Source organism: Microvirga terrestris, from assembly GCF_015694425.1.
Taxonomy (GTDB): Bacteria; Pseudomonadota; Alphaproteobacteria; order Rhizobiales; family Beijerinckiaceae; genus Microvirga; species Microvirga terrestris.
This window is the reverse complement of record NZ_JADQDN010000006.1, coordinates 278,048-324,890: the sequence shown is the minus strand read 5'-3', so window position 1 is coordinate 324,890 and position 46,843 is coordinate 278,048. Positions and strand designations below refer to the sequence as shown.

The following is a 46,843-nucleotide window of genomic DNA, read 5'->3' as shown; positions in this document are numbered from 1 at the left end:
GACTTCGGTGTGGTTCGCGCCGGCCTGAACTTCCGCTTCGGCACCTACTAAGATCCTTCGCCTCGGCGATCGACGAAAAGGCCCGGGTCAACACCCGGGCCTTCTTCGTTTCACGGGGTAACTCGGGTCTTAGCGTAGGCCGGGACACGTGCCTCGAAATCGGCAAGCCAAGCCACGAGTTTCGGATAGCTTTCACGCCAGCGGCCGCCGAAGCGCAGGTCGAGGTAACCCAGGGCGCAGGCGAGAGCGATCTGGCCGATATGCAGGTTCTGGCTGGGCGCGGACAGATGCGCCTCCGCATGGTCGAGGCCACGGCGCACCTTGTCGGCCTGATGGTCGACCCATTTCGGCTCGCGCTTTTCCTCCTGGCGGAAGCGGCCCTCATAGACCTGAAGCAGCGCCGCATCCATGATGCCGTCGGCCAGCGCCTGATCGCGCAGGGCTGTGTACCGCTCCGGTGCGTTCGGAATGACACGCCCGCCGCCGGCCAGATGATCGAGATAATCCACGATCACGCGGGAATCGTAGAGCACATCCCCGTTCTCGAGGATCAGCGCCGGAATCTTGCCCAGCGGGTTTTGCTGGCGGATCGAATCCTCGGGATTGAGGGTATCCGCATCGACAATCTCGATCCGGTCCAGGAGACCGAGGATCGCGGCGGTGAGCTTCACCTTCCGGCCGAAGGGCGAAGCGGGCGAGGAGCGGAGAACGAGCATGAGCAAACCCCTGAATTGACGAGAATGGGGCAAGTCATGACCGGTCGGAGCGCCTGCGGCAATCCGTTTTAAGCAGGGGGTCCGAAGGGTTCACAGCGATAAGCTCCGTAGCCGCTGCGCGACAGGCGCTCCGCGAGTGCCGGTAGAAGAAGCTCCGCCTCATCCTTCAATGCCCATGGCGGATTGAGAACGAAGAGCCCGCTGCCGTTGAGCCGTGTCGCATCGCGCGGATCGTCTACATAAAGCTCGAGCCGTAGGCCCGGACGCGGACTCTCCCGATGAAGCCGTTCCGCCACCGCATCGACGGGGCCGACACCCTTGATCGGGTACCAGCCGGCATAGATTCCGGTCGGCCATTTCTTCAGAGCAGCAAGAAGCTCCGTGCCGAGGCGCTCCAGCTCGTTCGGCTGTTCATAGGGCGGGTCGATCAGGACAAGACCACGCTTTTCCTTGGGCGGAATAAGCGCATGCAGCGCCGTCCATCCATCGAGGTGCATGACCTTGAGGTTCGACACCTCATTGAAAGCCTCGCTCAGCACTGCATGGTCGGCCGGGTGCAGTTCCACGAACACGCCCCGATCCTGCCGCCGCAGGATCTCCCGCACGATGCCGGGTGAGCCGGGATAGATGGTCTCTCCATGCCGCGCGCGCACATCCGCAATCACCTTGCGATAGGGAGCAAGAATCTCCTCTACATCGGGAGCAAGAGCCTCCTCCAAGCGGCCGATCCCGTCGATCCATTCGCCCGTTCGCTCGGCCTCGTCACCCGTCAGATCGTAGAGGCCGATCCCCGCATGGGTGTCGATGACGCGAAGCGGCGTCTCCTTGCGCTGCAAATAGGCGAGGATGCGCACCAGGAGGGCGTGTTTCATGACGTCGGCGAAGTTGCCGGCGTGGAAGGCGTGGCGGTAGTTCATGTCTGTCCTAAGGCATCGGGCCTGGAAATAGCCTGCACATTCGGGGAATGCGCTATTTTACCGCCGGGACCGTGATCTCGCCCGCGCGGCAGCCGTCGCGATCGACTTCGGGACACTGACGGAAACCACGCAGATCCTTGCTGAGGCAGATGCGCACCTCCTGGAGGAGACGCCGTCCGCAGGAAACCGAAATCATGTCGGGACGCAAGCCAGGATTGGCATTCAGGAATGCCTGCTCGATCTCGCTCGGCAGCACCCGCGAGCGGCTGCCCAAGGCTTTGAAACTCTCAGGAATACGCACGAATTCGCGGGCGCGCCGAACGGCCTGGAAGTAGCCGCTTGGGGATTCCCCTGTGCAGGTGCCATGCTTGCGCCATTGGTAGCGCGCCAGATTCTTGTCTGGAAAGAGACCGTCGGCATCGGCTATGGCTGCCTGAGGGACGAAACGTCCGCTGGGCTCGCAGAAGCTGGGGTAACCCTTCTCGTTCTGCGGCCACAGGCCATGGATAACGAAGCCGAGCCCACTGCCGCTGTCGCATTGCCGGCTCCGGCTGCCGCTGTTCTCGCAGAAGCCCGGCGACCAGGAGAGCGCGAGCACATAGAAGTCGAACTGCCCCATGGGGGCGCCCCTCGCCTCCCGCGGCCCCTGAGCCGCCGAGGGAGAGAGCAGGAGAAAGCAGGCGCCAGCGAAAGTGAGGCACCGGCGCAGGATCAAGGAGCGGCCTGCTTGCAATGGGGTGCGAAGGCATAGTGGCGGTCAAAGCCGTCCACGCAGGCCTCCGTATCCCAGCCGATCCCGATGAAGCCGAGATCCTCACGGATTGAGAAATTGATCTTGTGCTTGTAGCCGTCGGACACGACCACGGTGCCTGTGCAGTAGCGGCGGGGAATGTAGTCGAGGCCCCAGGGGCGCCAGACGACCTGCTGCACCCGCTCGAAGGCCACGATCTGGAGATCGGAGTTCCAGAACTTGTATTCCTTGTGCTGGAAGTTGGCGCTGATGTCCTGGAGGACGGACGGATCGGCGCAGGCCGGCAGCGAAGCGTCGAAAGGCACTTCCCGGCGCTCTGCAGGCGTGATCTCGCGGGCGAGCATAGGTGCGCTCAACATCATGCAGGAGATGAAAGCCGCCAGCCACTTCATTCGGATGCTCCAACAGGTCTTCGGATTGTGTTCCACCGACCATGTGGGCGAAGCCCGAGAAGGTCAAGGCTCCGCTTGTGGTTTAATAGATGGCGTGGCTGTTCAGCACCATCGGGGCATTTGCTGGGCGCCCCTGCGGCCGAGGTGGGAGATAGGTCTGTTCCGGAGGCCGCCTGGGCGGTGCCGGATAAGACGGCGGCGCGGTCCTTGAGGCGCTTGGACCGGGCAGATCGGCCGCATAGCCGTTCGAGGACGAATAGCGCGGCGGGGGAGCCACGGGCGCAGCCAGCGCAGGGGCCGGAGCTGGCGCAGGCGGGATGTAAGCCTCACCTTCCGGCACGTCCTGTTCAAGATCAACTGGCGCCAGATCGCCCGCGGCAGCCGCGCTCTGGAGAATCTCCTGGCTCTTCTCGGGATCGATCCGGGGTTCAAACTTCAGGATCGGCTTACAGATGCGCCGCTGCCCTCTCGGGTCGTGGCGCGCCAGATCGAGATGGAGGTGATCGTAATGGAAGGTATCGGAGCCCGGTCCCAGAACTGTCGTGAAGTAGCGGCAGGCGCCGACGAAGACCTCGCGCAGGAACTCCTGCTCGACAGGGTCCGTGCCCCGCCAGCCCTTCACCACCGAGACCTCCCGTCCGTCCACTAGGGCAAAGCCCATGACGTCCAGCGCGTTGCCGAAGGAATGCTCGGAGAGCTTGGCGCCCCGCTGGTTGTTGCGGGGGCGGCAGGAATAGGAGCCCGCCTTGATGTCGGCGAGCGGCACGCCGAAATACATCTTTGCGGCCGGCCTCACGATCTCGTCGATCCAGGTATCGATCTGCGGGATGATCGGGCAGGCGAGCGTCACTTTCGACTTCAGGCCGACGGCGCCATTGTTGAAGGCCGAGACCTTGAACGGGTAATCCATGCCGCAGACGCCGGGACCTTCGATCTTGGAACTCAGAGCCATGTAGGCCGAAGGCTGCACGAGCCGTTGCGACAGGCAGGCCTCCTCGGCCTGCGCGCGCCAAGGCTCGCGCTGCTCGAACCGAAACAGTCCGCAACCGGTGACTCCGAGCCCAATGAGCGATAGGGCAAAAAACGCAACTAACCCACGACGCATGGGCGGGAGACTAGGACCAGGCCGTAAACATCCCGTCAACGGCGTAGGATCTCAGCCGATTCGGCGCTCAATCAGCCTTACCCTGACTGAAATCCTCATGGAAAATTGGGTGCGACAGAATAGAGCAGGAACTTTTTTCGTCTAAAGTTGAAATCGATTACGAGCCAATAAAAACAACGCATTAACTGTTCGTTAACTGTTCCGCGAACTCAGCCGGGCATTGCCTAGCTCCTCGGAGGTGCTTCTCAGGGTCGCCCGGTTTTGGTAGTCTACCTATCCATTCAGAGGGGGAATAATCCCTCAGGCGGAAGGGGCCTACGATGCATCTGACATCCAATCTCGACTGGACAGCCAAGCTCAACATCGCCGCCGTCTGCGTGTCCTCTTCCTTCATCGTTGCCGTTGTGGTCGGTCTTTTCTGACCCGAATGCTATGCAGCTCCTGGTGAGCTGCTCGACAATCTTCATGGTCTCTCCGCGCTGCCCCTCACCGGCAGCGTTTTTTATGTCTCCGGGCACGGCGCCTCCGTCAGGCTCCAGGACATGACGTTGATCTCCATCTGGCATTGGGCAAGCCGTGGCCCATTGGCCGTTTTCAGGCACACCTTCTCTCCTCGCGCGAACATCCTTCCTTGTGCCCGGCAGTAGCAATCGAGCGGATTGTGATCGGGAGTTTGTGCCTGTTGGGCCAGCGCTGGCCGCTCGTGAGCATATGCCGGGGACAAAACCACTAGGCTAAAGACAAGGACGACACTGCGCATGAGGCATCTCCGCGTGTCATAACACCGAGGATGCTCCTCCTGTCGTCGAATGGCGTCAAGCGGGAGATTAGCCCCAGCGCTCCACGGCTCGATCATCGGCTTCCTTAGCCTCGACCCAGGCTCCAACCGTACCGTCCTTGAGGTGCTCGCGTTTCCAGAACGGGGCCTGCGTCTTGAGATAATCCATCAGGAATGACGCTGCCTCGAAAGCGGCGGTGCGATGGGCGCTGGCGGCCAGAACGAGAACGATCTCCTCACCAAGGGAAAGCCGGCCGAAACGATGAATGACGGTGAGCCCCAGGAGCGGCCAGCGGCTCTCTGCCCGCTCGGCAATCCGGGCGATCTCGGCCTCGGCCATGCCAGGGTAATGTTCAAGTTCGAGCGCCGTCAACCGGCCGCCCTCGTCCCGGCAAAAACCCATGAAGGAAACCACCGCACCGATATCGGCCCTCCCCCTAGTCAGGGCTGCCGTCTCGCCCGCAACATCGAAGGGCTCGGCCTGGATGCGGATCGTGCGTGCCATGGCGCTGCCGCCCTTCAAGGAGCTAGCCTCCCGTCATGGGCGGGAAGAAAGCGATCTCGCGGGCGCCGGCAATCGGGGCCTCGGGCTTGACGTGGACATGGTCAATGGCGGCCCGGACGATGCCATCGTTCTCGAAGGCATATTCATATTCCTCGCCCCGGCCTTTCAGCCAGCGCACCAGATCGGCCACGGTCGCGATGCCCTCCGGCACCTCGAGATCCTCGTCTGTTTTTCCGACGCGTTCGCGGACCCATGCGAAATAGACGAGCTTCATGGCCTCAGCCCTCGTCCATCAGGTGGTGGATGCCGTTCTTGAAGTAGTCCCAGCCGGTATACAGCGTCAGAACCGCCGCCACCCACAGCAGCACGATGCCGATCAGGGTGTTGTTCGGCAGCACCGTCTCGCCCGCCGGCCCCGCGATCAGGAAGCCCAGCGACACGAGCTGCAGGGTGGTCTTCCACTTGGCCACCCGGCTCACCGGCACGCTGACCTTCAGCTCGGCCAGGAACTCGCGCAGGCCCGAGACCAGGATCTCGCGGCACAGGATCACGATGGCCGCCCACAGGGCCCAGCCATGGATCGTGCCGTCGGCCACCAGCATCAGCAGGCAGGCGGCAACGAGCAGCTTGTCGGCGATGGGGTCGAGCATGCGCCCGAGGGCCGATTGCTGGGCGAAGGTGCGAGCCACGTAGCCGTCGAGGTAATCGGTGATGGCCGCCAGGGCAAAGACGATCAGGGCGAACCAGCGCGACCAGTGGTCCTCGGGCCAGAACAGGAGACCGACCACGGCCGGCACCGCCACAAGCCGGCCATAGGTCAGCATGTTGGCCAGGTTGAAGGCCTTGGAGCGGCCGATGGAGGATGCAGACTTCATCACACCCGCAGGAAGCATGAGGAGGGACGGTCCGTCAATCGCGGAGGGCCGCAATTGGCAAACGTTACCGTGACGCGATCTGCATTCACCAGCACCCGAATCCTAGCCTCGCTCGTGGAAGAAGTCATAGACCGCACGGGCCGTGGCGGCGTTCACACCGGGCGCCTTCATGAGATCCTCCAAGGCAGCACGCTGGATCGCCTTGACCGTCCCGAAATGGTGCAGGAGCGCCCGCTTGCGGGTCGGCCCGATGCCGGCGATCTCATCGAGAGGGTTCTTCACCAGTTCGCGCTTGCGCTTGGCCCGGTGCGCCCCGATGGCGAAGCGGTGCGCCTCGTCGCGCAGACGCTGCACGAAGTAGAGCGCCGGATCCCGCGGCGGCATCTTGAAGGGTGGCTGCCCTGGCTTGAAGAACGTCTCACGCCCGGCATCGCGGTCGCGCCCCTTGGCGATGCCGATCAGCGCTACGTCGTCCTCGCTGACGCCGACGTCGGCAAGCGCCTGGCGCGCGGCCTCAAGCTGCCCCTTGCCGCCGTCGATCAGCACGAGATCGGGCCAGGCGGGAAATCCATCATCTCCAGGCACGGCACCATCGCCAACCTGATCTCGCGGCTCCTCTTTCACCAGTCGGGCGAAGCGGCGCTGCAACATCTCGCGCATCATGCCGTAATCGTCCCCCGGCTTCAGGTCTTCCGACTTCATGTTGAAGGTGCGGTAGTGCTGCTTCATGAAACCGTTGGCGCCTGCCACCACCATGGCGCCGACCGCATTGGTGCCCATGATGTGCGAGTTGTCATAGACCTCGACGCGCCGGGGCGGTTTCGACAGGCCGAAAGCCTGACCGAGGGACACGAGGAGCTTCTGCTGCGAGGCCGTATCGGCAAGCCGCCGGCCGAGCGCCTCGCGGGCATTGCGAAGCACATATTCGATGAGCTGACGCCGCTCGCCGCGCTGCGGTGCATGGATCTCCACCTTCGTGTCGGTTTTGGTCGACAGCGCTGCCGCCATCAGCTCCGCATCCTCGATCTCGTGCGAGAGCAGAACGAGACGCGGAGCCGGCTTGTCGTCGTAGAACTGGGCAATGAAAGAGCCGAGAACCTCCTCCCGGCTCATGGATTTGTCGGCCTTCGGGAAATAGGCGCGATTGCCCCAGTTCTGCCAGTTGCGGAAGAAGAACACCTCGACGCAGAACTGCCCCGCCTGCTCGTCGAGGGCGAACACATCCGCCTCCTCCACCGACTGGGTATTGATGCCCTGCACACCCTGGATGGCCGAGAGCGCCGCCAGACGGTCGCGGCAGCGGGCAGCGCGCTCGAACTCAAGATCCTCGGCCGCCTGCTGCATCTCCTCGGTGATGCGCTGCTTCACTGCATTCGACTTGCCTGACAGGAACGCCCGCGCCTCGGCCACGAGCCCTGCGTACTCATCGTGTGGGATCTCGTTGGTGCAGGGGCCGGAGCAGCGCTTGATTTGGAACAGCAGGCACGGCCGCGTACGGTTCTCGTAATAACTGTCGTTGCAGGAGCGCAGCAGGAAGGCGCGCTGGAGCGCGTTGATGGTGCGGTTCACCGCCCAGACGCTGGCGAAGGGGCCGTAATAATCGCCCTTGCGCTTTCGAGCGCCGCGATGCTTGACGAGCTGCGGCGCCTCGTGATCGGCGGTGAGCAGGATATAGGGCAGCGACTTGTCGTCCCGCAGCAGCACGTTGTAGCGGGGCTTCAGCTGCTTGATGAGGTTGGCCTCGAGCAGCAGCGCCTCGGTCTCGGTCGCCGTAGTGACGAACTCCATCGACGAGGTTTCGCCGATCATCCGGGCGATGCGGTTCGAATGGGCCTGCCCGCGGGCATAGGAGCCCACGCGGTTCTTCAGGCTCTTGGCCTTGCCCACATAGAGAACGTCACCCTTCGCATCGAGCATGCGATAGACGCCGGGCGCATTGGGAAGCGTATTCCAGAAATGCCGGATGACCTCGGTGCCGCGCTGGACCGAACCCGGATTGGCCTCAAGGTCGAACTCGACATCCGAACCGCTCTCAAGGGCGACAGTCTGATCGTCTTCCTCGTTGTCCAGAATATCCGGCGGGACGTCATTGGTGGTGTTGCGACTCATAGGGGAGATTTAAGGGCTCGGGCTGCGTGAGGAAAGTGCCGCCGACGAACTGGCGCAGCCCAGCCATTCGGTCTAAACGGCAAAGCTCCTGAATGCAGCTTGGAGCTGGATCATGCGCCTGTCGATCGTCACGTCAGCCGTCGTGGCTGCCCTGGTCGGGTTCGGCAGCACGATTGCCATCATCATCGCGGCGGCGCAGGCGGTGGGTGCGGATGCGGCGCAGACCTCCTCCTGGGTGGCGGCCCTGTGCCTCGCAATGGCGGTGAGCAGCGGTTTCCTGAGCGTTCGCTATCGTATGCCGGTCATTACCGCCTGGTCGACCCCCGGCGCGGCGCTCATCGCCGCGTCGACCGGCATTTCCGTCCATGCTGCCGTAGGAGCCTTCCTGTTGGCCGGTGCCCTCATCGTGCTCGCCGCCCTCATCAAGCCTTTTGGGCGTGCCATCGAGCGAATCCCCACCTCCATCGCGGCGGCCATGCTGGCAGGCGTGCTGCTTCAGTTCGTCGTCGGAGTGTTTCAGAGTGCGCAAGGCGCGCCCGGCCTCGTTCTGCCCCTGGTTGCACTCTTCCTGGTGGCGCGCCTGTTCAATCCGGCCCTGGCCGTTCTCGCCGTATTGTTCGTGGGTCTCGGCATCGCCTTCGGCGGCGGAATGGCCCGGCCACTAACGTCTGACTTGAGCCTCTCATCCCTTACTTTCATTGAGCCTGTCTTCGAGCCTACGGTGTTGATCGGGCTCGGGCTGCCCCTGTTCCTGGTAACCATGGCCTCCCAGAACCTGCCGGGCTTCGCCGTGCTCAGGGCCTCCGGCTACCAGCCCCCTTCCCGCCCGATCCTGGCCGTGACAGGGCTGGCCTCCCTGGTCACCGCCCTCTTTGGCGCCCACACGAGCAATCTTGCGGCCATCTCGGCGGCGATCTGCACAGGGCCAGATACCCATCCCGATCCCTCCAAGCGCTGGATGGTCGGCCCCTTCTACGCCTTGAGCTACCTGATCTTTGCCGCTTTCAGTGCGGCCCTGATCGGCCTGATCGCAGCGCTGCCCCCCGAACTCATCAAGACCGTGGCGGGCTTGGCCCTTCTCGGCGCCTTCGCGGGAGCCTTAGGCTCCGCCCTCTCCGAAGGCTCAAAGGTGTTTCCAGCTGTGATCACCCTGGCGGTGACGGCCTCCGGCCTCAGCCTCTTCGGCATCGGCTCCGCTTTCTGGGGATTGGTGGCGGGCCTCGTTACCCTGGGGCTCGACGCGCTGGCGATCCGGCTGCGTCGGCACGGCTGAACTGGACGGGAGGCCCCGTTAAGCTTAAGACTTCGTTACGAAGAACAAGAACGGGGGCTTTCATGGGTAGGGTGACGCTTGCGCCGCGGCTTGCCGCGATCATGCTGACAGCGGCTCTGGGGGCCTGCCAGGGCACATTCAGCGCATCGCCCGAGGGCATCCCCGTTGCTCTCGAGAGCATCGACGGGGCACCGGCTCCGATCCGGACCGCCCTGGCCGAGGAACTCGCCACCGCGGCCACCGACCGCAAAGTCGACCTCGTCGGCGCCAGCGCGGAGGCGCGCTATCGGGTCCGCGGCTATCTCTCGACCGCAACCGAGGGCGGTGTAACTAAGGTCGCCTATGTCTGGGACGTGTTCGATTCCCAGAAGCGCCGCGCTAAGCGCCTGGAGGGGTCGAGCCCCGCGTCGGTTGGTTCCATCTCGTCCCTCGACAAGCAGGCTCTCGCCAAGCTGGCTCAGGCCAGCATGGGGGAGATCGCCGAGTTCCTGAGCGCGGCCAAATCCGAGGCGCCGGCGACAGCCGAGGCGCCGATCCAGACGGCAGAGGTCCAACCCACGGTGACTTCGGATGAGGAGAACCAGGTTGCAATGCAATGATCGCATGGCAACAACCCGGCTGTCCGGTCCATCAAAGCCGCTCACGTGTATTGTGACGGTTTGATATCGCTGCTAAGACCCTTGCGCCCGAAGGCGCAGAGATCACGGCCTTGCGCGACGGGCATTGTCGATCACACAGAGCCAAAGTTCCTTTCATGAAGCTCGTTGCGGGAAATTCCAATCGTCCGCTGGCGGAGGCCATCTCCGCCTATCTCAATGTTCCCCTGGCCAGAGCCCAGGTGAAGCGTTTCGCGGACATGGAGGTGTTCGTCGAGATCCAGGAGAATGTGCGCGGCGAGGACGTGTTCATCATCCAGTCAACCTCGTATCCCACAAACGACCATCTCATGGAGCTTCTGATCATCACGGATGCGCTGCGCAGGGCCTCGGCCCGCCGCATCACGGCGGTGATCCCCTATTTCGGCTATGCTAGGCAGGACCGGAAGTCCGCCTCCCGCGCACCGATCTCGGCCAAGCTGGTGGCCAACATGATCGCTCATGCGGGCGTCGACCGCGTACTGACGCTGGATCTCCACGCCGGCCAGATCCAAGGCTTCTTCGACATCCCCACCGACAACCTGTTCTCGGCCCCCATCCTGGCGCGCGACATCAAGGAACACCTGGACGGCGGCAACCGCATGGTGGTCTCGCCGGACGTGGGCGGCGTGGTGCGCGCCCGTGCGCTCGCCAAGCGCATCGATGCCCAGCTTGCCATCGTCGACAAGCGCCGCGATCGCCCCGGCGAGTCCGAGGTGATGAACATCATCGGCGACGTGTCCGGCCGCTCATGCATCCTCGTCGACGATATCGTCGATTCCGGCGGCACCCTGGTGAATGCCGCCGACGCGCTCCTCGCCAACGGGGCGAAGGAAGTCTACGCCTACATCACCCACGGGGTGCTCTCCGGCGGCGCCGTGTCCCGCATCGCCAGCTCCCGCCTGAAGGCCCTCGTGATCACCGATTCCATAATGCCCACAGAAGCGGTAAAGGCGGCCCACAACATCCGCGTCATCTCCATTGCGTCCCTCATAGGCGAAGCCATCGGCCGCACGGCCACGGAAAGCTCGGTGTCGAGCCTGTTCGACTAAATCGGACTTTCTTGCATTCCCGGCGGTTCTTCTCTATAAGCCGCCTCGCGCCCGCTCGACACCCTTGGAGGCACGGGCGCTGACCTCATGGCCGCCGGTAGGTTTCAAGACCTTGGCGGCCATCGGTTTTTCAACTCAATCTATAGGACCACGACCATGAGCGAAGTAAAGCAAATCAAGGCCGTGGCGCGCGACCGGGCCGGCAAGGGGGCCGCCCGGGCCGTTCGTCGCCAAGGCCAAGTACCCGCCGTCATTTACGGAGCCGGCCAGCCGGCCCAGGCGATCGCCCTCGACTTCAACCAGACCAAGCAGCTGATCTTCGCCGGTCACTTCCTGACTACGATCTTCGAGATCGACGTGGACGGCCAGACGATCCGGGCCATTCCGCGCGACTACCAGCTCGACCCGGTCCGTGATTTCCCGATCCACATCGACTTCCTGCGTCTCGCACAGGGCCAGGCGATCAAGGTCGTGGTTCCGGTGCACGTGGTCGGCCAGGAGAAGAGCCCCGGCCTGAAGCGCGGTGGTGCGCTCCAGATCGTCGAGCACTCGGTTGAGCTCCTTGTCGCGTCCGACTCGATTCCGGACTACATCGAGGCTTCGATCGACGGTCTCAACATCGGCGATTCTGTCCACCTCAACGACATCACCCTGCCGAACGGCGCCAAGGCAACCTCGACCGAGAACGTCACACTCGTGACCGTCGTGGCCCCGACCGGCCTCACGGAAGAGGATGCGGCTCCGGCGGCGGCTGCCGAAGGCACCGCTGCGGCCTAAAGGCTTTGATCGGGCGTTTACTGAGCCCATCGATCGGCTTTAACGCTCCGACCGCAAGGCCGGAGCGTTTCTTATGAGCAGGACCAAGCGATGCGCCTCTTCGTCGGCCTCGGCAATCCCGGATCCCGCTACGCCAGGAACCGCCACAATATCGGATTCATGGCTGTGGACGAGATCGCGCGCGCCCATAACGCCGGTCCTTGGCGCAAGCGCTTCCACGCGGAAGCGGCCGACGCGGTGATCGGCGGCGAGAAGGTGCTGCTGATCAAGCCGCAGACCTACATGAACCTGTCGGGACAGGCTGTGGGAGAAGCGCAGAACTTCTTCAAGATCCCGCTGCATGACGTAACGGTCTTCTATGACGAGCTCGACCTGCCGCCGGCAAAGCTGCGCGTGAAGATCGGCGGCGGCAATGCGGGCCATAACGGTCTGCGCTCGATCTCGGCCCATTGCGGCAACGATTATCGCCGCGTGCGGCTCGGCATCGGCCATCCGGGCCACAAGGCGCTGGTGCAGAGCCACGTGCTGGGCGATTTCGGAAAGAGCGAAGAGGCCTGGGTCGATGACCTATGCCGGATCATCGCGGACAGTGCCGCCCTTCTCGCCAAGGGTGAGGATGGCAGCTTTCAGAACAAGGTGCACCTCGCCATGGAGGCGAGAGGCTGGACGGACGTGAAGCGGCCTGGAGAAAAGGCTGCTGAAGGCAAGAACAACGCCGGCTAGAAGCTGGCTATCACAAGGAGTGAGGCCATGGGCTTCAAAATGGGCATCGTCGGCCTGCCGAATGTAGGCAAGTCCACCCTCTTCAACGCCTTGACGCAGACGGCTGCAGCGCAGGCCGCCAATTACCCGTTCTGCACCATCGAGCCGAATGTCGGCGACGTGGCGGTGCCGGACGACCGGCTGGACCAGCTGGCTGCCATCGCCAGCTCGGCGCAGATCATTCCGACCCGCCTCACCTTCGTGGACATCGCCGGCCTCGTGCGCGGCGCCTCCCGCGGCGAAGGCCTGGGCAACCAGTTCCTCGCCAACATCCGCGAGGTCGATGCCATCGCCCATGTGGTGCGCTGCTTCGAGGACACGGACATTACGCACGTGGAAGGCAAGATCGACCCGATCGCCGATATCGAGACGATCGAGACTGAGCTTATGCTGGCCGACCTCGACAGCCTCGAGAAGCGCGTCACGGCTCTCGAGAAGAAGGCCAAGGGCAACGACAAGGAGGCGAAGGAAACCCTCGACCTCGTTAACCGCACCCTGCCCCTGCTGCGCGAGGGCAAGCCGGCCCGCGTTGTGGAACGAAAGACCGAGGAAGAGCGCCTGTTCCAGATGCTGGGCCTCCTCTCCTCCAAACCCGTTCTCTACGTGTGCAACGTGGAGGAGGGCTCCGCCGACCAGGGCAATGCCTTCTCGGCCAAGGTCTTTGAGCGGGCAAAGGAAGAAGGCGCAAAAGCGGTTGTCGTCTCGGCCAAGATCGAAAGCGAGATCGCCGTTCTGCCGCCCGATGAGCAGAAGGACTATCTCGATGCCGTCGGGCTGGTGGAACCGGGCCTCAACAGGGTGATCCGCGCCGGTTATGAACTGCTTGGCCTCATCACCTATTTCACCGTCGGCCCGAAGGAAGCCCGCGCCTGGACGATCACCAAGGGCACCAAGGCTCCCGGCGCCGCCGGCGTGATCCACACGGATTTCGAGAAGGGCTTCATCCGCGCCGAGACCATCGCTTATGCGGATTATACCTCGCTGAAGGGCGAGGCCGGTGCGCGCGATGCGGGCAAGCTGCGGTTGGAGGGCAAGGAATACACCGTACAGGACGGCGACGTGATGCACTTCCGGTTCAATACCTAAAACTGTCGGAATCCTGAACGCAGGCTTTTTCGCCCGTTCAGGACCATGATGCGACAAAGCCTGCATGGAGGGTGCTTCATGCAGGCTTTTTTCGAGACTTTCTTTTCTCCCGGCCTTGGCAGCGCCGAGTTCTTCGTTGGCGTTCTCATGGCCTGCGGCTTTCTCATGATCGGCATTTCGTCCCTGCTACCCAAGAGGGGTAATGACGAGCTTGAGTGGTGGGAACGCTAACGTAAGCCTTACGGCAGCGGCAGGGCCTTCGGTCCGATGCCGAGTCCGATCTGCAGGCTCTCCGCGATGCGCCCTGCCCGGTCTACGAAGAATGCCGCTACATCCGGCTCGCAGATCTCTTTCGCCGTCTGCTCGAACAATGCCAGCCAACGCGCAAAAAGCTCGGGCTTAAGGCCCATGCCCATATGGGCCGCCTGAGGTTTGCCCTGGTAGCGGCCTGTCCTCAGGGCAATCGAGGACCAGAAATCCACCATCAGGGCCAGATGCTGGCTCCAGCGGCCGGAAAGCGCGCTGTGAAAGATCGGCCCGAGTTCCGGGTCTCGGATCACCCGGTCATAGAAGGTTTCCACGAGCTCGCGGATTATCGCTTCCGTCACACCTTCAGTCGGGCTGATGCGCCCTGTGGCCGAATGCGCCAAAGTGGATCTCCTCAAACGAAAGGGATGGAGCATCATTCTCCATCCCGTTCGGTTATTCCTTGTGAAAGATCAAGCCGGGCCATGCTCTGCCGAGCCCCGTGAACGCTCCAGCCCGTGACTGTACGCCCGACCATGGGCGTGACGAGGGGAAATACCAGTAACGCCGATACCGATCCGGAGTTACATATTGGTCAGGGTGGCCGGGATCGACTGTGGGGCGGCACTGACGATCTGCGGCCGCAGAGGGATCGATCCCGAACCTTGAGCGTTGACCCTAGGTGTTTTCCAATGTCGACTTATGAAGCTTCACCATCGCCACGACTGGAATCTCTCCCCCTCCGAGGCCATCGCCCTGCAGCAGGAGCTGCGCCGGGAGGTGATCTCCGACCATCGCATCGATCTCGACAGGGTTGAACTGGTAGCAGGCGTCGATGTGAGCGTGAAGAACGAGCAGTCGCAGGCTGCCATCGTGGTGGTGACCTATCCCGGCTTCCTGCCGGTGGAAACGGTGCTGGCACAACGGCCGACGCCCTTCCCCTATGTGCCGGGCCTTCTTAGCTTTCGCGAAGGGCCGGTGCTTGAAGAGGCCTTCGAGAAGCTGAAATCCGAGCCGGACGTCTTCCTTTTCGACGGCATGGGGATCGCCCACCCGCGTCGCATCGGCATCGCCAGCCATATGGGCCTGTGGCTGCAGCGCCCGACCATCGGCTGCGGCAAGACGCTTCTGTGCGGGCGCTATAAGGACCTCGGCGAAGAAAAAGGCTCCGCCGTCCCGCTCATCGACCGCAAAGAGACCATCGGCGTGGCGCTTCGCACCCGCACGGCCAAGAACCCCATGTTCATCTCCCCCGGCCACCTCGCCGACATCCCGACTGCCGCCGAGCTCGTCCTGCGCTGCTCCCCCAAATACCGCCTGCCCGAGCCGATCCGCTTGGCGCACAACGCGGCGGGGCAGTTTTTGCCGTAAGCGCCCTCGCCGCTGCTGACCGCCTCGTTCCCCGCGGGCATCGCGCCCGCATTCCATCTCGTGGAACGCCGCGAACCTGCACGAAAGCGACGCTACGTCAATAAACCTACCTGTTCAGAGAGTTGCCGCGCGCAAGCCCGTTGGCGAGAGATAGAGGCAAGAAACCTTATTTCAGAAGGAGCAATGGGATGGCGCGGTCCTTTCTCTATACAGATACAGTCTCCTGGGAAGAACTCTTCTCGGGCGCATTCACGATTGCCTCATCATCAGACACTTCTTTCATCGTGAATAAGACGATCAACGGCATTAATTGCAGCATAGCTTACACCGGCAGTGCATTGCTTGGCGACAATCCAGTCATAAACGAGGTCTTGGTAACAAATCGGCAGACCGGTACGCACTTGGCGAGCATCGTAAGATACTGGGAAGGCGAAAACGACCTCGATATCACCCGATCAATCCAAGACTTGCAGAGCGGTGGATTTGCCTCGTTTGCGCACCTCATGGCCAGTGAAGACTGGAGCGTCCAAATTGGCTCAGATCAAGGAGACATCATTATAGGTGTTTCATCCGAGTTTGAGAGCCTCAATGGCAGGGCCGGCAATGACACCCTGACTGGCGGCGTGGGCGACGACATGATGTCGGGCGACGAAGGCTTTGATTACGCATCTTATGAGACTGCCAGCGCAGGTGTCTTTGCGTCAATGGACGACTGGCCGGATCGCAACACCGGAGAGGCATACAATGACCGCTTCTATAGTGTCGAAGGGCTGATCGGTTCTGCTCACAATGATCATTTCATTGGCGACCGTTTTGGGAACCATCTGCTGGGCGGGGATGGCAACGATACGTTAGGCGGAAGCCGTTTTCCCTCCATAGATCCCGATGACGACACTCTCGATGGCGGTTCGGATATCGATACCGCGCAGTTCCTCTTCAACCGAGCAGACTACGACATCGTCCATGTCGGCGGCGGCTATTGGCGTGTGACCAATCGCACAGCAGAGCGGGACTGGACCTCTTTGATCACCAATATCGAATTCCTGCAATTCGCCGATGGAGTCATCCCGGCACCAACCGGTCCGGGGCCTATCTACGGCACTCCTAACGCGGATACGATTACCGGCACATCTGGCGCGGACACGATCTATGGATACGGTCGGGACTCTACCACGGACGTCGGCGACACCCTCAACGGCGCCGGTGGCAACGACACCATTTACGGTGGCGCCGGCAACGATACTGTAGATGGTGGCACTCACAACGATCATCTGTATGGCGATGCCGATAACGATGATATATCCGGCAATGCAGGAAATGACACCATCTATGGCGGCACTGGGGACGATACCCTCTTCGGGGGCCAGGATGACGATCGTCTGTATGGAGATGCAGGCAACGATACTCTGGCTGGAGACTCAGGCGCAGATACGCTTGAAGGCGGTTCGGGCAATGACATCTATTACGTCGATAGTAATGACTCGATTATCGAAACGTCCACTACCGACAACGATGAAGTGCGCGCTGAGGTTTCTTTCACCTTACAGGCGGGACAAGCCATCGAAAAGCTTAGCCTCTCGGGTAGCGCTGACATCGATCTGACTGGCAACGAAGTCTCTCAGACACTCGTCGGGAATCTTGGCGATAACCGTCTCGACGGCGGCTCGGGTCAGGACTCGCTGCGTGGCGGAGGCGGCAACGACACCTATGTCGTGGATGGGGACGACACAATCATTGAGACGCTGAATGGAGGTCGGGATACGGTCCAGTCTAAGCTAGACTTCAGCCTTGAGAACCATCAGTTCCTTGAGGACCTGGTCCTGCTCCAGGGCGCTACGAAGGGTACCGGAAACGGTCTTGACAATGACATTACCGGCAATGACGCCGCCAACACGCTCGACGGCGGCTCGGGTCAGGACTCGCTGCGGGGCGGAGGCGGCAACGATACGTATTGGATCGACAGTGCTGGAGACGAAATCTTCGAAGACGATGGCAAGGGAACGGATACACTGATTGCAAGCGTGTCCTACGATCTCACCGATGCGGCCCATGTGGAGATCCTCCAGGCCGCGGATGGCACTACTACGATCGATCTGACTGGCAACCAAAACGCCAACATCCTACGCGGTAACAAGGGCAAAAACATCCTTAACGGCGAAGGCGGAAACGATACAGTCGTTCTCACGGGGAAACTCTCCGACTACACCGTCGAGCGGGGCCTGGGCGGCGCGATCATCATAACCGAAAAGGACAACAAGAATGACCAGGATGCGATCTACAACGTAGAGTTCTTCCAGTTCTCCGATCGTACGGTCAGCTCCGACGGATTGCTCAATACACCTCCCAGCGGTCTCAAGCTGGAAGGGGATGCGGTGTATGAGAACAGCGAGAAGGGGCAATTCATTGGCAACTTCTCTGTCACGGACAACTCCGGCGACACGCACACGTTTGCTCTCACCAACAGCGCGGGCGGTCGGTTCTCGATTGATCCGGATGGCACGCTTCGCGTCGCCGATGGCGTCAGGCTCGACTATGAGCAGTCGACGCTGCACACCATTGAGGTGACGGCTACAGATTCATTCGGCGAGAGCATTACCAGGAGCTTCGTGATCCGGATCCAGGACTCCCTTGATGAGCGGGCAACCGGCAGTGCCGGCGCTGACGTGATGAAGGGAGGAAATGGCAGCGATTCCTTCAATGGGCTTGCCGGAAACGACCGCATCGAAGCGGGCCTCGGCAACGATACGCTGATGGGCGGTTCCGAAAACGACACGCTCGATGCAGGCGGCAGCAACGATCGTTTGAGCGGTGAAACAGGTAATGATTGGCTGCTCGGCGGGCTCGGCAACGATACGGCCGAAGGCGGCTCCGGAAATGACATGCTCAATGGCGGCGCCGGCAATGATCAACTTATTGGCGGGCTCGGCAAGGATACCCTCACCGGCAGCACGGGTCGCGATGTGTTCGCCTTCGACGACCGGGAGACGGGCTCTTCCAAAAGCAAGGCCGACTACATCACCGACTTCTCGGGGCGCGCCGGCGATCGCATCGACCTGAAGCTGGTCGATGCCGACACCAAGAAGGGAGGAGACCAGAGGTTCTCGTTCATCGGCAAGGAAGCGTTCACCAAGGCCGGACAGGTGCGTTATGAGAAGACGAAGAAGGAAACTTACGTCTATCTCAACACGGACAGCGACAAGGCTGCCGAAGCCGTGATCAAGCTGAAAGGCTCGATCGACCTCAGCAAGGGCTGGTTCGTGCTCTGACCTTCCAGACACGGTCGCATTCAAGGGGACGGGTATCACCCGTCCCCTTTCTCGTTTCTCAGGCCATGCGGGCGACGGACCAGGGTTGCAGGGGCGGGTCTCCCAACGGAGCGCCCATTGTGCTAGGGCAGGCCTCGACAAGGGATTGCTCATGCGCACGTTCGAAGATCTGCCGGTCGGCTTTGCTCAAACCCTCGGGCCCCTCCATGTGTCGAAGGACGATATCCTGGCCTTCGCGCGCGAATACGATGCCCAACCGTTCCATGTGGACGAGGTTGCGGCCAAGGACAGCTTCGTCGGCACCCTGATCGCCTCGGGATGGCATACGTGCAGCCTCAACATGCGGCTTGTGGCCGATGGGCTGCTTCTGGACTCCTCCGCCATGGGGGCCCCGGGCATCGAGGAGGTAAAATGGGTGAGGCCTGTGAGGCCCGGCGATACCCTTCGCTCGCATGTGAAGGTTCTGGAAAGCCGGATTTCCAAGAGCAGGCCCAAACTCGGCCTCGTGCAGTTGCACTTCGACATGGTCAATCATGACGACGAGACGGTGCTGACGCAGACCAACTGGGTGATGTTCGCAACCCGTGATGCCGAGCCGTTCACGGGTGGAGCCCTCTCAACCAACACCCAGTCCGGGTCCAGCAACAATCTCCACCGGGGGATCCCGCCAATCTCCTCCAATGCCTATTTCGAAGATCTTGTGATCGGCGAGACGGAAGAACTGGGCTCCTACACCTTCCTGCCGGACGACATCATAGGATTCGCGAAGCAGTACGACCCTCAGCCGTTCCATGTGGATGCGGAAGCCGCCAAGAACAGCCTGTTCGGCGCGCTCTGCGCCTCCGGCTGGCATACGGCGAGCGTGTGGATGAAGCATATGGTCGGCCATCGCGACCGGATTCGTGCTTATGCGCTTGCCCACGGCCAGCGCCCGGCCCGGCTCGGCCCCTCCCCGGGCTTCTCGAACCTGAAATGGATCAAGCCCGTTTATGCGGGCGATACGATCATCTACCGCACGACTGTGACGGCCAAGCGCCCGTCCGCGTCCCGCCCAGAATGGGGCTTGGTGTTCCACCACAACACAGGGACGAACCAGAACGGCGAGGAGGTCTTCGCCTTCGACGGCATGGTGTTCTGGGAAAGGCGAGGCTGACTGTTCTTTCCAGCATCATCGCCGCATATGCGGCGATGATGCTGTCGTATCAATGCCCCTTAAAGCTCACAAGGCTGCGCACCTCGACGCCGAGATCGCGCAGCCTCGAGGCGCCGCCGAGATCAGGCAGGTCGATGATGAAGCAAGCGGCCACGATATTGGCTCCCATCTGGCGCAGGAGCTTGGTGGCGGCCACCGCCGTGCCGCCGGTGGCGATGAGGTCGTCGACGAGAATCACCCGCTCGTCCTGACCGATGGCGTCCGTGTGGATCTCCATCTCATCGACGCCGTATTCCAGCGAATAGGCGATCCGCACGGTCTCGTGGGGCAGCTTGCCCTTCTTGCGGATCGGCACGAAGCCCGAGGAGAGCTGGTGGGCGATGGCACCGCCCAGGATGAAGCCCCGCGCCTCGATGCCCGCCACCTTGTCGATCCGGCCGCCCGCGAAAGGATGCACGAGCTCGTCCACGGAGCGCCGGAAGGCCCGCGCGTTGCCCAGCAGGGTCGTGATGTCCCGGAACACGACGCCCGGCTTCGGATAATCCGGGATCGATCGGATCGCGGCCTTCAGGTCGGTGAGGAGACGCTGGTCCATGGGTTCAAGCCTGCTTGTGGAATTATGCTTGTGAGGGGTTTAGCACCCGCCTTGCCACCGCATCCAACTTTTTCAGCAATTCCGGATCGCGGGCGGAGGGCGCCGTCATGATGGCGCCATCGAGCGCCCGGTCGGAACCGGCCGGGCACGGCTCGTGCTCGGCCGGGAAATCGCGGGCCACACGGGCGACGAGGCGCGCGACCTTGGCGGCGTTCTGCTGCGCCACGGCCACCACGGAGGCTACGTCCACATGGTCGTGCTCAGGATGCCAGCAATCGTAGTCCGTCACCATGGCGATGGTCGCATAAGTGATCTCGGCCTCGCGAGCGAGCTTGGCCTCGGGCATCGCCGTCATGCCGATCACATCGTAGCCGAGCCCCTTGTAGGTGATCGACTCGGCGTAAGTTGAAAATTGCGGCCCCTCGATGCAGACGAGGGTGCCGCCGAGCGCAAACGGGATGTCCTCGGCCAAAGCCGCATCGGCGATACGCTGGCGCAGCAGAGGGCCCACGGGGTGAGCCATGGGCACATGGGCGACGCAACCTTGGCTGAAGAAGGAGTTCTCGCGCTTGCGGGTGCGGTCCACATACTGGTCCACCAGCACGAAGAAGCCCGGATGGTACTCGTCCTTGAACGAGCCGACGGCCGAGACCGAGATCAGGTCGGTGACGCCCGCCCGCTTCATCACGTCGATATTGGCCCGGTAGTTGATGTCGGATGGTGATAGCCGGTGCCCCCGGCCATGCCGGGGCAGGAACGCAATCGTCGTCTCGCCGATGCGGCCGATGCGCAGCACGTCGGAAGGCTCGCCCCACGGAGACGCGACGCGCTCCTCGCGCATGTCCTCAAGGCCCGGCAGATCATAGACTCCCGATCCGCCGATGATGCCCAGAACCGCCTTCGTCATTTTGCCCTCATCTGCCCAGCTGTTGCGCCCTGTCATAACCGAGGATGGCCTACGTCCCAAGCCTCACCTCGCGATCAGCGGGATCGAGGCGATCTCGTCGGTCACGAGACAGGGAAAGAGCGACTCGCGAACGAGCCTGATGCGCGTCACCGGCGCCGTGATGGAGACGGGCAAGCTCTCGACACGCCTGACCACATCGTCCGGAATGGCGGCTCCCGTCGGGTAGCGGGCCAAGGTCGTGTGGATCAGATCGTAGAAGATCGGCTTATGACCGGGCGGCGGCGGGATGTCGCTGACGATCCGATCCCGAATGGCACCGATCAAGCCGCTTGCCTCGGTCGCAGTCGCGATTATGGCGGTATCTGTAACCTTGAGCCGGGTGAAGCGCAGTTCCAAGGGCTGATGCCCGGTGCAGAGATCCTTCAAGAGGCTCTGGCTTTGACGGGCGATGCCCTGCCAGTACGCGTCCTTGTCGAAGGACCCCTTCACCGGAACCAGCGGATAGATGGTAACATGCAGCCCGTGCTTGGGGCCTACATGCAAAGGCTCGGGCCAGCGCTCGACGATGGCCCGCTGCACCTCCTCGAAGGCTTCGCGGGTTTCAGGCTGAAGGCTCGGCTGAACGTGATAGGCGAGGCAGGGCAGCCCCCAGATGTCGTCGGCGATCGTCTGCAGCATGGGCACCGAGATAGGGCTGCTTCCAAGATGTATCATCTGACAAGAAAAAGGCCCCGGAACCCGGGGCCTTGATCGTTGGTTCTTAGGGGTTGTGCGTCATCGGCGGTGTAGCGTGGCCTTCGACCTCGCCGCCCACCCGGGCCCAAACCTTCTTCTTGGTGAAGTAAAGTAGGCCTGCGAGCACGATCAGGAACAGCATGACCTGGAAGCCAAGGCGCTTGCGGGCCTCGAGATGGGGCTCCGCACTCCAAGTGAGGAAGGCCGTCACGTCGCGGGCATACTGCTCGACCGTCTCTGGAACCTGAGGCTGGCCGGCTTCGTTTTTCGGGTACTCGACCTGGCCGTCGCTGAGCGGCTTCGGCATCGCGATTACGTGGCCCGGATAGTAGTGATTGTAGTGACCGCCGGCAGGCACCGTGAAGCCCGCAGGAGCCTCCTCGTAGCCGTTGAGCAGAGCTGTGACGTAATCGGCGCCGTTTTCCGAATACTGGCGGAACACGTCGGTGATCCACCAGGGGAAGCCGCGCTCGTAGGTACGGGCCTTGGCCATCAGCGACAGATCCGGCGGAGCCTTGCCGCCGTTGGCTGCAGCCGCCGCGTTCTCGTTCGGGAACGGGGACGGGAAGCGGTCGGCCGCACGGCCGGGACGCTCGAACATGTCGCCGGCCTCGTTCGGGCCGTCCTGGATCTTGTACTCGGCTGCAAGCGCACGAACCTGAGCCTCGGAGAACTCCGGGCCGCCGGGCTGCGCCAGATTGCGGAACGCCACGTAGCTCAGGCCATGGCAGGAGGCGCAAACCTCCCGGTAGACCTTGAAGCCGCGCTGGAGCTGGGCCCGGTCGAAGGTGCCGAACGGCCCCTGGAAGCTCCACTTGAGCTGCGGCGGGACCGGAGTCTCGCCGGCAGCGAAGGCCGGAGCGTGGAGGCCGAGAACGGCCGCAGCGATGAGAAGGGTACGCTTCATCATGATGTTTTCCTCAACGCTTCCGTTCAGCCCTTGGACTGCGGCTCGGCATTGGCGCCGGCCGGCATGCCAGCCCCGCCCTTCTGCACGCCCATGACGGATTCGAGGATCGAATTTGGCAGCGGCAGCGGACGCTCGACGAAGCCGAGCACCGGAAGGACGATCAGGAAGTGGGCGAAGTAGTAGACTGTGCAGATCTGGGACGCGATCACGTACCAGCCTTCCGCCGGGCGGGAGCCCAGCCAGCCGAGCACGAGGCAGACGCCTACGAAGACCCAGAAGAACTGCTTGTAGAGGGGGCGGTAGGCGGTGGAGCGCACCTTCGAGGTGTCGAGCCAGGGCATGAACACCCAGATCACGATGGCCGCGCCCATGGCGATGACGCCGCCGAGCTTGTCGGGGATGGCGCGCAGGATCGCGTAGAACGGCAGGAAATACCACTCCGGCACGATGTGGGACGGCGTCACGGCCGGATTCGCCGGGATATAGTTGTCCGCATGGCCGAGATAGTTCGGCATGTAGAACACCCAATAGGCGAAGAAGACCATGAACACGACGACAGCGAAGATGTCCTTGATCGTGGCATAGGGCGTGAAGGGAACCGCGTCCTTGCCCGACTTGATCGGGATCCCGGTCGGGTTGTTCTGGCCCGGAACGTGCAGAGCCCAGATGTGAAGGGCGACGACGCCCGCGATCATGAAGGGCAGCAGGTAGTGCAGGGAGAAGAAGCGGTTGAGCGTCGGGTTGCCCACCGAATAGCCGCCCCAGAGGTAGCTGACGATGGTCTCGCCGACGAGCGGGATCGCCGAGAACAGGTTGGTGATCACGGTGGCGCCCCAGAAGCTCATCTGGCCCCAGGGAAGCACGTAGCCCATGAAGGCGGTGGCCATCATGAGGATGAAGATGATCACGCCGAGGATGTACAGAACCTCGCGGGGCGCCTTGTAGGAGCCGTAGTAGAAGTTCCGGAAGATATGGATGTAGACGGCGATGAAGAACATCGACGCGCCGTTGGCATGCAGGTAGCGGATCAGCCAGCCATAGTTCACGTCGCGCATGATGTGTTCGACGGACTGGAACGCCATGGCGGCATTCGGCGTGTAGTACATCGCCAGGAACACGCCGGTCACGATCTGCGCGACGAGCATGAAGGCCAGGATGGCGCCGAAGGTCCAGAAATAGGTCAGGTTCCTCGGCACCGGGAAGGCGACGAAGGACGAATGGACAAGACCCGCGACCGGCAGGCGGCTCTCGAACCACCGGCCGAAGGCGCTCTTGGGAACGTATGTTGTGGGATGCTGGCTCATGTGTATCGCCTGATCGTCGCTTAGGTTACGCCGTGGCTTCTTGGCCGATGATGACCTTCGTGTCGGACTCGAAGGCATAAGGCGGGATCGGCAGATTGATGGGTGCCGGACCGCCGCGGACGCGGCCGGAAGTGTCGAACACCGAGCCGTGGCAGGGGCAGAACCATCCGTGATACTCGCCCTGCTGACCGAGCGGGACGCAGCCGAGATGTGTGCAGTTGCCGTAGACCACGAGCCACTGCGACTTGCCGTCCTTCACGCGGGCCGCGTCGGGCTGCGGATCGCGCAGCGATGCGACGTTCACATCCTGAGCGGCCTTGATCTCGTCCGGGGTGCGGTGGCGGATGAAGATTAGCTTGCCGCGCCAGAAGACTTTCACGATCTGGCCTTCGGCAATGGGGGTCAGGTCGACCTCGACGGGCGCGCCGGCAGCCACCGTCGCCGCGTCGGGCGCCAGGGACTGGACGAAGGGCCACACCAGGGTGGCTCCGCCGATCGCGGCGGCTGCGCCCGTGGCGATATAGAGGAAATCGCGCCGTGTCGGCTCAGCGACATGAGTGGTGGTCTCGGCCACTTGGCTCTCCAGCATTGGTCAAAAAACGAGAACCGCGCATCGGCAATGCATTGGAAACCCAAGCATTCGGCTCACGCATTCCGATATGGAACACGACAACGCGCGCGCAATGCGACTGGGAGTCGCCGCGCGGTGGCTCTTTGGCACGGTCAAGCCCGCCTGTCCATAGCCGGATTGGAGTTGTTCCAGCCTGTGCCTCAAAATGCCGCCGACCCATGAGCCCACAAGGCGCTCCCTTGACGGCGGGGCGCGTTGCCACGATGACGAAGCCATGCCCCGTCTTGCCATCTACCAGCCGGACATCCCGCAGAACACCGGCACCATGCTGCGCCTTGCAGCCTGCCTCGGCGTTCCGGTCGAGATCATCGAACCTGCGGCCTTTGACGTTTCCGACCGCAATCTGCGCCGCTCCGGCATGGACTACCTCAGCCATGCAACGATCAACCGACACATCTCCTGGCGGGCCTTCGAAGCATGGCGGCAGGAGACCGGAGGGCGTCTCGTCCTCGCCACCACCAAGGGGGCGATCCCCTATGCGGATTTCATTTACCAGCCCGATGACATCATCTTGGTCGGCCGGGAATCCGCGGGCGTGCCGGAAGAGGTTCATGCAGCGGCCGATGCGAGGATCCTGATCCCCATGCAGCCCGGCATGCGGTCGCTCAACGTGGCCGTGACCGCCGCCATGATCCTGGGCGAGGCCCTGCGGCAGACCCGTTCGTTCCCCAATCCCGCCCCTTCCGAGATGTGAGGCCAGACCTGATGACCGATCAAGCCGCCGTCGCGCGCCTGCAGACCGAAGCCCCTGTCTGGTTTGCGCTGCTGCGCGACCGCATCTGCACCGCTTTCGAGGCGCTGGAGGACGAGGTGACGGCCCCCCTCCCCCCGGAAGCCGCGGAGCCCGGCCGCTTCGTGCGCACGCCCTGGGAACGCAAGGATCACAGCGGCATTCCCGGCGGCGGAGGCGTCATGTCGATGATGAAGGGCCGCGTGTTCGAGAAGGTGGGCGTCCACGTCTCGACCGTCCACGGCGAATTCGCGCCCGAGTTTCGCGGCCAGATCCCAGGTTCCGACCAGGACCCACGCTTCTGGGCCGGCGGCATATCGCTCATTGCCCATCCCTGGAATCCAAACGTGCCGACCGTTCACATGAACACCCGCTTTGTCGTCACCACGAAGCCTTGGTTCGGCGGCGGGGCGGACCTCACCCCCGTGCTCGAAAGACGGCGCACGCAGGAAGACCCGGACACAATCCTGTTCCATGGAGCCATGGAACAGGCCTGCAGCGCCCACGCGCCGGAAGGATCTTATGAGAAATACAAGAAATGGTGCGACGAGTACTTCTTCCTGAAGCACCGCAACGAGCCGCGCGGCATCGGCGGCATCTTTTACGACTATCACTGGACCGAAAACCCGGACGAGGATTTCGCCTTCACACGCAATGTGGGCGAGGCCTTCCTCAAGGTCTATCCCGAGATCGTCCGCCGCAACGTCAGCAAGCCCTGGACGGAAGAAGATCGGGTCGAGCAGCAGGTCCGGCGCGGACGCTATGTGGAGTTCAACCTGCTCTACGACCGGGGCACCATCTTCGGCCTGAAGACCGGCGGCAACATCGCCTCGATCCTGTCCTCCATGCCGCCGACGGTGAGGTGGCCTTAAAACAAGAACTCGTCATCCCGGACGAGCGGAGCGAGATCCGGGATGACGCGGGTGGGCGGCGTGTCAAAAAGCCAGCACCTTGGGGCCTGCAGCCGTTGGGCTGCGAGCCTGAAGGTGGATCGAGGGAGGCGTGGCGGGCAGCCCGGCTCGATGGGTGTGGGAAATGTGAGAGCCAAGCTGCTCGTCACGCGCGGTTTGTTTCAGCGGACCTGGATCAAGCCAGGATCGGCCACCCGCGATCACAGGCGTGCGAGGCCTGCGGCGGGACCGCTCCTCGCCCCACTCTTGCGACGCCTCGCGAGCGCGCCCCTCGTCGGGCGAGGATGTCCCCAGCTATAGCCCAGCTTAGGAGAATTGTCAAGAACAAAATAAGAACATTGATCTTCCTCTCTCCTCCCTACGGGAGAGGGAAAACCTGCACTCTCTTCTGCACGGTATCCCGGATCTGCACTTCATTCCGTCCAAGACGACGGCAACCTAAGCCTACTTCAGCACCCGATTGAGCAACTTCCTCGCATAGGCTTCATCCGTGCGGCATCCCTCGGCCAGCCAAGCCTGCCGGGCACGGGCGAGCATCTCGCCGATCTTTGGGCCCTTCGGAACGCCGCCCTCGACGAAGTCAGCCCCACGCAGGGGGAAGATCGGCACGGGCTCGGCGCCGTTACGGTAGCGCGCAAGCGCATCGCGGGCGTCCTGATGAACAATCGGAGCCGGCTCCCCGGCTGTCGCGGCGAGAACCACTCCGAGAGCCTCGGGCTCGTGATCCGCCACCAGGCGGCGGATGGTTGCGACATCGAGCGGCAGGGCCCAGGTCTTGAGAAGGCTGAGAAGCCTGGAATAGGCGACGAGCTCCCTGTGCTCGTTATTGGACAGCCGAAGCTGTTCCCGCAGGCGTTCCGCATCTTCCTCCACCATCACGGCAAGGGCAGCAAGACGCCAGATCGCGACAGGGTTGTCCTGGTCATCGGCGGCCACGCGCCTGAAGCGGCCAAATTCGGTGACGCCACCGAGAAGCCCGGTGAGGAAACCGTGATCCCCGAGAATGCGGATCGTCTCCGTGGCCCGCTTCGCGACGAGAAGTTTGAGAAATTCGTGCCGGATCCTCTCCTTCGACAGGATGGTGAGCCCTTGCCGCTCGGCTCCCGAGGCGGCTAGGCCCTCGGCATCGGGTTCGCCTTGCGCATATTCCGCATGGAAGCGGAAGAACCGCATGATGCGAAGGTAATCCTCGCGGATCCTGGTACGGGCCTCGCCGATGAAGCGCACCCGCCGGGCGGCGAGATCCGCCTCGCCTCCGGTATAATCGTAAAGATGCCCGTCGATCCCGAGGGACAGGGCATTAATGGTGAAATCCCGCCTTCTGGCATCGCGCACGAAATCGTGTCCGAAATGCACTACGGCATGACGGCCGTCGGTTTCCACATCCTCGCGCAGGGTAGTGATTTCGAAGGGCTCACCGTTGACGATTACAGTGATCGTGCCGTGTTCGATCCCTGTGGGCACCGCCTTGAACCCGGCCCGCTTCGCCCGCGCCATGATAGCGTCGGGCAGCATAGTCGTGGTGCAATCCACTTCGGTCACGGGGTGTCCGAGCAGGGCATTGCGCACGGCGCCGCCCACAATGCGTGTCTCCTCAGCCGCGTCATTGAAAACCTCAAGAAGGCGGCGCAGTTCAGGGCGCTGGAGAAGGCTCGTCAGCGCCTGTCGATTCAAGGTTTCCGTCACTGAAAATGTCCCGGAACGACGCGACCGTTCTCCATATGCGTCGGCACATAGGCGCCTGTCTGGCGCTCCTCGAGGAGGGCTGTCACGATCAGCGAAATGACCACGAAGCCCAAGCCCGCAATCGTGAGCCAGGCGGACTGGCTGCTCCAGTGCGACCAGAGCAGCGGATTGCGCCGACGAATGACCAGGTAGGCGCCGAAAAGGACAAAGGGCAGCAGGAACAGCACCAAACCCTGAATGACTGCCCGCGTCATGAACCGTAGAGCCTCTCATAAAGGTTGCGGATGATGCCCGCCGTCACGCCCCAGATGTAGCGCCCCTGATAGGGCATTGCATAGTAGCGGCGCAGCCTTCCTTTCCATTCCCGGGAATGAAGCTCGTGGCGCGCGGGATCCATGAGGAAGCTGAGCGGCACCTCGAAGGCGTCGGCCACCTCCTCGTGATTGATGGCCAACGTGTAGGAGGGCGAGACCCGGGCCACCACGGGCATCACGAGATAATTCGTCGTGGACAGATAGGGATCGAGGTAGCCGAGCGGGCTGATGAAGCGGCTGTCGAGGCCGATCTCTTCCTGGGCCTCGCGGCAGGCGGCGTCCAGGACCGAGGCATCGGTCGGATCGACCCGGCCGCCGGGAAAGGCGATCTGTCCCGAGTGCTGGCGCAGATGCGCGGCGCGTTCGGTCAGAAGCAGCATCGGCTCGTCGCGCATGACCACAGGCACCAGAACTGCGGCAGGCTTCGGCGTGAGCGGATAGGCCAGCGGCACATCGTCGAGGCTGTGATCGCCGCGCGGGTTCGCCAGGGCCTCCTCCGCATGCGGCGGTTCAGGCCGCAGCCGCTCGGTCGCCAGGGTCAGGAAGTCTGGCTCATCATGGGGAGCAAGGCGCATCAAGCGAGGCCCAATTCGGACGCGGGAGCGATGGGGAAGAAGGTGCCGCCTGCATGAATACCGAACGTCGCCGCCCCATCGACGGTCTTTTCCACGCCCATGGCAATCAGGTCGAGGGCCAGGCTTCGCGTCACGAGAGCCCACAATTCCCCGCGGACTTTCATGTAAGGCTTGATGCCGCCATTCGCGTCCTGCTCGAACCGGAGTGGATGATCCAGCCCGACCTGAACGAGATCGTCCACATTGGTGCGGAACGCGATCTGTCGGCTCTCCCCCTCACCCTCCACGGCCATCTCGACGGCCAGGAAAGGCGCGTCCTCCACCGTAATCCCGACGCGCTCCACTGGGGTGACGAGCACGTACCGTTCAGGGTCCTTGCGCAGGACCGTCGAAAACAGCTTCACGAGACCGGGCCGATTGATGGGTGAGCCCATGTAATGCCACGTTCCGTCGGCCGCGATGCGCATGTCAATCTCGCCGCAATAGGCCGGGTTCCAGCGCTCGACCGGAGGCGGGCCTTTGCGCTTTGAATCGGGCCCGAGCGCTTCCGTCAGGCGGGCCAGGGCGCTTCCGGGGGTGAGAGGCGTGGGATCGGTCATGACGCAAGCGTGAACATGTTTTTCACTTTTCGGGATCGACGAACGGCGGCCGATGGTTACTTCCTAGAGCATAGAGTCCTCGGCTGTCTCGTCCACTCCACTCGGGTTCTGTGCTGCGGCGCATCGACCCTTGCTTATCGACCAGGATCAAAGGCAGACTAGCTAACGGGGGCACATGGGTATGAGAGGGAGAATGACCTCATGACGGCCAGCATTGCTCAAGCGCCCACCGCCTTGGACGACGCGATCATCCGCAACGCGGAGGCAACGCTTGAGACAGTAGGCCGGGCCCGGGAGGCCATTCACAGCGTCATCTTCGGCCAGGAAGACGTGGTGGACCTTACCCTGATCACCCTGCTCGCCGGCGGACACGGCCTCTTGGTGGGCGTTCCGGGCCTCGCGAAAACGAAACTTGTGGACACCTTGGGCACCGTGCTCGGGTTGGACGCCCGCCGCATCCAGTTCACCCCGGACCTGATGCCGTCCGACATCCTAGGGTCAGAGATTCTCGACGAGGGCGCCGACCGGCGCCGCTCCTTCCGGTTCGTGAAAGGGCCGGTCTTCGCGCAGCTTCTCATGGCCGACGAGATCAACCGCGCCAGCCCCCGCACCCAGTCGGCCCTTTTGCAGGCCATGCAGGAGCATCACGTGTCCGTGGGCGGCGAGCGGCACGACCTGCCGAAGCCGTTCCATGTGCTGGCGACGCAGAACCCCATCGAGCAGGAGGGCACCTATCCCCTCCCCGAGGCCCAGCTCGACCGCTTCCTGCTGGAGATCGACGTCGGCTACCCGAGCCGCGAAGCCGAGCGGCGTATCCTGATCGAGACGACGGGTGTGGAGGATCACAAGCCCACCGCCGTCATGAACGCGGAGGCGCTCATGAACGCCCAGCGCCTCGTCCGCCGTCTGCCCGTGGGCGAGAGCGTCGTCGAGGCGATCCTCGATCTCGTGCGCTCGGCCCGTCCGGAAGCGGAACGGATCGAGGGCGTGAGCGACAAGATCCTGTGGGGCCCTGGCCCCCGCGCCAGCCAGGCCCTGATGCTGGCTGTGCGCGCCCGTGCGCTCATCGAGGGCCGGGTGGCGCCCTCGCTGGCCGACGTGGTGGCGCTGGCCGAGCCGGTGCTCAAGCACCGCATGGCGCTCACCTTCTCAGCCCGTGCCGACGGGGACACGATCAGAGGTGTCATCGGCCGGCTTACCGCGCGGCTGGCAGGCTAGGATCATCGCCATGGCCCGTGTCCGGGTCCTCCCCGAAAGCGCCCGTTCGCCGGGCCGCCAAGAGACGGAGAGCGCGCTTTCCCTCGCTCACCGGATGCCGCGTCTCGTGCTGGAAGCCCGGCGGGTGGCGGCCAATCTCGCGCACGGCATTCACGGCCGCCGCCGCGCGGGCATCGGCGAAACCTTCTGGCAGTTCCGCCCCTTCGTGGCCGGCGAGGCCGCGCAGCGGATCGACTGGCGTCGCTCGGGCCGCGACGACCGCCTCTATGTCCGGGAGCGCGAGTGGGAAACGGCCCAGACCGTCTGGTTCTGGATCGACCGCTCCGCCTCCATGGGCTACGCCTCCGACCTCGCTCAGGCGTCCAAGATCGAGCGCGCCATCGTGCTCGGCATGGCGCTCGCCAATTGCTTCGTCGAGGGCGGTGAGAGGGTCGGCATGCTGGGGCTGATGTCGCCGCGTGCGTCCCGGCGCATTGCCGAGACCATGGCCCAGACCCTGGTGGCGGATCGCGCCTCCCTCGAGGAGGACCTGCCCCCGCAGGCGGCTGTGGCGCCGCAGCACGAGGCCATCTTGATCAGTGATTTCCTGTCGCCTGTGCGCGACATCGCCACCATGGTCGAAGGCATCTCGTCCCGCGGGGCGCGCGGGCATCTGGTGATGATCGTCGATCCCGTGGAGGAGACCTTCCCGTTCCAGGGACAGGCGGTTCTGCACGATCTCGAGGACGGCCTGTCGCTCCGGATCGGCGATGCCGCGTCCTGGGGCAAAGCCTATCGCCTGCGGATCGAGCAGCACCGGGCGGAGCTGCAGGAACTGGCCCGGCGCCGCGGCTGGACCTTGACCATCCACCGGACCGACCGGCCTGCGAGCGAAGCGGCGCTTCGCCTCATGACCCTGGTCGCGACCTCCCGCGGCGTTGGTGCAGGAGGGCGCTGAGCGATGCTGGGCCTGCCTCTCACCTTCACCGTTCCACTGGTCCTCACGGCGCTCGCAGCGCTCCCGGCGATCTGGCTGCTCCTTCGCATCACGCCGCCGCAGCCGAAACGCGTGGATTTCCCGCCGCTCAGGATCATGGCGGACCTGCGCCCCGAGCAGGAAATGCCGGCCCGCACGCCCTGGTGGCTCCTGCTCCTGCGGCTGCTGCTCGCCGCCTTCCTCATCCTCGCGGCCTCCGGCCCGATCTGGAACCCCTTGGCCGAGAACAGCAGCCGCTCGCCGCTTCTCATCGTGCTCGACAACGGTTTCGCAGCGGCTCACGACTGGCGCGAGCGCATGAACCTGGCGTTAGAGCGCATCGAGGCGGCTGGGCGCGACGGGCGCACCGTGGCTCTCGTGGCAACAGCCGAGACGCCTGCCGCCATCGAGCCTGCGAGCCCCGCCGCCGCGCTTGAGCGCCTGCGCTCCCTAAAACCCCTGCCGCACCTGCAGGACCGCCAGATGCATCTCGAGTCCGTCAAGCGCTTCATGGAGGCAACGCCGGACGCCAACATCGTCTGGATCAGCGACGGGGTCGCGGGCGTTGACGGGCAAGGCTTCATCGATGGTCTGGCTCCCATGGCCAACGCCCAGCAGATCACCGTCCTCAAGGCGGAGCGTGCTCCCGCCCTTGCGGTTGCCGGCGTGGAAAATGCCGGCGGTCAGCTCAATGTCAGGCTCATCCGTCCTGAACCAAACGGGCGCGATTCCGGCACCGTCCGGGTCCTGGACCTCAAGAGCCTGCCGCTCGCCGATACACGCTTCTCCTTCGAGGCCAATGCCACCGAGACCCACGTGGCCTTCAATCTGCCGACCGAGATCCGCAACTCGATCGCCCGCATCGAGATCCTCGGCGAAGGTTCAGCCGGGGCCGTTCACCTGCTCGACGAGCGCGGCAAGCGCCGCCGCGTCGGCCTCGTGTTCGGCGGCACATCGGATCAGGCGCAGCCTCTCCTCTCGCCGCTCTACTACATCGAGCGGGCGCTCGCGCCCTATTCGGAGATCCGTACGGGTCGCGGCGGCGTGGCAGATTCGGTGAACCAGCTCATCGACGAGCAGGTCTCCGTGCTGGTGCTGGCCGATGTGGGCGGGCTCGACCGCGAGACGCTCGGCAAGGTCACGGCCTTCGTCGAACAGGGCGGCATGTTGCTGCGGTTTGCCGGCTCGCGCCTGTCCGCCGGCAACGACGAACTGGTGCCGGTGCGCCTGCGCCGGGGCGGGCGCAGCCTTGGCGGCACCCTGTCCTGGGATACGCCCAAGACCTTCGCGCCCTTCACCCGCGAGAGCCCCTTCTTCGGGCTCGCCGTGCCGGAAGAAATCGGCATCCGCCGCCAGATCCTCGCGGAGCCCGACGGCGACCTCCCGGCCAAGACCTGGGCGGCTCTGGCCGACGGAACGCCGATCGTCACCGCCGACAAGCGCGGCGACGGGATGATCGTTCTCTTTCACGTGACCGCCGATACCACCTGGTCGAACCTGCCCCTGTCTGGCCTCTTCGTCGACATGCTGCGCCGGACCACGGCTCTCGCGGGCGCGCCGAACGACCTGAACGCGGAATCCCGCAATGCGGAGAACGCGACGGTCGCTCCCCGACTGACGCTTGACGGCTATGGCATCTTCACCCAGCCTCCGGCCAATGCCCGCGCCGTGCCGCGCAACTATGCCGGGCGTGCCAACGGAGAGCATCCGCCGGGCTTCTACGGTTCAGTGGATTCGAGCCTTGCGGTGAATGCGCTCATGCCGGACGATCGTCTCGCTGCGCTCGACTTCGGGCCCCTCAATGCGCGGATCGCGCCGCTTGCCAATGCGCAGACTGTTGATCTGCGCATGCCGCTCTTCATGCTGGCCTTGCTGCTGCTGGTCGCCGACACCCTCGCGTCGCTCTGGCTCGGCGGCCACCTGTCCAATCTCACCGGCCGCCTGCGCCGGGCCGGCGCTGCGGCGGCCATCATTCTCGGCGCATCCCTGCTCCTGAACCCGGCCTCCGATACAAGCGCGCAGGAGCGTCGGTCCTCCATGACGATGGAAAGCTCCAGCCCTGCCCTCGTGACGCGGCTCGCTTACGTGATCACGGGCGACTCGCAGGTGGACGAGACCAGCAAAGCCGGCCTTGCCGGACTGACGCAGGTGCTGAGTCAGCGCACCGCCTTGTCACCGGGCGATCCCATCGGCATCGACCTCTCGCGGGACGAGGTGGCGTTCTATCCGCTGATCTACTGGCCCATCGTCGCCAGCCGGCCCATCCCATCAGAGGCCGCGATCCGGCGTCTCGATGCCTTCATGAAGGGCGGCGGCACCGTCATCTTCGACACGCGCGATGCCTTCGGCAATCGCCTCGACGGCGCGCCCACTGCAGAAGGGCAGTATCTGCGCCGGCTGCTCGCGGGCCTCGACATTCCCGAGATCGAGCCCGTGCCGGCCGATCACGTGCTCACCAAGACTTTCTACATCCTCGACAGCTTCCCCGGCCGGTACGCCACCGGGCAGACCTGGGTCGAGGTTCTGCCGCCGCAAGCGGAGGGTGAGGCCAGCCGCCCGGCCCGCTCGGGCGACGGTGTCTCGCCGATCATCATCACGTCGAACGATCTTGCGGCCGCCTGGGCTGTGGGCCGACGCGGCGAGTGGCTCTATCCCATCGTCGGGAGTGATCAGCGCCAGAGGGAATTCTCGTATCGCAGCGGCGTCAACATCGTCATGTACGCGCTGACCGGCAACTACAAGGCCGACCAGGTGCACGTGCCGGCCCTGCTCGAACGTCTCGGGCAATAGGGCGGGAGTTCTACTTTGCTGTCCATCAGTTTCACGCCTCTCATTCCCGACTACGCGCTATGGGCTCTCGGCGCGGTCGTCGCCCTGCTGGCGATCCTGGCCCTCGTCACGCGCGGTCCCGTGGCGATCCTGCGCGCGGTTGCCCTCGGGCTCGTGCTCCTGGCGCTCGCCAATCCGGCGCTGGTGCAGGAGGACCGGGAGAAGGTGAAGGACATCGTGGCGATTGTCATCGATCGCTCGACCTCGCAGACGCTCGGTGACCGCTCGCCCATGACCGATCAGGTGAGAGTCGAGCTGGAGCGCCGCTTCGGCTCGCTCACCGATGTGGATCTGCGCTTCATCGGAGCCGATGACGGCAACGGCGATGACGGCACACGCTTGTTCACGGCCCTGTCCAACGGCCTCGCCGATGTTCCGCCGGATCGTCTTGCCGGCGTCATCTTCGTGACCGACGGCGTCGTGCACGACATTCCGCCCTCCGTGGACAGCCTCGGCTTCAGGGCGCCCCTCCATGCGCTGATCACAGGACGGCCCGACGAGCGCGACCGGCAGATCAAGCTCCTGGAGGCCCCGCGCTTCGGCATCGTCGGCAAGGACCAGACCATCCGCGCCCAGGTGATGGAGCGGGGCGGCACGGGCTCTGCCCTCGTGACCGTGCGCCGGGACGGGCAGGTCATCACCCGCCAGCAGGTGCGCGCGGATACCTCCTTCTCCCTCGATGTGCGCATCGAGCATGGCGGCACCAACGTGGTCGAGCTCGAAGTGGAAGGTCTGCCGAACGAGCTGACCCAAGCCAACAACCGGGCGGTCATTCCCATCGAGGGCATCCGCGAGAAGCTGCGCGTGCTCCTGGTCTCCGGCGAGCCCCATGCGGGCGAGCGGACCTGGCGCAACCTGCTGAAGTCGGATGCCAATGTAGACCTCGTCCACTTCACGATCCTGCGCCCGCCGGAGAAGCAGGACGGCACGCCGATCAACGAGCTGTCGCTGATCGCCTTCCCGACCCGCGAGCTGTTCCAGCAGAAGATCAAGGAATTCGACCTGATCATCTTCGACCGCTATGCGAACCAGAGCATCCTGCCCTCGAGCTATTTCGAGAACATCGTGCGCTATGTGCGCGAGGGCGGGGCGATCCTCGTGGCGGCGGGCCCGGAATTCGCCAGCTATGGCAGCCTTGCCCAGACCCGGCTCGCGCCGATCATCCCCGGACAGCCCAACGGCAGCATTGTCGAGCAGCCCTACAAGGCCGAGATCACCGATACGGGCGACCGTCATCCGGTGACCCGCGACCTGCCGGGATCGGAGCAGTCGCCGCCCGCCTGGGGCGAGTGGCTGCGCATCATCGGCTCGCAGGTGCAGTCGGGCTCGACCCTGATGTCGGGCGCTAACGACCTGCCCCTGCTCGTGCTGCGTCGGGAGGACAAGGGCCGCGTGGCGCTTCTGCTCTCCGACCATGCCTGGCTCTGGGCCCGCGGCTATCAGGAGGGAGGACCGCATCTCGACCTCCTGCGCCGCCTCGCCCATTGGCTCATGAAGGAGCCGGCCCTGGAGGAAGAGGCCTTGAGGGCGAGCGCCCAGGGACGCGACATCCGCATCGAGCGTCAGACCATGGCGGAAACGGCCGATCCCGCGACCGTCATCGCGCCGAGCGGCCAGGAGAGCGTCGTTCTGCTGAGCAAGACGCGCCCCGGCCTGTTCACCGCGCTGGCCGCAAGCCGCGAGCTCGGGCTGCATACGATCCGCTCGGGCGACCTTATCACCTTCGTCAGCATCGGACCGGCCAATCCACGCGAGCTGATGGATGTGTTCAGCAACACGGAAGCCCTGACCCCCATCGCCGAGGCAACGGGCGGATCGGTGCGCCGGGTCGCGATGGCGGGCGACAGAAACATCACCCTGCCCCGCATCATTGCGGTGCATTCGGGCTCGCGCTTTGCCGGTGGCGATTGGATCGGCATCAGGCCGAGCGACAGCGCCATTGTGCGCGGCGTCTCGGTCTTCCCGATGGCACTGGGCTTCGTCGGGTTGGTGCTGCTGATCGGCTCGACGCTCGCCGCTTGGCTGATCGAGGGGCGGCGAAGGGCGTAAGCGAGACCCAAACTACCACCACGTCATCACCGGCCTTGTGCCGGTGATCTCGATTGTTTGAAGCGCTGCACTTTTCAGCATCGAGATGGCCGGCACAAGGCCGGCCATGACGTGGAGAGGTTGTGAGAGGCTGCGCTCTACTCGCTCTAGTCGGGAACGGTGCTCACCAGCCCCTTCGCCCGGGCGAGCGCGCCCTCTTCCAGTTCCAGCGCCAGGAAGCGTCCCGGATTGACCGGGCCTGGAAGCTGCAGGTGCTGGGGCGGAATGCGCTTGAAGCCGAAGCGGCTGTAATAGGGCTCGTCGCCCACCAGCAGCACCAGGGTGTGTCCCTTGGCCTTGGCGGCATCCAGCGAGCGGCGCATGAGGGCCGCGCCGATACCGCGGCTCTCGAAGGCCGGCTCCACCGTCAGCGGTCCGAGCATCAGGGCCGGCTCCTCGCCGGCCACGACGGGGGTCATGCGTATCGAGCCGACCAGCAGGGTGCCAACCATGGCGGTAAAGGACAGGTCGAGCAGGTGCGGCGCTCCCTCGCGCAGGCGCGAGGCGGTGCGGGCAAAGCGGCCCGGGCCGAAGGCACGCTCGTGCAGGCGCTCGATGGCTTCTGAATCGATGGGTTGTTCGGTGCGGATCTGGAGCGAGAGCTCAGTCATGAACGGACTCAAAGCGCGAGAGACGAGAAGGGATCAGGCGGCTGGATGGGTTATCAGCCGTGTCGTCGTCGCAGAATCCGGGTGGTCGTCATGGAGCTCGGCGTTTCCTCAGTTGATTAGGCCATAGCAGCGTCGGGAACCTGGCGCAAACCTTCTTCACCAATGCGGCGAGGGAGGCTGGCCTTCGAGGATCTCCGCCAAGCGGCTCCGGGTGGCCGAGGTGGTCTCCTCGGGAAGATTGTCGAGGGGAAAGAACTCTGCCTCCGCGATCTCCCGATCGGGCTGCTTGGCCTGCAGAACCGTGAAGCGCCGGATCACATAGACCAAGACGTGATCGCGCCGGGACACGCGATTGTTGAAGAACACGCCGAACAGGCTGGGGGGCTCGTCCATGGCGATGCAGGCTTCCTCGCGCAGCTCGCGGTCGAGCGCCTCCAGGGCCGCCTCGCCGGTCTCGACGCCGCCGCCCGGCAGGTGCCATCCGGGCACGTAGGTGTGGCGGATCAGGAAGACCCGGTTCTGCCGGTCGAGCACCACGCCGCGAACGCCGAGGGTCATGCCTCTCGAGAAACGCCAATAGGTGTGCAGCCCCAGAGACAGGAGCCGCGATGCTTTCCGAGACGGCGGAGAGTCGGACATCGGCTTATGCTATCACAACAAGATTACCGGAGAATGAATGTCGTCATTCATGAAATGCATAGCAGTGGCCTCAAATTGGCGCGTGACCCGCATAATACGAAGGTCTAAGACAGCGGCAACCAAAGGTGTTCCAATGTTTCTCGCTCTCATCCTGTCCCGTCTGAACCGTTCCGCCCGTTTCTCGTGGTCGCCTGCCCTCAATTTCGACGACCGCACGGTCTACTCGACTCTGATCCCGGGCGCTCAGTACTGAATTCGGACGATCCCCTGTCCTCAATGGCAGGGGGCTTGGCTATGACGCGGCTCTCTTTTAGAATAATTCTAAATGGGAGCCGCCATGAAGTCCCTGTCAGAACTCTCCGAACGTGAAGTCGTGGCGCTCGCCATTGCGAGCGAAGAGGAAGACTCACGGATCTACCAGCATTTTGCGGATCGCCTTCGGCCCGACTTCCCCGCCTCGGCCGAGATCTTCGACGGCATGGCCGAGGAAGAGCGCGAGCATCGCAACTCCCTTTATGGTTTCTACAGATCCCGCTTCGGGGAACATCTGCCTCCCATCCGCCGGGAGGACGTGCGCGGCTTCCTGAAACGACGCGCGGTCTGGTGGAGCGCTCACCTCGATCTCGATCGCATGCGCCGCGAGGCGGAGGTCATGGAGCTGCAGGCCGCAAGCTTCTACGAGAAGGCCGCCCAGCAGACCTTGGACGTTTCCTTAAGGGAGCTCTTCACCAAGCTGGCCGAGATCGAGCGCGGGCACGAGCGCAAGGCCGGCGAACTTCACGCCACCCACATGACCGAGAATGCGGAAGCCGCCGAGGAGCATGCCCGCCGGCGCCTGTTCGTGCTGCAATATGTGCAGCCGGGGCTCGCCGGCCTCATCGACGGTTCGGTTTCGACGCTCGCGCCCCTCTTCGCCGCGGCCTTCGCCACCCAGAATAACTGGGAGACCTTTCTGGTGGGGCTTGCAGCGTCTGTCGGCGCCGGCATCAGCATGGGCCTGACCGAGGCTCTCTCTGACGACGGCGAGATCACCGGACGCGGCTCACCCTGGCTGCGCGGCCTCATCTGCGGTCTCATGACGGCGGCCGGCGGCATCGGCCACACCCTGCCCTATCTGGTGCCGGATTCCTGGCCCAACGCCTTCATCCTGGCCACCAGCATCGCGGCTCTCGTGGTGGCGGTGGAGCTCGTCGCGATCTCCTTGATCCGGACGAAGTACATGGAGACGCCGTTCTGGAGCGCTACCTATCAGGTGATCGTCGGCGGCGTGCTGGTGCTTCTCGCCGGTATCTTCATCGGCAGCGCTTGACGGGGCGGGGCGGCCGCGCGAGTTCTCGTGTCCACCCGCATGAACCCGGCCGCCATGTTTCGCATCGCCCATCTGACCGACCCCCATGTGGGCCCCCTGCCCCGGCCGCGCCTGAAGCAGCTCCTGAGCAAGCGTCTGACCGGCTGGTACAACTGGCATCGCAGCCGGCACGACATGCACGACATGGAGCTTCTGGCCGCTCTGGTGGCCGACATTCACGCCCAGAAGCCCGACCACATCACCTGCACGGGGGACACCTGCAACATCGGCCTGCCGGACGAGTGGAAGACCTCCCGGGTGTTTCTCGAGGAGCTTGGGGATCCGTCGCGCGTCACCTTCGTGCCGGGCAACCATGATGCCTATGTCCGTGGCTCCCTTGAGGGGTTGCTGAGGGAGATCGCTCCGTGGACACGGGGCGATGACGGCCGCGAGGGGAGCTTTCCCTATCTGCGCCGTTACGGCCCCATCGCGATCATCGGGCTGTCATCGGCCATCCCGACATTGCCCTTCGTGGCATCGGGCAGGATCGGCTCCAGGCAGATGAAAGCCACCGAGGAGATCCTTAAGGAGCTAAGTCAGGATCCGGCCTGCTTCCGGATCGTGCTCATTCATCACCCGCCGCACGTGGGCGGGGCGGATCCGGGCCGCAACCTGACCGATGCCAAACGCTTCGAGAAGATGCTCTGCCGGGCGGGCGCGGAGCTCGTGCTTCATGGTCACAACCATGTGGGATCGCTCGCCCATCTCGACGGGCCGCGCGGCCCGATTCCGGTAATCGGCGCACCCTCGGCCTCGGCACGCGGCGGAACGCTGACCCATACGGCCGGCTATCATCTCTTCACCATCGGCCGAGATGAAACCGGCTTTCTCCTAATGGCGGAGCGAAGGGGATTGAAGCCCGACGGAACCGTTGGTGGCCTCGGCATGCTTTCGCTCGCCCGCATTCGCCAGCCTCACGAGCAGGACTAGCACAGAGACCCAGATCTCTGCGCGATCTGTCTAACACAAGTTAAGCCATGGGCCCTTATGAGCATAGCCAAAGCTAAGCTTCAGTATTCATAGCAGATTTTCTTCACAATCCCGTTGCTTTCCTGGAACCGCTTAGATCGCTCTCCGTTGAAGGGGTGCAGCAGCCACCTATGAACTTCGCAAGCCTGTCGGGCTGCGCACGGTGTTCTGCGACCCGAGAAAACAGGAGTTCATCTCATGAAGAAATACGTTGCCCTCGCGGCATTGTTCGCATCCGTTTCGGCCGCCCCGGCCTTGGCGCAGACGGTCATGGACAGCCAGAGCTATCGCATGATGGCGGCTCAATCGGATGCCTTCGAGATCGCCTCGAGCCAGCTCGCCCTTGAGCGCTCCCGTAATCCTGCCGTTCGCCGCTATGCCCAGCAGATGATCCAGGACCACTCCATGACGAGCCAGGCCCTCAACGGCGGCCGTGCGGTCTATAGCGCCAACGGTCAGTTCATCGGCGGCTCCCTAAGCGGCACTCTGGCCGGCGCGGGCATCGGCGCTCTGGTCGGCGGCCCCGTGGGCGCAGCAGTCGGCGCCGGCATTGGCGCAACGGCCGGCGCGACGGCCGGTGCTGCATCGAGCGGCTCCCCTGGTACGGCTGGCGGGACGGCGACCGGTGCTCTGGCCGGCGCTGGCGTTGGGGCCCTGGTCGGCGGCCCGGTTGGCGCTGCAGTCGGTGCGGGCGTTGGCGCCACGACCGGTGCAGCGGCCGGCGGTGCGGCTGACGTGCAGGCGACGGGTTCGGTCGCCCCGATTCAGCTCGGCGTTGCGCTGCCTCCCGAGAAGATGGCCATGCTGAACCAGATGGCGTCGACCTCCGGTCCGCAGTTCGATCGTCTCTACGGACAGGCCCAGCGCATGGGCCACCAGGAGGCTCTCGCCCTGCACACGAGCTACGCTCAGGCCGGCAACGATCCGTCGCTACGCCAGTTCGCAGCCTCGGTGGTTCCGCATATCGAACATCACCTTGCGGATTCCCGTCGTCTTCCGGGCGCCACTGCCCGTCGCCGTTAATCGGCTTCCAGCCTGACATTATGGTGCGGCGGGTCCAATGGACCCGCCGCATTCTTATGGGTCTGCCGGAACGGAAGGCTGAACCTTTTTCCTGGCTTGTCGTGCGAGCCGCAGGGTGTAGGAAGGGATCACATCCATCTCTCCTCTCGCGAGTTCCCATGGCCTACGTCATTCCCGCGCCTTCCCTCCCCGCTCTCCCGGTTGCCGGCACCGACGACCTGTTCCCGGTCCGCCGTGTCTATTGCGTCGGCCGCAACTATGCCGCTCATGCACGGGAGATGGGTGGCGATCCGACCCGCGAGCCCCCGTTCTTCTTCATGAAGCCGGCAGATGCCCTGCAACCTGTCGCGGATGGCGCAACCGTCGACCATCCCTATCCGGCCAAGACCGGCAATTATCACTTCGAGATCGAGATGGTGGTGGCCTTGGCCAAGGGCGGCCGGGACATCCCGGTCGAGCAGGCTCTCGACCATGTCTTCGGCTATGCGGTTGGCCTCGACATGACCCGCCGCGATCTGCAGGACGAAGCCAAGCAGCTCCGGCGTCCCTGGGAGCTGGGCAAGGCGGCGGATCGTTCCGGCCCCGTCGGACCGATCCACCCGGTCTCCAGTGTCGGCCACTTGGCGAACGGCACCATCTCGCTCGCCGTGGACGGCGCTATCAAGCAGAGGGCCGACCTGTCGGACATGATCTGGTCGGTGGCCGAGCAGATCGCCTATCTGTCGACCTATTTCGAACTCGCCCCCGGCGACGTGATTTTCTCCGGCACCCCCGACGGGGTGGGAGCAGTCACGCAAGGGCAGACCATGATCGGCGCCGTCGAAGGCCTGGGCGAGATCCGGCTACGGGTTGTGTAAGGCCTGGCCGCATCCCCTTGCCTTTTTTGCGAGATTGACCGTTACTGCGTCACGGCGCGACCCTCTGGATCGCGGTAAGTTAGGATCCGGCCCAGACCGGACCCATAAAACTAAGGGAACGACAATGAAATTCGTTAAGACCGTCGGTTTGGCTCTACTCGGTTCCGCTCTCGCCATGGGTGGAGCGGCCGCTCAGGAGAAGACGGTAAAGATCGCCACCGAGGGCGCATACGCCCCCTGGAACTTCACGGGCGCGGGCGGCAAGCTCGAAGGCTTCGAGATCGACCTCGCCAATGACCTGTGCGCGCGCATGAAGGTGAAGTGCGAGATCGTGGCCCAGGATTGGGATGGCATCATCCCGTCCCTCACCGCCAAGAAGTACGACGCCATCATGGCCGGCATGAGCATCACGGAAGAGCGCAAGAAGACCATCGACTTCGCCGGTCCTTACGCTGCCGGCCCGAACGGCTTTCTCGTGCAGAAGTCCTCACCGCTCGCCAAGATGCCCGGCACCGGCCAGGCCTTTAGCCTGACGTCGCAGAAGGACGCTGCTGAAAAGGCCATCGACGCCGTGAAGCCGATGCTGAAGGGCAAGACGATCGGCGTCCAGGGCTCGACCATCCACTCGAACTTCGCCGACAAGTATTACAAGGGCACAGCCGAGATCCGCGAGTACAAGACCACCGAGGCCCACGATCTCGATCTCGCCGCCGGCCGCATCGATGCCGTTCTGGCCGATTCCACGGCAATCCTGGGCACTCTCGAGAAGCCCGAGTTCAAGGATTACGCTCTTGTCGGTCCGTCCATCACCGGCGGCCTCCTCGGTGAAGGCGTCGGCGTCGGCCTGCGCAAGGGCGACACGGAGCTCAAGAAGAGCTTCGAAACGGCGATTCAGGCGGCCGTCAAGGACGGCACCGTGAAGAAGCTGTCCGAGAAGTGGTTCAAGATCGACATCTCCCCGAAGGGCTGATCTCTCGGCTTTCAAGAATCCAAGGCGCGGCTCCGGCCGCGCTTTTTTGTATGGATATGCGACATCTGCCACCGAAATTGCCATCTTGGCTGCCTTATTCAACATGTTTAGGGCTTGCACCGGCTTGGCTTTTGAATGTTAGCTTTGACGCGCAGGATGATGGGTCCGGCTCAAGGGAGCCGCCTTTCGCCCGACAACCGGATCAGTCGAAACTGACCAGAGGGATGACAATGAAACTGTTCAAGGCTTTGGGTCTCGGGCTCCTGGCGTCCGCTCTCGCCATCGGTGGAGCAGCCGCTCAGGAGAAGACGGTCAAGATTGCCACCGAGGGCGCCTACGCACCGTGGAACTTCACAGGTGCCGGCGGCAAGCTCGAGGGCTACGAGATCGATCTCGCCAATGAGCTCTGCGGCCGCATGAAGGTGAAGTGCGAGATCGTGGCCCAGGATTGGGATGGCATCATCCCGGCACTGAATGCCAAGAAGTACGACGCCATCATGGCGGGCATGAACATCACCGACAAGCGCCTGGAAGTGATCAACTTCTCGATCCCCTATGCCGCCACGCCGCATGGCTTTGGCGTGATGAAGGATTCCCCGCTCGCCAAGCTGGCGGGCACCGGCACCACGGTGAGCTTCGAGAAGGATCCTGAGGGTGCCAAGAAGGCCATCGAGGCCTGGAAGCCGTTGCTCAAGGGCAAGACCGTCGGCGTGCAGGGCTCGACGGTGAACTCGCAGTTCCTGGAGCAGTACCTCAAGGACACGATCCAGATCCGCGAATACAAGACCACCGAGCAGCACGATCTCGACCTGAGCGCCGGTCGCATCGACGCGATCTTCGCCGGACACGGGGCCTTGAAGGCCACGCAGGAAAAGCCCGAGTTCAAGGACATGGTGATTGCCGGAACGGGCATGCGCGGCGGCATACTGGGCCGCGGCGTCGCAGTTGGCATGCGCAAGGACGACACGGAGTTGAAGAAGAGCTTCGACGAGGCGATCCAGGCTGCGATCAAGGACGGCACGATCAAGAAGCTGTCCGAGAAGTGGTTCAAGATCGACGCGACCCCGCAGGTCTGACGACGTAGCGGCGAAAAAAGTCCCGGGCCCGCCCCCCGGCCCGGGATATGATCCGGCCTAAAGACCGGATGTTACAGATGCTGTCTCGCTCGCTGCCTTCCACGGCGGGGAGACATATTCAAGAAAGTTACGACGCGTGCAGCAACTGAGCTATTTCGAGCTCGTCGGGTTTGGTCCCAATGGATGGGGATGGGCTCTCCTCACCGCAGCGGGAATGACGATTGCGGTCGCCATCTGCGGCTTTCTCGCAGGATCCATCGTCGGCACCCTGGTGGCCTGGGGCAAGATCGGCGGCAACCTTGTGACCCGCAGCCTTGCCGACGGCTACACCACCATCCTGCGCGGCATCCCCGATCTTCTCGTCATCTACCTGTTCTATTTCGGCGGCAGCGCGGCGTTAGGTGCCATCGGCAGCCTGTTCGGCGCTGACGGGTTCATCGGCGTGCCGGCCTTTGCCACAGGCGCCATGGCCATCGGCATCGTGTCGGGTGCTTATCAGGCCGAGGTCTTCCGAGGCGCCTACCAGGTCGTCAGCCGGGGCGAGATCGAGGCGGCGCGCTCGGTGGGCATGCACCGCTGGCTCTTGTTCCGCCGCATCATCGCCCCGCAGGTGCTGCGCTATGCCATTCCGGGCTTGGGCAACACATGGCAGCTGGTGCTGAAGGAATCGGCGCTCATTTCCGTGACCGGCCTCGTGGAGTTGCTGCGCCAATCGCATATCGCGGCCGGCTCCACGCGCCGTCCGTTCGATTTCTATCTCACGGCCGCTGTGCTCTATCTGCTGATCACCTGGGTTTCGACCTACCTGTTCCAGCGCGCGGAGACCTACTCATTGCGCGGCATGCGGAGGGCTTCCTGATGGATTTCGCTTTCATGCGGGATGCCTTCCTGACGCTTATCGGCGGCGTGCCGCTGACCCTGAACCTGGCCTTCATGGCCGTGGGTCTCGGTGCCATTCTCGCCATGCTCCTGGCGCTCATGCGCATGTCGGGCCTCAAGGTGCTCGACTGGCCGGCCCAAGGATATGTCTTCGTGTTCCGCGGCACGCCGCTGCTCGTACAGATATTCCTGATCTATTATGGCCTGGGACAGTTCCGTCCTGTCTTGCAGGAATGGGGCCTCTGGACCTTCTTCCGTGAGCCCTATTGGTGCGCGGTTTTCGCGTTGACGCTCAACACGGCGGCCTACGCCAGCGAGATCATCCGCGGCGGGCTGCAATCGGTCCCCTACAACCAGGTCGAGGCGGCGCGGGCCTGCGGCATGTCGGGCTTCCTGCTCTTCCGCCGAGTCGTATTCCCCATCGCGGTTCGCCAGGCGCTTCCGGCTTATGGCAGCGAGATCATCCTGATGGTGAAGGCGACGTCGCTTGCGTCGATCATAACCATGATGGAAGTGACCGGGCTTGCTGCCAAACTGATTTCACAGACGTTCCGGGCGGTCGAGGTGTTCATCGTGGCCGGCCTGATCTACCTGATCCTGAACTTCATCATCACCCGCATCATCATGGCCATCGAATGGTGGCTCTCGCCTCACCTGCGCCGCCCCCCGGCCGTGGAGCCGCGCTTGGAGGCCGCCCATGTCTAACGGAGTTGCAGCCTTGTCGTCTCAATTCGCGTCGTCCGAGGCGGCTCCGGCCGTCTCCGTGCAGAACCTCCGCAAGAGCTTCGGATCACTCGAAGTCCTCAAAGGCGTTTCCTTAAGCGCCCGGGAAGGCGACGTGATTTCAATCCTCGGCGCCTCAGGCTCCGGCAAGTCCACCATGCTCCGCTGCATCAACATGCTGGAGGTGCCCGATTCCGGCGAGATCCGCATCGGCGGCGAGACCATCGAGTTGAAGAAGACCCGCAAGGGCATGGAGCCGGCCGATCAACGCCAGGTGGACCGCATCCGGTCCCGCGTCGCCATGGTGTTCCAGAGCTTCAATCTCTGGTCGCACATGACGATCCTGGAGAACGTGATCGAAGCGCCCGTTCATGTGCAGAAGCGCCCGAAGGCAGAGTGCATCGCCGAGGCCGAGGAACTGCTGGCGAAGGTCGGCATCGTCGACAAGCGCAATCAATATCCCACGCACCTCTCCGGCGGCCAGCAGCAGCGCGCCGCCATCGCACGGGCGCTCGCCGTGCATCCCCAGGTGATGCTCTTCGACGAGCCGACTTCCGCGCTCGATCCGGAACTCGTCGGCGAGGTGCTGCGGGTCATGCGCTCGCTGGCCGAGGAAGGCCGCACCATGCTGGTGGTAACGCACGAGATGGGCTTTGCCCGCGACGTATCGAACCGGGTCGTGTTCCTGCATAAGGGCGTGGTGGAGGAGGAAGGCGCACCCGCAGAAGTGTTCGGCGCTCCGAAATCCGAGCGCTTCAAGCAGTTCATCTCAAGCCACCGCTGAGGCTTGGACAAACACGAAGGGCGAAGCGGCATCCGCTTCGCCCTTTTTACTTTCAGCGTTTCTCGATCTGCCGTGGTGGATACGATCCCGTTGAAGGCGGGGGCGCAGAGGAGGACCTGAAGCCGGTTCCAGGCTCCCGCCACTCGTAGAGCCCTTGCTCAGATCTCGAGCCGCCGAGAAACAGGCCCAGCACGGCCGGAACGGCGAG

At 63.7% G+C, this 46,843-nt stretch carries 48 protein-coding genes (1 of these 48 only partly in view); 25 read left to right on the top strand and 23 right to left on the bottom strand.

Annotated elements, in window-relative coordinates; all coding sequences use genetic code 11:
• Positions 1-110: 110 nt before the first annotated feature.
• From I2H36_RS14480 to uvrC, 9 genes are all read right to left on the bottom strand, one after another.
• Positions 111-716 carry a glutathione S-transferase gene (locus I2H36_RS14480; protein ID WP_196264599.1) on the bottom strand — a complete coding sequence of 202 codons (606 nt, stop codon included), beginning with the start codon at positions 714-716 and terminating at the stop codon, positions 111-113.
• 68 nt (positions 717-784) lie between these two features.
• Complete coding sequence (locus I2H36_RS14475; protein ID WP_196264598.1) at positions 785-1,633, bottom strand: 23S rRNA (adenine(2030)-N(6))-methyltransferase RlmJ; 849 nt, start codon at positions 1,631-1,633, stop codon at positions 785-787.
• A gap of 52 nt (positions 1,634-1,685) precedes the next feature.
• On the bottom strand, positions 1,686-2,252 hold the full coding sequence (locus I2H36_RS14470; protein WP_196264597.1) for a ribonuclease T2 family protein: 567 nt from the start codon (positions 2,250-2,252) through the stop codon (positions 1,686-1,688).
• Positions 2,253-2,344: 92 nt separating this feature from the next.
• Positions 2,345-2,776 (bottom strand): NBPF family protein, encoded by a 432-nt coding sequence (locus tag I2H36_RS14465; protein ID WP_196264596.1) that lies wholly within the window; start codon positions 2,774-2,776, stop codon positions 2,345-2,347.
• An 82-nt stretch (positions 2,777-2,858) separates the two neighbouring features.
• Positions 2,859-3,881, bottom strand: a complete 1,023-nt coding sequence (locus tag I2H36_RS14460) for an extensin-like domain-containing protein (protein WP_196264595.1) — start codon at positions 3,879-3,881, stop codon at positions 2,859-2,861.
• 827 nt (positions 3,882-4,708) lie between these two features.
• The gene (locus tag I2H36_RS14455; RefSeq protein ID WP_196264617.1) at positions 4,709-5,164 is read right to left on the bottom strand and encodes a molybdenum cofactor biosynthesis protein MoaE; all 456 of its coding nucleotides are present in this window, start codon (positions 5,162-5,164) and stop codon (positions 4,709-4,711) included.
• Between the two features lie 22 nt (positions 5,165-5,186).
• Positions 5,187-5,438 (bottom strand): molybdopterin converting factor subunit 1, encoded by a 252-nt coding sequence (gene moaD / locus I2H36_RS14450; RefSeq protein WP_196264594.1) that lies wholly within the window; start codon positions 5,436-5,438, stop codon positions 5,187-5,189.
• Positions 5,439-5,442: 4 nt separating this feature from the next.
• Entirely contained in the window at positions 5,443-6,039 is a 597-nt protein-coding gene (gene pgsA / locus I2H36_RS14445) for a CDP-diacylglycerol--glycerol-3-phosphate 3-phosphatidyltransferase (protein WP_246718811.1), read from the bottom strand.
• A gap of 102 nt (positions 6,040-6,141) precedes the next feature.
• The gene (gene uvrC, locus I2H36_RS14440) at positions 6,142-8,148 is read right to left on the bottom strand and encodes an excinuclease ABC subunit UvrC (RefSeq protein ID WP_196264592.1); all 2,007 of its coding nucleotides are present in this window, start codon (positions 8,146-8,148) and stop codon (positions 6,142-6,144) included.
• 112 nt (positions 8,149-8,260) lie between these two features.
• Here uvrC and I2H36_RS14435 point away from each other — a divergent pair, with 112 nt between their 5' ends.
• The 7 genes from I2H36_RS14435 (at position 8,261) to I2H36_RS14405 (ending at position 13,964) form a co-directional block, all read left to right on the top strand.
• Positions 8,261-9,421 (top strand): benzoate/H(+) symporter BenE family transporter, encoded by a 1,161-nt coding sequence (locus I2H36_RS14435; RefSeq protein WP_196264591.1) that lies wholly within the window; start codon positions 8,261-8,263, stop codon positions 9,419-9,421.
• Between the two features lie 62 nt (positions 9,422-9,483).
• Positions 9,484-10,020 carry a hypothetical protein gene (locus I2H36_RS14430; RefSeq protein ID WP_196264590.1) on the top strand — a complete coding sequence of 179 codons (537 nt, stop codon included), beginning with the start codon at positions 9,484-9,486 and terminating at the stop codon, positions 10,018-10,020.
• A 155-nt stretch (positions 10,021-10,175) separates the two neighbouring features.
• A complete protein-coding gene (locus I2H36_RS14425) occupies positions 10,176-11,108 on the top strand; it encodes a ribose-phosphate pyrophosphokinase (RefSeq protein ID WP_196264589.1) in 933 nt (310 codons plus the stop codon).
• Between the two features lie 156 nt (positions 11,109-11,264).
• Positions 11,265-11,885: a 50S ribosomal protein L25/general stress protein Ctc gene (locus I2H36_RS14420; protein ID WP_196264588.1), complete on the top strand. Its 621-nt coding sequence runs from the start codon at positions 11,265-11,267 to the stop codon at positions 11,883-11,885.
• 90 nt (positions 11,886-11,975) lie between these two features.
• A complete protein-coding gene (pth, locus tag I2H36_RS14415) occupies positions 11,976-12,608 on the top strand; it encodes an aminoacyl-tRNA hydrolase (RefSeq protein ID WP_196264587.1) in 633 nt (210 codons plus the stop codon).
• 27 nt (positions 12,609-12,635) lie between these two features.
• The gene (gene ychF / locus I2H36_RS14410; RefSeq protein ID WP_196264586.1) at positions 12,636-13,733 is read left to right on the top strand and encodes a redox-regulated ATPase YchF; all 1,098 of its coding nucleotides are present in this window, start codon (positions 12,636-12,638) and stop codon (positions 13,731-13,733) included.
• Between the two features lie 78 nt (positions 13,734-13,811).
• Complete coding sequence (locus I2H36_RS14405; protein WP_196264585.1) at positions 13,812-13,964, top strand: hypothetical protein; 153 nt, start codon at positions 13,812-13,814, stop codon at positions 13,962-13,964.
• 8 nt (positions 13,965-13,972) lie between these two features.
• On the opposite strand, the gene I2H36_RS14400 is transcribed toward I2H36_RS14405, so the two are convergent.
• A complete protein-coding gene (locus I2H36_RS14400) occupies positions 13,973-14,383 on the bottom strand; it encodes a group III truncated hemoglobin (protein ID WP_196264584.1) in 411 nt (136 codons plus the stop codon).
• Positions 14,384-14,681: 298 nt separating this feature from the next.
• Here I2H36_RS14400 and nfi point away from each other — a divergent pair, with 298 nt between their 5' ends.
• From nfi to I2H36_RS14385, 3 genes are all read left to right on the top strand, one after another.
• Positions 14,682-15,350 carry a deoxyribonuclease V gene (gene nfi / locus I2H36_RS14395; RefSeq protein WP_196264583.1) on the top strand — a complete coding sequence of 223 codons (669 nt, stop codon included), beginning with the start codon at positions 14,682-14,684 and terminating at the stop codon, positions 15,348-15,350.
• Between the two features lie 188 nt (positions 15,351-15,538).
• A complete protein-coding gene (locus tag I2H36_RS14390) occupies positions 15,539-18,616 on the top strand; it encodes a calcium-binding protein (RefSeq protein WP_196264582.1) in 3,078 nt (1,025 codons plus the stop codon).
• A gap of 151 nt (positions 18,617-18,767) precedes the next feature.
• A complete protein-coding gene (locus I2H36_RS14385; protein WP_196264581.1) occupies positions 18,768-19,769 on the top strand; it encodes a MaoC family dehydratase in 1,002 nt (333 codons plus the stop codon).
• Positions 19,770-19,818: 49 nt separating this feature from the next.
• Here I2H36_RS14385 and I2H36_RS14380 read toward each other — a convergent pair whose 3' ends face one another.
• From I2H36_RS14380 to petA, 6 genes are all read right to left on the bottom strand, one after another.
• The gene (locus I2H36_RS14380; protein ID WP_196264580.1) at positions 19,819-20,364 is read right to left on the bottom strand and encodes an adenine phosphoribosyltransferase; all 546 of its coding nucleotides are present in this window, start codon (positions 20,362-20,364) and stop codon (positions 19,819-19,821) included.
• A gap of 22 nt (positions 20,365-20,386) precedes the next feature.
• On the bottom strand, positions 20,387-21,271 hold the full coding sequence (locus I2H36_RS14375; protein WP_196264579.1) for an S-methyl-5'-thioadenosine phosphorylase: 885 nt from the start codon (positions 21,269-21,271) through the stop codon (positions 20,387-20,389).
• A 63-nt stretch (positions 21,272-21,334) separates the two neighbouring features.
• The gene (locus I2H36_RS14370) at positions 21,335-21,949 is read right to left on the bottom strand and encodes a 2'-5' RNA ligase family protein (protein ID WP_196264578.1); all 615 of its coding nucleotides are present in this window, start codon (positions 21,947-21,949) and stop codon (positions 21,335-21,337) included.
• Positions 21,950-22,031: 82 nt separating this feature from the next.
• Complete coding sequence (locus I2H36_RS14365) at positions 22,032-22,916, bottom strand: cytochrome c1 (protein ID WP_196264577.1); 885 nt, start codon at positions 22,914-22,916, stop codon at positions 22,032-22,034.
• A gap of 23 nt (positions 22,917-22,939) precedes the next feature.
• Entirely contained in the window at positions 22,940-24,220 is a 1,281-nt protein-coding gene (locus I2H36_RS14360) for a cytochrome b (protein WP_196264576.1), read from the bottom strand.
• Between the two features lie 25 nt (positions 24,221-24,245).
• The gene (gene petA, locus I2H36_RS14355) at positions 24,246-24,809 is read right to left on the bottom strand and encodes a ubiquinol-cytochrome c reductase iron-sulfur subunit (protein ID WP_196264575.1); all 564 of its coding nucleotides are present in this window, start codon (positions 24,807-24,809) and stop codon (positions 24,246-24,248) included.
• A gap of 256 nt (positions 24,810-25,065) precedes the next feature.
• On the opposite strand from petA, the gene I2H36_RS14350 reads away from it, so the two are divergent.
• Positions 25,066-25,545, top strand: coding sequence for a tRNA (cytidine(34)-2'-O)-methyltransferase (locus I2H36_RS14350; RefSeq protein ID WP_196264574.1), 480 nt, complete (start codon positions 25,066-25,068; stop codon positions 25,543-25,545).
• Between the two features lie 11 nt (positions 25,546-25,556).
• Positions 25,557-26,453 carry an oxygen-dependent coproporphyrinogen oxidase gene (hemF, locus tag I2H36_RS14345; protein WP_196264573.1) on the top strand — a complete coding sequence of 299 codons (897 nt, stop codon included), beginning with the start codon at positions 25,557-25,559 and terminating at the stop codon, positions 26,451-26,453.
• 483 nt (positions 26,454-26,936) lie between these two features.
• Here hemF and I2H36_RS14340 read toward each other — a convergent pair whose 3' ends face one another.
• From I2H36_RS14340 to I2H36_RS14325, 4 genes are read right to left on the bottom strand one after another with little or no spacing between them, the layout of a single operon-like run.
• Positions 26,937-28,178 (bottom strand): CCA tRNA nucleotidyltransferase, encoded by a 1,242-nt coding sequence (locus I2H36_RS14340; protein WP_343234449.1) that lies wholly within the window; start codon positions 28,176-28,178, stop codon positions 26,937-26,939.
• The gene (locus I2H36_RS14335) at positions 28,175-28,432 is read right to left on the bottom strand and encodes a DUF6111 family protein (RefSeq protein ID WP_196264572.1); all 258 of its coding nucleotides are present in this window, start codon (positions 28,430-28,432) and stop codon (positions 28,175-28,177) included. Before I2H36_RS14335 ends, I2H36_RS14340 begins: the two co-directional genes overlap by 4 nt.
• Positions 28,429-29,067, bottom strand: a complete 639-nt coding sequence (locus I2H36_RS14330; protein WP_196264571.1) for a CoA pyrophosphatase — start codon at positions 29,065-29,067, stop codon at positions 28,429-28,431. The genes I2H36_RS14335 and I2H36_RS14330 overlap by 4 nt, the downstream gene beginning before the upstream one ends.
• Positions 29,067-29,666 (bottom strand): DUF1285 domain-containing protein, encoded by a 600-nt coding sequence (locus I2H36_RS14325; protein WP_196264570.1) that lies wholly within the window; start codon positions 29,664-29,666, stop codon positions 29,067-29,069. Before I2H36_RS14325 ends, I2H36_RS14330 begins: the two co-directional genes overlap by 1 nt.
• 201 nt (positions 29,667-29,867) lie before the next feature.
• Between I2H36_RS14325 and I2H36_RS14320 the strand changes: the two genes are divergently transcribed.
• From I2H36_RS14320 to I2H36_RS14305, 4 genes are read left to right on the top strand one after another with little or no spacing between them, the layout of a single operon-like run.
• A complete protein-coding gene (locus I2H36_RS14320; protein ID WP_196264569.1) occupies positions 29,868-30,884 on the top strand; it encodes an AAA family ATPase in 1,017 nt (338 codons plus the stop codon).
• A gap of 10 nt (positions 30,885-30,894) precedes the next feature.
• Positions 30,895-31,821: a DUF58 domain-containing protein gene (locus I2H36_RS14315; RefSeq protein ID WP_196264568.1), complete on the top strand. Its 927-nt coding sequence runs from the start codon at positions 30,895-30,897 to the stop codon at positions 31,819-31,821.
• Positions 31,822-31,824: 3 nt separating this feature from the next.
• Positions 31,825-34,629, top strand: a complete 2,805-nt coding sequence (locus I2H36_RS14310; RefSeq protein WP_196264567.1) for a DUF4159 domain-containing protein — start codon at positions 31,825-31,827, stop codon at positions 34,627-34,629.
• A gap of 15 nt (positions 34,630-34,644) precedes the next feature.
• On the top strand, positions 34,645-36,717 hold the full coding sequence (locus I2H36_RS14305; protein ID WP_196264566.1) for a hypothetical protein: 2,073 nt from the start codon (positions 34,645-34,647) through the stop codon (positions 36,715-36,717).
• Between the two features lie 146 nt (positions 36,718-36,863).
• Here the strand turns inward: I2H36_RS14305 and I2H36_RS14300 are convergent, their stop codons facing one another.
• Both I2H36_RS14300 and I2H36_RS14295 read right to left on the bottom strand, forming a co-directional pair.
• A complete protein-coding gene (locus I2H36_RS14300; RefSeq protein WP_196264565.1) occupies positions 36,864-37,367 on the bottom strand; it encodes a GNAT family N-acetyltransferase in 504 nt (167 codons plus the stop codon).
• A gap of 156 nt (positions 37,368-37,523) precedes the next feature.
• Entirely contained in the window at positions 37,524-38,006 is a 483-nt protein-coding gene (locus I2H36_RS14295; RefSeq protein ID WP_196264564.1) for an NUDIX domain-containing protein, read from the bottom strand.
• 337 nt (positions 38,007-38,343) lie between these two features.
• Here I2H36_RS14295 and mbfA point away from each other — a divergent pair, with 337 nt between their 5' ends.
• The 9 genes from mbfA (at position 38,344) to I2H36_RS14250 (ending at position 46,635) form a co-directional block, all read left to right on the top strand.
• Positions 38,344-39,315 (top strand): iron exporter MbfA, encoded by a 972-nt coding sequence (gene mbfA / locus I2H36_RS14290; RefSeq protein WP_196264563.1) that lies wholly within the window; start codon positions 38,344-38,346, stop codon positions 39,313-39,315.
• A 54-nt stretch (positions 39,316-39,369) separates the two neighbouring features.
• A complete protein-coding gene (locus I2H36_RS14285; protein WP_196264615.1) occupies positions 39,370-40,284 on the top strand; it encodes a metallophosphoesterase family protein in 915 nt (304 codons plus the stop codon).
• Positions 40,285-40,521: 237 nt separating this feature from the next.
• Positions 40,522-41,346, top strand: coding sequence for a DUF4142 domain-containing protein (locus I2H36_RS20345; RefSeq protein WP_196264562.1), 825 nt, complete (start codon positions 40,522-40,524; stop codon positions 41,344-41,346).
• 158 nt (positions 41,347-41,504) lie between these two features.
• Positions 41,505-42,203, top strand: coding sequence for a fumarylacetoacetate hydrolase family protein (locus I2H36_RS14275; protein WP_196264561.1), 699 nt, complete (start codon positions 41,505-41,507; stop codon positions 42,201-42,203).
• Between the two features lie 124 nt (positions 42,204-42,327).
• Positions 42,328-43,173, top strand: coding sequence for a lysine/arginine/ornithine ABC transporter substrate-binding protein (locus I2H36_RS14270; RefSeq protein ID WP_196264560.1), 846 nt, complete (start codon positions 42,328-42,330; stop codon positions 43,171-43,173).
• Positions 43,174-43,403: 230 nt separating this feature from the next.
• Complete coding sequence (locus tag I2H36_RS14265) at positions 43,404-44,249, top strand: lysine/arginine/ornithine ABC transporter substrate-binding protein (RefSeq protein ID WP_196264559.1); 846 nt, start codon at positions 43,404-43,406, stop codon at positions 44,247-44,249.
• A gap of 136 nt (positions 44,250-44,385) precedes the next feature.
• Complete coding sequence (locus tag I2H36_RS14260; protein WP_196264558.1) at positions 44,386-45,108, top strand: ABC transporter permease subunit; 723 nt, start codon at positions 44,386-44,388, stop codon at positions 45,106-45,108.
• On the top strand, positions 45,108-45,833 hold the full coding sequence (locus tag I2H36_RS14255) for an ABC transporter permease (RefSeq protein ID WP_196264557.1): 726 nt from the start codon (positions 45,108-45,110) through the stop codon (positions 45,831-45,833). Before I2H36_RS14260 ends, I2H36_RS14255 begins: the two co-directional genes overlap by 1 nt.
• On the top strand, positions 45,826-46,635 hold the full coding sequence (locus tag I2H36_RS14250) for an ABC transporter ATP-binding protein (protein ID WP_196264556.1): 810 nt from the start codon (positions 45,826-45,828) through the stop codon (positions 46,633-46,635). Before I2H36_RS14255 ends, I2H36_RS14250 begins: the two co-directional genes overlap by 8 nt.
• Before the next feature lie 52 nt (positions 46,636-46,687).
• On the opposite strand, the gene I2H36_RS14245 is transcribed toward I2H36_RS14250, so the two are convergent.
• Positions 46,688-46,843, bottom strand: partial view of a hypothetical protein gene (locus I2H36_RS14245; RefSeq protein WP_196264555.1) — the end only. It continues 231 nt past the right edge of the window; only the last 156 of its 387 coding nucleotides appear in the window; its start codon lies off the right edge, out of view — the gene reads right to left on this strand; its stop codon occupies positions 46,688-46,690.

Bases quoted from the DNA above. Each gene is read 5' to 3' on its own strand.
- I2H36_RS14275 (WP_196264561.1), top strand. From the start codon at position 41,505: ATGGCCTACGTCATTCCCGCGCCTTCCCTCCCCGCTCTCCCGGTTGCC.
- I2H36_RS14380 (WP_196264580.1), bottom strand. From the start codon at position 20,364: ATGGACCAGCGTCTCCTCACCGACCTGAAGGCCGCGATCCGATCGATC.
- I2H36_RS14350 (WP_196264574.1), top strand. From the start codon at position 25,066: ATGCCCCGTCTTGCCATCTACCAGCCGGACATCCCGCAGAACACCGGC.
- I2H36_RS14285 (WP_196264615.1), top strand. From the start codon at position 39,370: ATGTTTCGCATCGCCCATCTGACCGACCCCCATGTGGGCCCCCTGCCC.
- I2H36_RS14475 (WP_196264598.1), bottom strand. From the start codon at position 1,633: ATGAACTACCGCCACGCCTTCCACGCCGGCAACTTCGCCGACGTCATG.
- I2H36_RS14315 (WP_196264568.1), top strand. From the start codon at position 30,895: ATGGCCCGTGTCCGGGTCCTCCCCGAAAGCGCCCGTTCGCCGGGCCGC.
- I2H36_RS14330 (WP_196264571.1), bottom strand. From the start codon at position 29,067: ATGCGCCTTGCTCCCCATGATGAGCCAGACTTCCTGACCCTGGCGACC.
- uvrC (WP_196264592.1), bottom strand. From the start codon at position 8,148: ATGAGTCGCAACACCACCAATGACGTCCCGCCGGATATTCTGGACAAC.
- I2H36_RS14250 (WP_196264556.1), top strand. From the start codon at position 45,826: ATGTCTAACGGAGTTGCAGCCTTGTCGTCTCAATTCGCGTCGTCCGAG.
- I2H36_RS14420 (WP_196264588.1), top strand. From the start codon at position 11,265: ATGAGCGAAGTAAAGCAAATCAAGGCCGTGGCGCGCGACCGGGCCGGC.
- I2H36_RS14300 (WP_196264565.1), bottom strand. From the start codon at position 37,367: ATGACTGAGCTCTCGCTCCAGATCCGCACCGAACAACCCATCGATTCA.
- I2H36_RS14325 (WP_196264570.1), bottom strand. From the start codon at position 29,666: ATGACCGATCCCACGCCTCTCACCCCCGGAAGCGCCCTGGCCCGCCTG.
- I2H36_RS14365 (WP_196264577.1), bottom strand. From the start codon at position 22,916: ATGATGAAGCGTACCCTTCTCATCGCTGCGGCCGTTCTCGGCCTCCAC.
- I2H36_RS14320 (WP_196264569.1), top strand. From the start codon at position 29,868: ATGACGGCCAGCATTGCTCAAGCGCCCACCGCCTTGGACGACGCGATC.
- I2H36_RS14375 (WP_196264579.1), bottom strand. From the start codon at position 21,271: ATGACGAAGGCGGTTCTGGGCATCATCGGCGGATCGGGAGTCTATGAT.
- I2H36_RS14435 (WP_196264591.1), top strand. From the start codon at position 8,261: ATGCGCCTGTCGATCGTCACGTCAGCCGTCGTGGCTGCCCTGGTCGGG.
- hemF (WP_196264573.1), top strand. From the start codon at position 25,557: ATGACCGATCAAGCCGCCGTCGCGCGCCTGCAGACCGAAGCCCCTGTC.
- nfi (WP_196264583.1), top strand. From the start codon at position 14,682: ATGAAGCTTCACCATCGCCACGACTGGAATCTCTCCCCCTCCGAGGCC.
- I2H36_RS14265 (WP_196264559.1), top strand. From the start codon at position 43,404: ATGAAACTGTTCAAGGCTTTGGGTCTCGGGCTCCTGGCGTCCGCTCTC.
- I2H36_RS14390 (WP_196264582.1), top strand. From the start codon at position 15,539: ATGGCGCGGTCCTTTCTCTATACAGATACAGTCTCCTGGGAAGAACTC.
- pgsA (WP_246718811.1), bottom strand. From the start codon at position 6,039: ATGAAGTCTGCATCCTCCATCGGCCGCTCCAAGGCCTTCAACCTGGCC.
- I2H36_RS14425 (WP_196264589.1), top strand. From the start codon at position 10,176: ATGAAGCTCGTTGCGGGAAATTCCAATCGTCCGCTGGCGGAGGCCATC.
- mbfA (WP_196264563.1), top strand. From the start codon at position 38,344: ATGAAGTCCCTGTCAGAACTCTCCGAACGTGAAGTCGTGGCGCTCGCC.
- I2H36_RS14310 (WP_196264567.1), top strand. From the start codon at position 31,825: ATGCTGGGCCTGCCTCTCACCTTCACCGTTCCACTGGTCCTCACGGCG.
- I2H36_RS14455 (WP_196264617.1), bottom strand. From the start codon at position 5,164: ATGGCACGCACGATCCGCATCCAGGCCGAGCCCTTCGATGTTGCGGGC.
- petA (WP_196264575.1), bottom strand. From the start codon at position 24,809: ATGCTGGAGAGCCAAGTGGCCGAGACCACCACTCATGTCGCTGAGCCG.
- I2H36_RS14270 (WP_196264560.1), top strand. From the start codon at position 42,328: ATGAAATTCGTTAAGACCGTCGGTTTGGCTCTACTCGGTTCCGCTCTC.
- ychF (WP_196264586.1), top strand. From the start codon at position 12,636: ATGGGCTTCAAAATGGGCATCGTCGGCCTGCCGAATGTAGGCAAGTCC.
- I2H36_RS14370 (WP_196264578.1), bottom strand. From the start codon at position 21,949: ATGCTGCAGACGATCGCCGACGACATCTGGGGGCTGCCCTGCCTCGCC.
- I2H36_RS14360 (WP_196264576.1), bottom strand. From the start codon at position 24,220: ATGAGCCAGCATCCCACAACATACGTTCCCAAGAGCGCCTTCGGCCGG.
- I2H36_RS14465 (WP_196264596.1), bottom strand. From the start codon at position 2,776: ATGAAGTGGCTGGCGGCTTTCATCTCCTGCATGATGTTGAGCGCACCT.
- I2H36_RS14430 (WP_196264590.1), top strand. From the start codon at position 9,484: ATGGGTAGGGTGACGCTTGCGCCGCGGCTTGCCGCGATCATGCTGACA.
- pth (WP_196264587.1), top strand. From the start codon at position 11,976: ATGCGCCTCTTCGTCGGCCTCGGCAATCCCGGATCCCGCTACGCCAGG.
- I2H36_RS14255 (WP_196264557.1), top strand. From the start codon at position 45,108: ATGGATTTCGCTTTCATGCGGGATGCCTTCCTGACGCTTATCGGCGGC.
- I2H36_RS14335 (WP_196264572.1), bottom strand. From the start codon at position 28,432: ATGACGCGGGCAGTCATTCAGGGTTTGGTGCTGTTCCTGCTGCCCTTT.
- I2H36_RS14295 (WP_196264564.1), bottom strand. From the start codon at position 38,006: ATGTCCGACTCTCCGCCGTCTCGGAAAGCATCGCGGCTCCTGTCTCTG.
- I2H36_RS14460 (WP_196264595.1), bottom strand. From the start codon at position 3,881: ATGCGTCGTGGGTTAGTTGCGTTTTTTGCCCTATCGCTCATTGGGCTC.
- moaD (WP_196264594.1), bottom strand. From the start codon at position 5,438: ATGAAGCTCGTCTATTTCGCATGGGTCCGCGAACGCGTCGGAAAAACA.
- I2H36_RS14480 (WP_196264599.1), bottom strand. From the start codon at position 716: ATGCTCGTTCTCCGCTCCTCGCCCGCTTCGCCCTTCGGCCGGAAGGTG.
- I2H36_RS14470 (WP_196264597.1), bottom strand. From the start codon at position 2,252: ATGGGGCAGTTCGACTTCTATGTGCTCGCGCTCTCCTGGTCGCCGGGC.
- I2H36_RS14385 (WP_196264581.1), top strand. From the start codon at position 18,768: ATGCGCACGTTCGAAGATCTGCCGGTCGGCTTTGCTCAAACCCTCGGG.
- I2H36_RS20345 (WP_196264562.1), top strand. From the start codon at position 40,522: ATGAAGAAATACGTTGCCCTCGCGGCATTGTTCGCATCCGTTTCGGCC.
- I2H36_RS14405 (WP_196264585.1), top strand. From the start codon at position 13,812: ATGCAGGCTTTTTTCGAGACTTTCTTTTCTCCCGGCCTTGGCAGCGCC.